At 33.0% G+C, this 57,671-nt stretch carries 50 protein-coding genes (1 of these 50 cut by a window edge); 10 read left to right on the forward strand and 40 right to left on the reverse strand.

Going from position 1 to position 57,671, the window contains the following annotated elements; all coding sequences use genetic code 11:
• Nucleotides 1–511 precede the first annotated feature (511 nt).
• From ACNQGB_RS06940 to ACNQGB_RS06985, 10 genes are all read left to right on the forward strand, one after another.
• Nucleotides 512–1,366 carry a CvfB family protein gene (locus ACNQGB_RS06940; protein WP_417944556.1) on the forward strand — a complete coding sequence of 285 codons (855 nt, stop codon included), beginning with the start codon at nucleotides 512–514 and terminating at the stop codon, nucleotides 1,364–1,366.
• Nucleotides 1,367–2,235: 869 nt separating this feature from the next.
• Nucleotides 2,236–3,066, forward strand: coding sequence for a 1,4-dihydroxy-2-naphthoyl-CoA synthase (locus tag ACNQGB_RS06945; protein WP_417944555.1), 831 nt, complete (start codon nucleotides 2,236–2,238; stop codon nucleotides 3,064–3,066).
• A 71-nt stretch (nucleotides 3,067–3,137) separates the two neighbouring features.
• Nucleotides 3,138–3,659: a PH domain-containing protein gene (locus ACNQGB_RS06950; protein WP_417944554.1), complete on the forward strand. Its 522-nt coding sequence runs from the start codon at nucleotides 3,138–3,140 to the stop codon at nucleotides 3,657–3,659.
• Nucleotides 3,659–5,170, forward strand: a complete 1,512-nt coding sequence (locus tag ACNQGB_RS06955) for a PH domain-containing protein (protein ID WP_417944553.1) — start codon at nucleotides 3,659–3,661, stop codon at nucleotides 5,168–5,170. The genes ACNQGB_RS06950 and ACNQGB_RS06955 overlap by 1 nt, the downstream gene beginning before the upstream one ends.
• Nucleotides 5,171–5,253: 83 nt before the next feature.
• Entirely contained in the window at nucleotides 5,254–6,216 is a 963-nt protein-coding gene (menA, locus tag ACNQGB_RS06960; RefSeq protein ID WP_417944552.1) for a 1,4-dihydroxy-2-naphthoate octaprenyltransferase, read from the forward strand.
• A gap of 44 nt (nucleotides 6,217–6,260) precedes the next feature.
• Nucleotides 6,261–6,938 (forward strand): metal-dependent hydrolase, encoded by a 678-nt coding sequence (locus ACNQGB_RS06965; RefSeq protein WP_417944551.1) that lies wholly within the window; start codon nucleotides 6,261–6,263, stop codon nucleotides 6,936–6,938.
• Between the two features lie 110 nt (nucleotides 6,939–7,048).
• Complete coding sequence (locus ACNQGB_RS06970) at nucleotides 7,049–8,257, forward strand: tetratricopeptide repeat protein (protein WP_417944550.1); 1,209 nt, start codon at nucleotides 7,049–7,051, stop codon at nucleotides 8,255–8,257.
• 143 nt (nucleotides 8,258–8,400) lie between these two features.
• Nucleotides 8,401–8,694: a type II toxin-antitoxin system HigB family toxin gene (locus tag ACNQGB_RS06975; RefSeq protein WP_417944549.1), complete on the forward strand. Its 294-nt coding sequence runs from the start codon at nucleotides 8,401–8,403 to the stop codon at nucleotides 8,692–8,694.
• Nucleotides 8,695–8,699: 5 nt separating this feature from the next.
• The gene (locus ACNQGB_RS06980; RefSeq protein WP_417944548.1) at nucleotides 8,700–9,056 is read left to right on the forward strand and encodes a helix-turn-helix domain-containing protein; all 357 of its coding nucleotides are present in this window, start codon (nucleotides 8,700–8,702) and stop codon (nucleotides 9,054–9,056) included.
• 51 nt (nucleotides 9,057–9,107) lie between these two features.
• Complete coding sequence (locus ACNQGB_RS06985) at nucleotides 9,108–10,154, forward strand: o-succinylbenzoate synthase (RefSeq protein ID WP_417944547.1); 1,047 nt, start codon at nucleotides 9,108–9,110, stop codon at nucleotides 10,152–10,154.
• A gap of 40 nt (nucleotides 10,155–10,194) precedes the next feature.
• Here the strand turns inward: ACNQGB_RS06985 and ACNQGB_RS06990 are convergent, their stop codons facing one another.
• The 40 genes from ACNQGB_RS06990 to ACNQGB_RS07185 all read right to left on the reverse strand — a co-directional run.
• Nucleotides 10,195–10,674 carry a nuclear transport factor 2 family protein gene (locus ACNQGB_RS06990; protein WP_417944546.1) on the reverse strand — a complete coding sequence of 160 codons (480 nt, stop codon included), beginning with the start codon at nucleotides 10,672–10,674 and terminating at the stop codon, nucleotides 10,195–10,197.
• 159 nt (nucleotides 10,675–10,833) lie between these two features.
• Nucleotides 10,834–12,867, reverse strand: a complete 2,034-nt coding sequence (locus ACNQGB_RS06995; protein WP_417944545.1) for an OmpA family protein — start codon at nucleotides 12,865–12,867, stop codon at nucleotides 10,834–10,836.
• Between the two features lie 72 nt (nucleotides 12,868–12,939).
• Nucleotides 12,940–14,718 (reverse strand): Ig-like domain-containing protein, encoded by a 1,779-nt coding sequence (locus tag ACNQGB_RS07000; protein ID WP_417944544.1) that lies wholly within the window; start codon nucleotides 14,716–14,718, stop codon nucleotides 12,940–12,942.
• Between the two features lie 402 nt (nucleotides 14,719–15,120).
• Nucleotides 15,121–15,471: a hypothetical protein gene (locus ACNQGB_RS07005; RefSeq protein WP_417944543.1), complete on the reverse strand. Its 351-nt coding sequence runs from the start codon at nucleotides 15,469–15,471 to the stop codon at nucleotides 15,121–15,123.
• Between the two features lies 1 nt (nucleotide 15,472).
• The gene (locus ACNQGB_RS07010; protein WP_417944542.1) at nucleotides 15,473–15,820 is read right to left on the reverse strand and encodes a hypothetical protein; all 348 of its coding nucleotides are present in this window, start codon (nucleotides 15,818–15,820) and stop codon (nucleotides 15,473–15,475) included.
• Nucleotides 15,821–15,863: 43 nt separating this feature from the next.
• On the reverse strand, nucleotides 15,864–16,196 hold the full coding sequence (locus ACNQGB_RS07015) for a YtxH domain-containing protein (protein WP_417944541.1): 333 nt from the start codon (nucleotides 16,194–16,196) through the stop codon (nucleotides 15,864–15,866).
• 31 nt (nucleotides 16,197–16,227) lie between these two features.
• Nucleotides 16,228–16,380: a lmo0937 family membrane protein gene (locus ACNQGB_RS07020; protein WP_417944540.1), complete on the reverse strand. Its 153-nt coding sequence runs from the start codon at nucleotides 16,378–16,380 to the stop codon at nucleotides 16,228–16,230.
• Nucleotides 16,381–16,425: 45 nt separating this feature from the next.
• Entirely contained in the window at nucleotides 16,426–16,578 is a 153-nt protein-coding gene (locus ACNQGB_RS07025) for a lmo0937 family membrane protein (protein ID WP_417944539.1), read from the reverse strand.
• A gap of 123 nt (nucleotides 16,579–16,701) precedes the next feature.
• Nucleotides 16,702–17,337 (reverse strand): porin family protein, encoded by a 636-nt coding sequence (locus tag ACNQGB_RS07030; RefSeq protein ID WP_417944538.1) that lies wholly within the window; start codon nucleotides 17,335–17,337, stop codon nucleotides 16,702–16,704.
• 194 nt (nucleotides 17,338–17,531) lie between these two features.
• Nucleotides 17,532–17,993 carry a sll1863 family stress response protein gene (locus ACNQGB_RS07035; protein ID WP_417944537.1) on the reverse strand — a complete coding sequence of 154 codons (462 nt, stop codon included), beginning with the start codon at nucleotides 17,991–17,993 and terminating at the stop codon, nucleotides 17,532–17,534.
• Nucleotides 17,994–18,448: 455 nt separating this feature from the next.
• Nucleotides 18,449–19,216: a DUF4382 domain-containing protein gene (locus ACNQGB_RS07040; RefSeq protein ID WP_417944536.1), complete on the reverse strand. Its 768-nt coding sequence runs from the start codon at nucleotides 19,214–19,216 to the stop codon at nucleotides 18,449–18,451.
• A 186-nt stretch (nucleotides 19,217–19,402) separates the two neighbouring features.
• Complete coding sequence (locus ACNQGB_RS07045) at nucleotides 19,403–20,287, reverse strand: MlaD family protein (protein WP_417944535.1); 885 nt, start codon at nucleotides 20,285–20,287, stop codon at nucleotides 19,403–19,405.
• Between the two features lie 18 nt (nucleotides 20,288–20,305).
• Nucleotides 20,306–21,076: an ABC transporter ATP-binding protein gene (locus ACNQGB_RS07050; RefSeq protein ID WP_417944534.1), complete on the reverse strand. Its 771-nt coding sequence runs from the start codon at nucleotides 21,074–21,076 to the stop codon at nucleotides 20,306–20,308.
• Nucleotide 21,077: 1 nt separating this feature from the next.
• Nucleotides 21,078–21,869, reverse strand: coding sequence for an MlaE family ABC transporter permease (locus ACNQGB_RS07055; protein ID WP_417944533.1), 792 nt, complete (start codon nucleotides 21,867–21,869; stop codon nucleotides 21,078–21,080).
• Nucleotides 21,870–22,459: 590 nt separating this feature from the next.
• Nucleotides 22,460–22,588: a hypothetical protein gene (locus ACNQGB_RS07060; protein WP_309759022.1), complete on the reverse strand. Its 129-nt coding sequence runs from the start codon at nucleotides 22,586–22,588 to the stop codon at nucleotides 22,460–22,462.
• Nucleotides 22,589–22,599: 11 nt separating this feature from the next.
• Complete coding sequence (locus ACNQGB_RS07065; RefSeq protein ID WP_417944532.1) at nucleotides 22,600–23,073, reverse strand: Dps family protein; 474 nt, start codon at nucleotides 23,071–23,073, stop codon at nucleotides 22,600–22,602.
• A 235-nt stretch (nucleotides 23,074–23,308) separates the two neighbouring features.
• Nucleotides 23,309–24,400, reverse strand: a complete 1,092-nt coding sequence (locus tag ACNQGB_RS07070; protein ID WP_417944531.1) for an alkene reductase — start codon at nucleotides 24,398–24,400, stop codon at nucleotides 23,309–23,311.
• 489 nt (nucleotides 24,401–24,889) lie between these two features.
• Nucleotides 24,890–26,260, reverse strand: a complete 1,371-nt coding sequence (locus ACNQGB_RS07075; RefSeq protein ID WP_417944530.1) for an NAD-dependent succinate-semialdehyde dehydrogenase — start codon at nucleotides 26,258–26,260, stop codon at nucleotides 24,890–24,892.
• Nucleotides 26,260–26,622, reverse strand: coding sequence for a DUF892 family protein (locus ACNQGB_RS07080; RefSeq protein WP_417944529.1), 363 nt, complete (start codon nucleotides 26,620–26,622; stop codon nucleotides 26,260–26,262). Before ACNQGB_RS07080 ends, ACNQGB_RS07075 begins: the two co-directional genes overlap by 1 nt.
• 566 nt (nucleotides 26,623–27,188) lie before the next feature.
• Complete coding sequence (locus ACNQGB_RS07085; protein WP_073355583.1) at nucleotides 27,189–27,383, reverse strand: hypothetical protein; 195 nt, start codon at nucleotides 27,381–27,383, stop codon at nucleotides 27,189–27,191.
• 384 nt (nucleotides 27,384–27,767) lie between these two features.
• Nucleotides 27,768–30,218 (reverse strand): hybrid sensor histidine kinase/response regulator, encoded by a 2,451-nt coding sequence (locus tag ACNQGB_RS07090; protein WP_417944527.1) that lies wholly within the window; start codon nucleotides 30,216–30,218, stop codon nucleotides 27,768–27,770.
• A gap of 116 nt (nucleotides 30,219–30,334) precedes the next feature.
• The gene (locus tag ACNQGB_RS07095) at nucleotides 30,335–33,853 is read right to left on the reverse strand and encodes a response regulator (RefSeq protein WP_472777089.1); all 3,519 of its coding nucleotides are present in this window, start codon (nucleotides 33,851–33,853) and stop codon (nucleotides 30,335–30,337) included.
• A gap of 22 nt (nucleotides 33,854–33,875) precedes the next feature.
• On the reverse strand, nucleotides 33,876–34,448 hold the full coding sequence (locus tag ACNQGB_RS07100) for a chemotaxis protein CheB (RefSeq protein WP_417945044.1): 573 nt from the start codon (nucleotides 34,446–34,448) through the stop codon (nucleotides 33,876–33,878).
• Between the two features lies 1 nt (nucleotide 34,449).
• Nucleotides 34,450–35,274 (reverse strand): CheR family methyltransferase, encoded by an 825-nt coding sequence (locus ACNQGB_RS07105; RefSeq protein ID WP_417945046.1) that lies wholly within the window; start codon nucleotides 35,272–35,274, stop codon nucleotides 34,450–34,452.
• 88 nt (nucleotides 35,275–35,362) lie between these two features.
• Nucleotides 35,363–35,797 carry a response regulator gene (locus ACNQGB_RS07110; RefSeq protein ID WP_309755734.1) on the reverse strand — a complete coding sequence of 145 codons (435 nt, stop codon included), beginning with the start codon at nucleotides 35,795–35,797 and terminating at the stop codon, nucleotides 35,363–35,365.
• A gap of 225 nt (nucleotides 35,798–36,022) precedes the next feature.
• Nucleotides 36,023–36,574 carry a helix-turn-helix domain-containing protein gene (locus ACNQGB_RS07115; RefSeq protein ID WP_309755739.1) on the reverse strand — a complete coding sequence of 184 codons (552 nt, stop codon included), beginning with the start codon at nucleotides 36,572–36,574 and terminating at the stop codon, nucleotides 36,023–36,025.
• Between the two features lie 354 nt (nucleotides 36,575–36,928).
• On the reverse strand, nucleotides 36,929–37,399 hold the full coding sequence (locus ACNQGB_RS07120; protein ID WP_417945047.1) for a hypothetical protein: 471 nt from the start codon (nucleotides 37,397–37,399) through the stop codon (nucleotides 36,929–36,931).
• A gap of 1 nt (nucleotide 37,400) precedes the next feature.
• Nucleotides 37,401–38,078: a peptidoglycan DD-metalloendopeptidase family protein gene (locus ACNQGB_RS07125; RefSeq protein WP_417945049.1), complete on the reverse strand. Its 678-nt coding sequence runs from the start codon at nucleotides 38,076–38,078 to the stop codon at nucleotides 37,401–37,403.
• Between the two features lie 156 nt (nucleotides 38,079–38,234).
• Complete coding sequence (locus ACNQGB_RS07130) at nucleotides 38,235–38,528, reverse strand: putative quinol monooxygenase (protein ID WP_417945050.1); 294 nt, start codon at nucleotides 38,526–38,528, stop codon at nucleotides 38,235–38,237.
• A 171-nt stretch (nucleotides 38,529–38,699) separates the two neighbouring features.
• On the reverse strand, nucleotides 38,700–41,108 hold the full coding sequence (locus ACNQGB_RS07135; protein ID WP_417945052.1) for an alpha-ketoacid dehydrogenase subunit alpha/beta: 2,409 nt from the start codon (nucleotides 41,106–41,108) through the stop codon (nucleotides 38,700–38,702).
• A 186-nt stretch (nucleotides 41,109–41,294) separates the two neighbouring features.
• Nucleotides 41,295–44,066 carry a gluzincin family metallopeptidase gene (locus ACNQGB_RS07140; protein ID WP_417945053.1) on the reverse strand — a complete coding sequence of 924 codons (2,772 nt, stop codon included), beginning with the start codon at nucleotides 44,064–44,066 and terminating at the stop codon, nucleotides 41,295–41,297.
• Nucleotides 44,067–44,228: 162 nt separating this feature from the next.
• Nucleotides 44,229–44,957: an LOG family protein gene (locus ACNQGB_RS07145; protein ID WP_417945055.1), complete on the reverse strand. Its 729-nt coding sequence runs from the start codon at nucleotides 44,955–44,957 to the stop codon at nucleotides 44,229–44,231.
• 266 nt (nucleotides 44,958–45,223) lie between these two features.
• A complete protein-coding gene (locus ACNQGB_RS07150) occupies nucleotides 45,224–45,649 on the reverse strand; it encodes an endonuclease domain-containing protein (RefSeq protein ID WP_417945057.1) in 426 nt (141 codons plus the stop codon).
• A 160-nt stretch (nucleotides 45,650–45,809) separates the two neighbouring features.
• Complete coding sequence (gene uvrA / locus ACNQGB_RS07155; protein ID WP_417945059.1) at nucleotides 45,810–48,641, reverse strand: excinuclease ABC subunit UvrA; 2,832 nt, start codon at nucleotides 48,639–48,641, stop codon at nucleotides 45,810–45,812.
• A gap of 137 nt (nucleotides 48,642–48,778) precedes the next feature.
• The gene (locus tag ACNQGB_RS07160) at nucleotides 48,779–51,859 is read right to left on the reverse strand and encodes a WD40/YVTN/BNR-like repeat-containing protein (protein WP_417945061.1); all 3,081 of its coding nucleotides are present in this window, start codon (nucleotides 51,857–51,859) and stop codon (nucleotides 48,779–48,781) included.
• 63 nt (nucleotides 51,860–51,922) lie between these two features.
• Nucleotides 51,923–52,660 (reverse strand): outer membrane lipoprotein-sorting protein, encoded by a 738-nt coding sequence (locus tag ACNQGB_RS07165; RefSeq protein WP_417945063.1) that lies wholly within the window; start codon nucleotides 52,658–52,660, stop codon nucleotides 51,923–51,925.
• Nucleotides 52,661–52,907: 247 nt separating this feature from the next.
• Nucleotides 52,908–54,692: a chloride channel protein gene (locus ACNQGB_RS07170; protein WP_417945065.1), complete on the reverse strand. Its 1,785-nt coding sequence runs from the start codon at nucleotides 54,690–54,692 to the stop codon at nucleotides 52,908–52,910.
• A gap of 42 nt (nucleotides 54,693–54,734) precedes the next feature.
• Entirely contained in the window at nucleotides 54,735–55,403 is a 669-nt protein-coding gene (locus ACNQGB_RS07175; RefSeq protein ID WP_417945067.1) for a DNA alkylation repair protein, read from the reverse strand.
• Nucleotides 55,404–55,522: 119 nt separating this feature from the next.
• On the reverse strand, nucleotides 55,523–57,208 hold the full coding sequence (gene ggt, locus ACNQGB_RS07180) for a gamma-glutamyltransferase (RefSeq protein ID WP_417945069.1): 1,686 nt from the start codon (nucleotides 57,206–57,208) through the stop codon (nucleotides 55,523–55,525).
• Nucleotides 57,205–57,671, reverse strand: the 3' portion of a protein-coding gene (locus tag ACNQGB_RS07185; protein WP_417945070.1) for an acyl carrier protein phosphodiesterase. It continues 118 nt past the right edge of the window; 467 of the gene's 585 nt are visible here — the last part of the coding sequence; its start codon lies off the right edge, out of view; its stop codon occupies nucleotides 57,205–57,207. The genes ggt and ACNQGB_RS07185 overlap by 4 nt, the downstream gene beginning before the upstream one ends.

Raw genomic sequence — 57,671 nt, forward strand, 5'->3', positions numbered from 1 at the left:
TCTTGAAAAAGAGGTTAGAACTCCAAAAATAGTGTAGCATTAAATCCTTTTTCTAAACTTTACAATAATCTCATTGCAATATTAGTCACGGGTTCTTTCTTTGTTTCGTTTTCGGAACGCGTATCTTGTAAATTAGAAAAAGACCTAACAGGTTTTTAAAACCTGTTAGGTCTAAGAGCTTGAAACATTAAAGTTTGAAAAACGTATTTGGTTTTTTAATTGTCATAGTGTTTGTAGAGCAGCTAACCAGACCATAAACCTCATAAAAAGTTGCTTCTGTTGTTTATGTTATGAAAACAATATCACCTAATCTAGCCCTGATAGAGGCGGTATCCTCGTAGCGTAGCGGAGAGATAAAGCCGAAAGCGGGACAACCCGTGATGAAACAACGTAAATTTATGCTCCTAAAAAAGAAAATAATCGTGGGATTCTGGCTTTGTTTTTTTGTGGACAGTTTCTTAATATCCTATTTTCAAACTTCGTACCTTTGTGCTTTAGAAATTGAAAGAAAATGATTGAAATAGGAAAATACAATACGCTTACCATATTACGCGATACCAAAGTAGGATTGTTTCTGGGTAATCCTGAGCAAGATCCTGAAGGAATTCATGACATTCTGTTGCCTAACAAATACGTACCGAACGAATTTGAAATAGGTGAGGAGTTGATTGTTTTTGTGTATTTAGACCACGAAGAAAGACCCGTTGCCACGACATTAGAGCCGTATATATTATTGAATGAATTTTCACTTTTGCGTGTGAATTATACCAATCAGATTGGTGCTTTTATGGATTGGGGAATGGAAAAAGATATTTTAGTTCCGTTTAAAGAGCAGGCACGTCCTATGGAAAAAGGAAAACGCTACTTGGTGTACCTTTATATGGACGAGAAAACCAATCGCTTGGTGGCTTCCAGTAAATTGAATCAGTTTTTAAAAAATGAAAACCTAACCGTTGAAAAAGGGGAGGAAGTCGATTTAATTGTATCGCATATTACTGAATTAGGAATTAATGTAATCATCAACGAAATGTACAAAGGATTAATGTACAAAGATGAAGTGTATGATGATGCAATTCGCACGGGAGACCGCATGCGTGGCTATATTAAAATGATTCGTCCTGATAATAAAATTGATGTGGCATTGCAAGTTCAAGGCTATCAAAGTATCGAACCGAATGCTGAGAAGGTTCTGGATGAACTAAGAGCCAGCAGAGGTTTTTTGCGTTTGACTGATAATTCACACCCTGAAGACATTAAAACGGTTTTGAAAATGAGTAAAAAAACCTTTAAAAAAGCTATTGGTGCTTTGTACCGAGAGAAATTAATCGAGATCAAGGAAGACGGAATTTACTTGGTTAAGGAATAAAAAATACTAACACTAATGCTATTTAATCTTTTGTAACCATTAAGAGATTAAGGTAATTTAGTTAAGGGGAGATCTCTAATGTAGCTTAATTACAGATGGTTTAGAAAAAAATATATTGTTGTAAAATCTTTATTTATTTAAAAAAAAGAAAGACTAATCGTAACGGTTAGTCTTTCTCTTTTTAATGCTGTTTTAGAATATTAAATTCTGGCAACATTAAAATAAATTTGAAGTTCAAAAGTAGCTTTTTTCCGCTTCTAAGCACAATAGTATGCTCTATATTATTTTAAATATAGTAACTTAAGCGTAAGTACTTTATAATACTATTTTGTCTTTAAATGTAAAGTTACTTGCTTACGAGTTAAGAAATAATTTCACAATAAGACCTTTGGTTTTTATATATATTTTAAGATCATTTTCTTATTTTTTTTTGTACTGTATCGCGTTTGCAGATACATGAAAAATAAATCTTTGTTTAACCATAGGTGTTACTTTATATTTTAACTGCTGGGGCAAGTGCCAGTATCATTAGTTCTTTTATCGGGGCTTTTAAATTGTTTTTATAAGTTATTACCGTAGAAAAAAGAGCGACAAGATTTTTAATTGCATTCAATACATTCTTTTTTTAGGTTAATTAATCAGTGAAGAATCAATAATTAATGCAGATGAATCATGTGTATTCGTCTGGTTAGCTACACTTAAAAGTAAAAATAATTTGAATTGAAGTCGCGAAAAAAAAAATTAAAGTATCATTTTTTAACATTACTAAGCCTTTAATCAGAGAAGGATTACCACAAGCTTGTTGAAATAGAATAGATAAAATCTAAAAAAAGATTTATTTTTACATTAAATAATTTAAAACACAAACAATGGATTGGATTACTGCTAAAGATTACGAAGATATCACTTATAAAAAATGCAATGGTGTTGCCAGAATTGCTTTTAACAGGCCCGATGTACGCAATGCATTTCGTCCAAAAACAACTGCTGAATTGTATAATGCCTTTTACGATGCGCAGGAAGATACGTCAATAGGTGTCGTTTTACTTTCTGCCGAAGGACCTTCTACTAAAGATGGCGTATATTCTTTTTGCAGCGGTGGCGATCAAAACGCACGCGGACATCAAGGATATGTAGGCGATGACGGACAGCACCGTTTAAACATCTTAGAAGTGCAACGTTTAATCCGATTCATGCCAAAAGTAGTTATCGCAGTAGTTCCAGGTTGGGCTGTAGGTGGCGGGCACAGTTTGCATGTGGTATGCGATTTGACTTTGGCGAGTAAAGAACACGCAATTTTTAAGCAAACGGATGCTGATGTAACCAGTTTTGATGGAGGCTACGGTTCAGCTTATTTGGCTAAAATGGTGGGACAGAAAAAAGCACGTGAGATTTTCTTCTTGGGACGCAATTATTCGGCTCAGGATGCTATGGATATGGGAATGGTAAATGCAGTGATTCCGCATGCTGAATTAGAAGATACGGCCTATGAATGGGCACAGGAAATTTTGCAAAAATCACCGATGGCTATCAAAATGTTGAAATTTGCTATGAATTTGACAGATGACGGAATGGTGGGACAACAGGTTTTTGCTGGCGAAGCTACTCGATTAGCGTACATGACCGAAGAGGCAAAAGAAGGTAGAAATGCTTTCTTGGAGAAAAGAAAACCAAATTTTGAGAAAAAATGGTTGCCATAAAAAGTTTCAAGTTTTCGGTTTCAAGTTTAGAACCTGAAACGTTAAACTTTAAACCTGAAACAAAATAAAAAATGGAGAATTTTACAAACGAAACGATTGATACGCGCCAACTTCCAAAATTTGAAGAAGTTACTTTTACAAAATTAGATCCCAAATATTTATGGGTGATATTGATTAATCTGGCGTTTTTTATCAGCCTGCTTATTCTTGTTCCAATATTGTTTTCCATGTTTAAATCCGAAATTTTTTCAGAAAGAGTCTGGCTGATTATAGGTGCTGTTATTCCTGTATTTTCGATTTTGTTGGTAGTATTTTCTTTTATTGGATTCCAAAGAAAAGGATTTGCATTTAGGGAACATGATGTGTTGTATAAATATGGAATTTTAGCTACTAAAACGATCATAATTCCTTATAACAGAGTACAACATGTTGCGTTACATGAAGGATTTGTTTCCCGTTATTTGGGCTTAGCCAAGATTGAAATTTTCACTGCTGGAGGAAGTTCTAGTGATATTGAAATTCCGGGAATCGAAAAAGAACAAGCCGAAAACATCAAACAATTGTTGATGGGTAAAATACAAAAGCAATTGTAATGGAGGCCGATTTTAGTACTCCACAACGGCAATCTTCAATAGGGATTTTAGTGCTATTTTTTTACACGCTTCAGCAGTACGCTAGAGCGTTGTGGCCCATTATTGTGATTTGGATTTTCAAGTTTGACGAGGTTAATAAATTGTATTTTTTCCTCGGAATAAGTATCATTTTTGCATGTATTGGAGTTGTTTCCTATTTGAAATATCTGAATTTTACTTTCTTTTTGGATGCTGAAAATCAAGAATTTATTATTACCGAAGGCGTTTTTAATAAAACCAAAACTGCGATCCAACTACGTAAAATTCAGCAGGTCAATATCAATCAATCATTTATTCAAAAGCTAATTGGGGTGTATGAATTGGAAGTTGATACAGCAGGAAGTGCTACAAATGAGGTTGGTATAAAAGCAATTTCACAGCAATTGGCTTTGCAGTTGAAATCTCGTTTATTAGAAAATGAATCGCTGCAACAAGAGGCAGAGGAAGAAGTTGTATCATCGAAAGAAACAGAATTAAAGGGAATAGATTCTAAACCATTTATAAAAATAAGTTTTTTGAGTCTGTTGAAAGTTGGAATCACGTCTAATTACGTTAAAAGTATCGCTTTACTGCTCCTTTTTATGAGCACTATTTATGAGAATTTTCAAAAATTTGCGGAGCGGAATTCAGCTTACGAACACAAAGTTGATTCCTATATTGACGAAAATTTGATGTCAAAAGGAATTCTGGTTGGTATAGCTGTTTTGTTTGCAATAGTTTTAATTATCAATGTCATTCGGACTTTATTCATCTATTTTGATTATAGTATCACGAGACAAAAAGGTTCTTTGTTGCTTACTTTTGGCTTGCTTAATACAAAAAGCACTATAATTAAACCAGAAACAGTACAAATTACGACCGTTACCCGGAATTATTTTCAAAAGAAAATGGGAATACTCGAGCTTAAAATTAGGCAATCTACTGGTGGAGAAAAAGAGGAACAAAAATCAGCAATAGAAATTCCGGGATGTAGTGAGACGGAACGAGATGCAATTTTGAAATTATTATTTCATAAAATTCCAGAAAGAGGATTGCTGCTAGAGCCTAATTTTCGTACACTTGTTTTTTCTATTTTTCTTTCTATTGGAGTACCTTTGTTGGGATTTATGGCGGTTGCCTATTGGTTTGCACCTATGATTTTTGAATATAATTATGTGGTGCCCATTTATGTTATTTTTATTGGATTAATCCAGTATTTTAAATACAGAAATAACAAATTGTTTATCCATAAGAATTTTATAATTAAACAAAGTGGTGCTTGGGATGTGAGTAATGCGATTATTGTACCTAGTAAAATTCAAGCGATTACAACGTCGCAGCTATTTTGGCATAAAAAACTAGATTTTGGTTCCATAACATTGCACACTGCAGGTAGAAATATTGTATTTCAGTTAGGGAATTATTCAATACTCAAACAAAAAGTCAACCTTTGGTTGTACGAAATAGAAACTTCCAATAGCAATTGGATGTAACAAAATGGTTTAAAGTGTAAGGTTTAAAGTTGTTTGCTATACAAATCTTAAGTTTTAAACTGCAAATTTTTAAATAAAAAAATATGAAACATTGGATCGAAGCCGCACGTTTACGAACCTTACCATTATCGGTTTCTGGAATAATAGTGGGGAGTATGTATGCTTTGGCGCACCCAACAGATAGTATATTGACGCCAACAGAAGTCTTTAACTGGAGATTGTTTGGCTTTGCAATTTTAACAACATTAGGATTGCAAATACTGTCCAATTTTGCCAATGATTACGGTGACGGCATCAAAGGAACAGATAATGAAGATCGAGTAGGACCAAAGCGCGCCATACAAAGTGGTGTCATTACTCCGCAAGCCATGAAACGTGCTATTATAATTACATCAGTATTGACATTGTTATCGGCTATGTTGTTGATTTATTATGCGTTTAGAGATACAAATCTATGGTTTTCTTTGTTTTATTTGGTGTTAGGAATTTTGGCAATTATATCTGCCATTCGCTATACAGTTGGGAATACCGCTTATGGCTACAAGGGTTTTGGTGATGTATTTGTGTTTGTATTCTTCGGATTGGTAAGTACTTTAGGTGTGAATTTTTTATACTCCAAACAATTGGATTTCGAATTGGTTTTGCCTGCAATAGCCATTGGATTGTTGAGCGTAGGTGTTTTAAATCTCAATAATATGAGAGACGAAGCATCCGATAGAAAATCAAATAAAAATACGATCGTAGTTAAAATTGGCGGAGCTAAAGCTAAAATATACCATTACATGCTTATTGTAACGGCGATGGTTTTGGTGTTGATTTTTGCAATTATAGATGATTTTAATTTTGATCAATACTTATTTTTATTGGCGTATATCCCTTTAACTAAGCATTTAATTACTGTATATAAAAACCAAAATCCTAAGGAATTAGATCCCGAATTAAAAAAATTGGCACTAAGTACTTTTGCACTTTCGGTATTGTTGTCGTTAGGTATGATTTACTTCTTTTCGGATCTAGTTGTAAATACTTTTTTAGGTGGTAGATAAATAATAATCAAATACTAAATCACTCAATTTTTAAATTTAAAAAGATGAAAATAACATTTTATGGCCACGCCTCATTAGGGATAGAAGTAGGTGGAAAACACATTCTAGTGGATCCTTACATTTCGGCTAATCCAAAAGCGGCTCACATTGACATTGATATCCTTCAGGTGGATTATATTTTACTAACACATGCTCACGGAGACCACATTCTCGATGTCGAGACAATTGCAAAAAGAACGAATGCAATAATTGTTTCTAATGCTGAAATTGCAGGTTATTATGGCGCAAAAGGCTTTCAATCGCATCCCATGAATCACGGAGGAAGTTGGAATTTTGATTTTGGAAAACTGAAATATGTAAATGCCATTCATTCCAGTTCGTTTCCCGACGGCAGTTACGGCGGGAATCCAGGTGGTTTTGTCATTGAAGGCGAACATAAAAATATCTACATTGCGGGCGATACAGCGCTGACAATGGATATGAAACTCATTCCGATGCGTACTAAACTTGATTTAGCAATTTTGCCGATAGGCGATAATTTTACCATGGATGTAGAAGATGCGATTATAGCATCAGATTTCTTGGATTGCGATAAAATTTTGGGTTACCATTACGATACTTTCGGGTATATCGAGATCGACCACGAGGAATCCATTCGTAAATTCTTCAATAAAGGAAAAGATTTGATGTTGCTTGAAATAGGAAATTCTATAGAGTTGTAGTTTATATTTGGAGCAATCTCCTGCTATTCACTTGTATCTTTACTTGCTTAAAGAAAGCAAGTAAAGGATACCGCTTCTATCAGGGCTAAAAAATCATTTTAATCAAGAACATGAATAGTATAAAAGGAATTTTTCTACTCCTAACTGCACTCGCATTTCAAGCGAGCGCAGCTCAAAAAGAGGGCTATTGGGATAAAATTCGAGCTACAACCGAAGAAATTACGGTTTCCGCTAGAGACAGAATCATCATAAAAACCCAAGATTTTCCTGAGGGTACTACTGAAGTCGTTTATAGAATAACGCTTTTGGACAAAAACCAGCAAATGGCGAGTAGTTTAGTTTCAGTTTTAAAAGCCATTCCGGACCCAACAGGAATTAGTCAAGGTTCGGCAGGAGCGGTTTTTATCGTGTCTAAGATCTCAGGAGATGACAAATGCAAGTATGCTGTTTTTTCTGGCGCTGACTTAGCTACAAAATACAAAGAAAACGGAAAAACAGATGATGCATGTTTTATTCAAGATACGCCGGTGAGCAAAGATGCCAAGCTACTTTCGACCGATAGATCAGCTTGTATGCAAACCGGTTTTAGGAATTTATGGTTTGGTTTCGAAAGTAAAAACTGGATTATGAACCAGAAAATTATTCTAGAAGTCGTACCGTGGGTCGATAACAAACTAAGTCGTGGCTGGACTGTTGAAAACAGAAAAGCAATTATTGATCAATGCAAAACATCTAATTTGGCTCAAAAAATGACTAATTCAGATGATTTTTGCGTTTGTATTCTAGACAAAATCCAATCCAAGTACAGATTTAAGGAATTTCAGAAATTATTGGCTGTAGAGCGTGCTAAAGCATTTAAAGATTTTGGGAACAGTTGTTTTGGACAAAGCAGTCTTTCTAAAAGTGTGTATGACGATTTGCGCAAGCAAGCCGCTGCACTAGGTAAGCAAGGAAAGCTAGGAGATGCCATTCAGAAACTGACAACTATAATCAATGATGGTAAAGCCACTGCATTAGATTACAACGCCATAGGAAGTAGTTATCTTTTGACGAAGCAATACGGAAAAGCGATTAAATTCCTAAAAGAAGGCAAGAAGCTTGATGATACGGAGTTGTTGATCAAATTAAATTTGGCGCATGCCTATTTATTGAATGATAATTATTCGTCAGCAAAAGCCATTTATAAGGAGTATCAGTCTCAAAACGTAACGGATAGCTTGAGTTGGACTCAAAAAGTAAAACAAGATTTTGTTGCTTTCAAAAAAGCGGGAATTCCTTCAAATAATTTTGAAAGAATTTTGAAGTTGATGGAGCGATAAGTTAATTTTTTAAAAACTAAAATGGTTTATCTGTTTTAAAGAAGTAATTATTAAATCAAGCATTTTTTGTTATAATTCTAGTGTTAAAAAAATATATTCCCAAAACGGGAACTTTTTAAGTATCTTTGTAAAATAAATTGAATTTGAGGGTAATTGCGAAAAAAATATTGAGGGATTTCTGGATCGTGCATACTGATTGCGAACAGCAGTTAAAATCTTGGTTTCAGGAAAGTAGCAAAGCAGAATGGGAAAATCCAAATATGATAAAACAGCAATATCCAAGTGCGAGTATATTGAATGATAATCGATTTGTTTTCAATATCAAAGGGAATAAGTACCGATTAATAGTAAAAATAAATTTTGATTATCAAATGGTTTGGATTCGGTTTATTGGAACGCATGCAGAATATGATAAAATTGACGCCAACAAAATTTAATTACAATGGACATAAAACCTATAAAAACAGAAAACGATTACAATCAAGCTCTTGTAAGACTGGAAGTTATTTTTGACGCGAAAAAAGGCTCGTCTGAAGGCGACGAATTAGAAGTGCTTGGAATTTTAATCGACCAATACGAGAATGAACATTTCCCTGTAGGCATGCCAGATCCAATTGAAGCAATAAAATTCAGAATGGAGCAAATGGGATACAATCAAAATGATTTAGCGAATATTGTTGGTTTAAAAAGTCGTGCGAGCGAAATCTTAAATCGCAAACGAAAACTTTCATTGGAAATGATCCGTCAATTGCACGAGCAGTTAAACATTCCTACAGATGTTTTGATACAAGCGTATTAAAATTGATTGAGTTAATTCCAATTCATAATTCACAATTTATAATTCATAATTTTGAAAGCAACCTACCACAAATACATGCTCCATTTTAAACGTCCATCAGGAACTTCCCGTGGCGTTATGACCGAAAAAGAAACTTGGTTTATTGTCTTGGAACAGGACGGTAAAAAAGGAATTGGAGAGTGCGGTATTCTGCGCGGATTGAGTATTGATGATCGACCAGATTATGAAGAAAAATTGCAATGGACTTGTGCCAATATTCACCTAGGAAAAGACAGGTTATGGGAAGCGTTATTAGAGTTTCCTTCGATACAATTTGGAATCGAAATGGCGTTTCAATCTTTAGTGAGTGAGACTCCTTTTTTACTCTTTCCTTCGGCCTTTACAGATGGTGTAAAATCGATGGTGATAAACGGTTTAGTTTGGATGGGTGAGGAGGCTTTTATGAAGCAACAAATTGAGGAAAAATTAGAAGAGGGCTTTACCTGTGTAAAACTAAAAATTGGGGCTATAGATTTTGATCAAGAATTACAATTATTACGCTTTATTCGAGAACATTTTAGTCCGGAACAAGTCGAAATTCGGGTAGATGCTAACGGTGCTTTTGATGAAAATGAAGCTTTAATTAAGCTAACTCAACTGTCTGAATTTAAGTTACATAGTATTGAGCAACCAATACAAAAAAATCATACTGACAGGATGGCAGAGTTGTGCAAAACCAGTCCTTTTCCTATTGCGTTAGACGAAGAGTTGATCGGCGTATTTGGTATGCAAGAAAAAGAACAATTATTGACTAGAATCAAGCCGCAATACATTATTTTGAAGCCTAGTTTTGTGGGTGGTTTTCGTGGCACACAAGAATGGATTTCATTAGCAGAAAAGCACCAAATAGGGTGGTGGATAACCTCAGCTTTGGAGAGTAATATTGGACTGAATGCCATAGCACAATGGACGTATTTACAGCAAAATTTAATGCCTCAGGGATTAGGAACTGGAGCATTGTATACGAATAATTTTGATAGTCCATTAACTGTTGCTACAGGTCAATTGTGGTATAAACCAACAACAGCTTGGGACTTTGAATTTTCAAAATTCAAGTAGATAATTTTAAAAAATGGTTTTGTAATAAATCAAAAAAAAATTATTCTTTTGATTGTTTAGATATGTATTTATGAAGTGATTCCTGCGCCTGTTGTTGAATTTTCTTTTGAAAAAATCCTGTCCATCCAAGTAAAAAACCTGTAACTCCAAAAGCTTGTTTATACCATTTATACAGGTCAAATTCATCAACATGCTTTATGATAAGACCGTTTTTAAATTGAAATTGAGCAGCAATAGTATTGACCACCATTTTATTGGTTTTACTAAATATATAGGTAGCCTGCCATAGGGCAGAGCCCATAAATTCATTGGCTTGACAGTCAGAAAAAATTACTTTTAAATTACCGTTACTTCTTTCTAAAAGCATTTTCCACATCATAGAAATCTGATCACCAGTTAACGTACCAAAAACGGGGTCTCTAAATTGTGCATCCGCAGCGTAACATTGACTCATGCTATTATAGTCTCCAATTGCAAAAGCAGTATAGAATTTTGTGATTGTATTTTCGGTCTCATTCATGATTTTGAATTTTAGTAAAACTACTATATTTCTTGCAAAAATCCGTATTTATTTTTAAAAAATTTACATTTAATGTCAAGAGATGCAATTGATGAGAACAAAAAAAGGATAGCTTTTGGGCTATCCTTTTTAATAAGTTAATTGAAATTATTTTAAAACCTATTTTACAACAGGTATTATATCAATTATAACAGTACGGTTGTAAAAGCGTTCCTCTGGAGTTTTGTTATCAAAAGGGGCGTTATTTTCGTTTTCACCATAACCAGAGACATCAAACTTCACATCGTTTCTACCAGCTTTACTCAAGCTATTTTGAATGATGGTTTTCACATCATTGGCACGAGCTAAAGACAATTCTTGATTGTAAGCCACCTCACCAATAACATCTGTATGTCCTTTAATCATTACGGTTGCTCCCATAGGAATTTTGGGCGTAACAATTTCAGTCAGATATTTTTCATACATAGAAATTGCTTCTGAGGAATTAAATTCGTAGATGATACTATACCTCGTACCTTCCTCCATTTTTGCAGGAGTCCAAAGCACAACATGAGCAGTAGTTTCTTTCTCTACAATTTTTCCACTTTTAGTTTGACCAATCATTTTTACTTTATAATCTCCTTCTGGACGAGACTCTAAAATCATTTTTCCAGGAATTTTTACCTCATCTTGTGTATACGGACCAAAAGATTTTGTTTTTCCTTGTTCGTCTGTTAATTGTAAAGACCATGACGATAAGGCTTCTCCAGCTCCTTTATTATCAAAAGTAACATAACTCTCAACTGGGACTTCCTGTGATGCAATTATCTGCACTGGTTTTAATGGTGCATTAGGACCACTTTGAAATTCCATCAATAAATCTGGAGAGTTACTTTCAATAGAAACTCTACGATCTCCTTCACGTAGTAACACTAATTCTTGCGTTCCTCCTGGTTGTTCAGATGGTATATTGGGTTTGTTTTGACCTTTTGTAGTAATTCTAGATGCATTGATTGCAAATATATTTACCAAGTAGGTTTTAACAGATTCTGCCATTGCAAGACCCTCTGAATTACTATTATTTGATGAACCTACCAAAGTAATTGTTGCTGAAGGATTTTTTTGCATTCGGTCTCCAAGGATATTCAGTACGTTGTAATACACCGTCATTTGACGTTTTGAACGATCTGATAAATTTTTTGGAGCAAATGTTTCCAATTGATCTTCTTTGAAATCCTTTACTTGATTTTTTGTTAAGGATACATAACGATTTGGAATTTCAGTAGAACCTTCATTAAAGAATACATAGTTTCTAAGTGGGAAAATTTCAGTCATTCTTCTTTCTCCAGGAACATTGTTAGGAGAATTTACAGTAAACTGTACTTCACGGTCTTTTACTAAATCTGTAGCTTCTTGAATATTTTTTCCTTGTCCAAATTTAAGTGCAACTCCAGCTCTTATTGTAGTTATATTCCAAGTTTCTGTAGCACGTGGATTTTGTCCAAAATAAGGTTGGAAAGAAACAAAAGGGGATAATACAAACTGTGTTTTGTTACGATCTGATGAAAGTGGAATATCAAAACCAGCACCAATTTGCATGGACAATATAGTTTCTTCAATTTCACTAAATTCACCCGTAACTGGAGCAGATGGTGCTTGATTTGGGAAAGCCGGATTTATACCTAACTGGTAGGTAAAAGATTTATCTAAATTGAAAGCCAAACGTGGACCTCCATACAGATAGAAATTAGATTTAAAAGGTGCAAATCGCACACTTGGCTCAATGGTAATATAGCTCAAATCTGTTTTTAAGTCTGCAGGACAATCACATGCGGTAAGCACCTGATCAAAAGATCCTCTGCGGCTATCATAGCCTGCTTGTAACATTACTCCCCATCTTGAAGTAGCAGGACGATATTCTAAAAGTGGTGCAATAAAAAGTCCAACTCCATCTCCATCATGAAAAGTAGCAGGAGGCGTAAAAGCAGCATTCAACTGATTTGTTGAGCCACGATAAAAATTAAAATTGGCTCCACCTGCAACCCCAAAGTACCAAGAAGGTTTAGCATATTTTATCGCTCTAACTTCTTGTGCTTGAACTGTTGTTTGGGCACTCAACCATGTCAGAGAGACTAATAAAAGCCCTTTGATTGGGAGGTTATTTAGAGACCAAGAATTACTTGATCTTTTTTTTGAAAAATGTATATTGTCCATGTTTTTGTAATTTTTATTGTTTTAAATCGGTATTAATTCCATAACAGAATTAAGTGCTTAATTTTAAAAAACTTAGTTATTAGGTACGTTTATAGTTGTATTTACCATTGTAACAGAAGCTACTAAGGAGATTGCTCTACCATTAAGTATCGTTAAAAACGGATTGGTACTATTAGCAGGTGATGACAAAGTAACTCCAGAGTTAGCAATAATATTTCCTACCATAACTCCACCACCAGCGTAATTAATAACTGCTGCAGTACCTACATACCAATACACATTATTAGGATTACCTACACCGTTTAAAAACGTTACACTACTTGGCATTGAATCACCTACTGTTAAAGAAGATGGAGCTTGAAAATACCATTTTGCATTAGGGTCTCCATTTGCATTCAAGGTAAGATTTCCGTTGGTTATATTAAAAGAGCTTGAAGCGGTGTAAATTCCTGGAGCTAATGTTAATCCTCCTAATTCACCAGCACCAGGATTAGCAACGCCTCCGGGCATAGAAGCTGGAGAAATACTGTTGTATAAATCTCTTGCTGCATTTAGTCCTGCTAATGCTGTTGCTGCTTTTGTAGCATTTCCAGGCATTGGTGTATCTGTAAATATTCCATCAGTTACAAGGCCGTTATTAAGTGGTGTCACTGTATAAACATCGCCACTTGTACCATCAGTAAAACCAGTTACTAACGTTGATGCAGCGGTTGTTCCTATTGCACCATCAACTACTGTTAATAATCCTTGATTTGTTATTCCTGCATTTCCACCAAAAACTCCAAAAAACAAACCGCTTGTAATAACAGGAGGTGTTACAACTACATTTGAAGTTGTGAAATTCCAAATAAAGTTACTAGCTAATGGAATACCTGCTGAACTTTTAGCACCAGTTGTTATGGTAGCTGTATAAACAAGTCCTGGATTAAGAGCATTCACTGGATTAAAAGAGGCAATAGTACCACCGGTGTATGTCACTACTCCTGAAATCACGATTGAACCTTGTCTCAAAATAAAAGTAGTTGCATTGATTGTCAAAGGATCCATTGGTATGCTAAAGTTTGCAGTAACTGTTTTATTTACATCAACACCAATTGCGTTATTTGATGGATCTGTATCTGTAACTCTTGGAATAGGTACTGTTGTAAAATTCCATGAGTAATCTGCTGCTAATGGTGTTCCTTGTGCACTTGTAGCACCAGTAGTAATAGTAACAGTGTAAACTGTATTAGCCATTAATGGATTTGAAGGAGCGAATGAAACAGTTGTTCCATTATAAGTTATTACACCTGCAATTGTATTTAATCCCTGTTTTACAATAAATGTTGCATTAGTTAATGTTGTACGATCCATAGGTACACTAAATGTTGCAGTAATTATTTTATTTAAAGCAACGTTTCCTTGACCAGGTGTGGGATCAGTCGAAATAACAACGGGAACAATTATCATTCCTGTAGCAAATGTCCATACATAATCTGTTTGAAGAGCATTTCCCATTATATCTTTTACCCCTGTAGTAATTCTTCCCATGTAGGTAGTATTAGGACTAAGTGGACTTGCGGGTCTAAACGTCGCTGTTCTTCCGCTATATGCAATTGTTCCAGTAACCACTGTGGCATCTGCTTTTGTAATAATAAAAGTTGAAGCATTGATTGTTGATGGATTCACTTCTTCATTAAAAGTGGCAGAAATAATTTGATTGAATGGAACATTTAAAGCAGTATTTGCTGGAATTGTAGATTCTACAAGTGGACAAATACCTACTGTTTCTATAAAATCGTCTTCTGCACATCCAGAAATTAAAGCAATAAATAGTATTACAAATGTTGATAGTAAATTTTTCGTTTTCATTTTTTTTGATTTTAATAGATTAAGTATTCTACTCAACAAAGGTTAATATATTGTTAAGTAAAAGTGTTATACAATTAAAAATAGAAGTAGTAAGATTCACTTATTTATAGTATCTAAATATTATAATTAACTGATAATAAATTACTTGTATAAAAAAATAATAACCAGTAAAATTTTAAGAATCTTTTGTTTAGAAGATCGAAATTGAAAACAGTATTGTTGAAGCTGATTTTTTGTAATTTTTTTTTTGGAAGTGCTCTTCAAAGAAAAAATAAAAGGCATATTGAAATTTGTTTACTCAATAAAGTTCCATCCATTTTTAAATTGAGTTTAACAAAAAAAAAGAGGATAGCTTTTGTGGCTATCCTCTAATGAATATAAAATTCTTTAAAATGAATTGAATTAAGGTTGCTTTTCTAGGGTATAATTTTCAGCTTTTTTACTTACAAAGTTGGTTATCGCAAATTGCAAAATTGTACCAAGAACCTTTTTAATAGGATTATGGGTAGAACCCAATAAAACTTTTTTTGTTACGTATCCTGATGCAATACCAATAACACTGTTAAGAATATTTCCTTTAAATTCTGTGGTAGTGGTAAGCTGCCCAAAAGCATTTTTTATAAGATTTACCGGTTTCAAACTTTCATACGTATCGTAATACTGATCTTTAAGTTGCATTAAATCTTCAGCTTGTTTTACTTTCAGTAACGCGATTGCTTCTTTAAGAATTTCGGTCTCTTGTTGCTTTTTCATATTAACTTTTTTTAAGCATTTTAGCAATTATAAAGTTGCTGATAGGCATTTTGAGTACTTTATCTTTTACACTGTATAACACAATTGCAAGGACTAAATAGATACCAGAAACAATAAAAAAACCATGATATACTTTTCCAACTAATTCTCCTACCCATAAGGATAGACCAATATTAGCCAGAAAGGCAAACAACACAAAAACAATAGAAACGGTTAAGCGTGAAATTAATGAAGAAAGTACATCAGCAGTTTTATCAACTGCGGTAAGTTTTACCAAATCAATGGTTGTTTTCGTATAATCTTCTGCTCTTTCAAAAAGCATTTCTATTGTTGATGTGTTCTCTTCCATAGTATTTTTTTAGATGAATTTAATATTGAAATTATAATAGTACTTAAATAGTAGTATTTTTTATTTCATTTTTAGCATCATAAAATTTTGATTTTCCCTCTTCAATTAGCGTTTCACCATCATTTTTGACATCATAGAACTTTGATTTTCCTTGAGCCAATAAGGTTTCACCTTCAGTCCAAATTTTTTCATACTTTTTGTTTATTGTTCCAAGTAAAGTGTCTAGTTTGTCTTTAAGTTCATCAGCATAATCATTGCTTTTATCCATGATTTTCTTTCTTGTTTTGTCTCCTTTTTCAGGCGCAAACAAAACGCCTAATAATGCTCCTACGGCTACCCCGCCTAAAACTCCTAAAATTATTTTATCTGATTTCATAATGTTGTATTTTATTGTTTAATGTTATGTTTTAAAGACTTCTACCTTGTATAAGTCTGAATAATATTGCGATTACTGCAATTACAAGTAGCACGTGTATGATAGATCCAAGACTGAATGCAAAGAATCCAATTGCCCAAAAGATTACTAATATTACTGCTATGGTGTAAAGAAGATTGCCCATTTTTTTGTTTATTTAAGTGATTATTTAATTGTTTTATTATTTTTCTTAGACTCTTCTGCCTGATATAAGTCTGAATAAGATTGCTATAACTGCAATTACAAGCAGTATATGGATAATTGACCCAGCACTATAGGCAAAGAACCCAATAGCCCAGAATATTACTAAAATTACTGCAATGGTGTAAAGAAGGTTACTCATGATTTCTAGTTTTTAAGTGGTTGTTAATTATTTTGAACACAATACTACTAACCTTTAAATTCTGCTAGTGTTTGTGTTTTTATATACTTTAATTTAATATTATCGACGATTGTGGTGAAACGCTTAAAGTGCAAAGGAAGCATATACACTCAAGACGCTGTTTTTAGCATCTGGTGAAGTAAAATTACTATTAGCGTCGTCTTTACCAATTTTGGTAAGACCATAATTATAACGTACTCCAAAACTAACGGATTCTAAATCAAGGCCAACACCTCCAGCTAAACCAGCATCAAATCTATTGAAGTCATCTACATCTACATTGTCTTCAAAATTGTAACTACCACTATCAGATTTATTAGTTGTTTTACTACTGATTAAATAAGCAGCATAAGGACCTGCGTGAATGTTTAAATTTTGAGTAAGATTAACAACTAATAAAAGGGGTACTTCGATATAATTTAGCTTGAATTGTGCTGTTCCTTTCACTATCGTATAGTTATAAATTAATTCAGCTCCTTTTCCTGTATAAGAAATCTCTGTTTGGAAAGATATGTTCTCTGAAATTGGCATTTTAGCAAAAAGTCCTGCATTAAATCCTGTAAGTACATTATTATCATCTACATCATCTGTATAAAAGTTAGAAAAGTTTACTCCACCTTTTATCCCAAATTTCGTTGCATCTTCTTGAGCTTGAACAGCAGTGAATGTCATAAAGCTAAATGCTAATGAAGCGAAAATCAGTTTTTTTGAATTTTTCATTTTGTTTTTTTATTGAATTATTATAGTACAAATATCAGAATCTTACCTAAGGTAATTGTTACAATACTTTTGGTTAAGTTTACATTATTCACACCTTAATCATTTTAGTATCAATTATTAGGAGCATTTTTTAAGGAAATCAAAAAACACTAAACAAAAAAAAGACGCGTTAAAAAAGGCGTCTTTTTAAAGTTCTATTTATTATCCACCGTCAGGTTTTTAAAAGCTTGACCTAATTCATTCATGTCACGATTGTATTCTTTCTTGAATGATTCCCAATCATCTTTGGAATCTTTTTTATAGCTTTCAATCTTTGCTTTCATGTCGTTATTTTTTTGTTCTAATACTGCAATTCTTCTAGCGTATTCGGTATCAATCGAACTACCTGTATTTTTCATACGTGCTTTTAGATCCAATATTCTATTTTCATTGGCAGTAATTGTCGCATCTGTGCTGGCTCTAAATGCGTCCCATTCTTCATGAGTTGCTTCTTTACGCGCATCTGATAGTTCTTCTTTAGCGTCATCAAGATTTTCTCTTGCATTTTCAACATTATCTTGAGCAGCTTCCTCTTTTTTTGTAGTGTTTTGACAACTGGTCAAAACGGTTCCGGCCATAAAGGTTGTAATTGCTAGTGTGTAAAGTGTTTTTTTCATTTGATTTAATTTTAGGTTTAGTTTTAATTTGTTTGTAAAGGTTTTGTATGTTCTAATGTAAATTGTGATTTATACGACTGCTAAGTAGAAGAAAATAGAAGCGATTGTTTGATTTATTTTTAAAGCAACTAATTAAAAAAAAATACTTTTACAAAGTTGGGGTATGGAGTAAAAAATTCAGTTATAAAACTTTTAGAATAAGTTGTATTATTTACAGATTATCAAAATAACACATAATTAAAATATATACATTTTTTTATACAAAATATTGATTAAAAGTAATATGTGATTTAACAATTTATGCTATACTTAAAGTATAAAGATTCAGTTTTTGGTAAGCAAAAAAATCATTAAAAACGTTCTACAAGTAGATGTCGTTTTTAATGATTTTAGATTTTTAATTCCTTGAGTCAACATCTTTATAAAATTTAGAAAGACATTGTCAATTTCATTCTTTAAATTATAATGAAAGAACCTATGTCGGTAATTTGACCTGCTGTAATTACTACATCAGTTTTAACTACTGGCAATAATGGAAGTGATGGTGTGATCGTAATTTTGTATGTTCCTGGAGGAAGCCCCATTACCATAAAATCGCCATTATCATTTACATTACTGGTATAACTTACGCCACTTGCAGAAGTTGCTTCAACAACAGCCATAGTTCCTACTGGAGTAATTTTACCTTTTACTGTACCACTGATTGCTTGTTCGATGGTTCTAATCACTGGTTTCAATGAGTACGTTCCATTTCCTTGCTTCACAATAGATTTATTAGCGTCAAAATCTAAAAGAACGGTGTACAAAATACCGTCTTGAAGTTTGTTACTAACTTTTATTTTTAATCCACTTTGCTCTGCACTTGGAGTACTTAATGGGTAACTTACACCGTCTAGAACTACTGTATTATTTGTACCAAGAATAAGTCTTACTTGATTTACTGAAGAAATTTCAAGTGAATCAGTAGCCAGTAAAGTATCTACACCATTAGAGAATTCCAATAAATTATAGATTCCTTTTTTTACATTCAGTAAGACAATTTTTCCACCATCACCTATAACTTCTACACCTTGAATGTCTACATTTACCTCTTCATATGGTCCAGGAGCATCTGTTAAACGAACGGCATAAGGGTAACTTGCATTTGCATCATCATCATTATTACAAGAGTAAATTATTGCTCCAAGTAATAGAAAAGGCAGGATAAATTTTATTTTTTTCATAATTATTTAATTTAGATATTCTATTAATATTTAAGTAAAGGTACTTTCCGAATATTGATATTATGTTATATAACTATAGTTTAAAGTTGTACAATTGTCACTTGTAATTAATCGAAAATAATATTTCAAAAAAGCAATTGGTGATTTTATCTTTTTAAAAAATACAATTGTTGCTATATTCAACGGTTACTTGATAGTATCAAATTTTGCACCCATATTGAGTTCTTTTTTCATTTCATTTTCTTCTAAATCTTCTAAATCTTCCAATTTTTTATCTTCGGCTTTTTTCTTCTTATTGAAATAACCGCGCAGTAGAAAATTATGTTTGGCAGCTTCTATCACTTCATTTAAACCTTTGGTTCCTGTTTTCACATTTGTCATTGTAGAATCTATCATTAAACCCATTTTTTCATCGCTAACTAATTTAGATAATGCTCCTTTTCCATTATTCATTTTCACAGTGAATTTTGAAAATTCGTTAGAACTATTTTCTAGATTAGTAACCATTTTTTTTATGCTATTTCCAAACTCCTCATCGGAGACCAGCCTAGATAAAGCCCCATTTCCATTATTCATGCTACTACTAAACTGAGCAAGCTCTGCGGTAATAACTCCAGCATTATCAACACTTTTCTTAACGCTCACCATCAAATCATCCATCTCTATTGCTTGTTTAGAGGCAATATTGTCGTTGTCTTCTACAATAACATTAGAGTTTTTTCCAGATGAAATTATAAGTACTTTATCACCCATCAAACCATCAGAACTAATACTTGCAATAGCATCTTTTTTGATGTATTTACGAACTTCTTCTTTGATGACTAATTTTATAACCACCGATGTATCTGTTAAAAACTCTATTTCTTCCACCGTACCGATATTGATACCAGAGAAACGAACATTATTGCCTACATCGAGTCCGTTTACTGAATTAAATTTGGCAGTCAACTCAAATGTAGAGCCAAATAAATTTTTCTGTTTTCCAACAAAATATATTGTTGTAACAAAAAGTACCAAACCAATAATTACAAACATTCCTAATTTCCATTGGTATCCAGATTCTTTATTCATTTTATTTTGTTTTTTTGGTTATATAAAAAAAGATCGAACCCATTCGTCATCACTTTTTTCTAATTCTTCGTAGGTTCCTTCCACATGTATTATACCTTCTTTTAAAATTACTAAACGATCAGCAGTATGTTTTGCGCAAGCCATATCGTGCGTAATTATGATGGAAGAGGTTTTATTCTTTTTTTGAATTTCTAATACTAATTCGCTTATCTCTCTCGAAGTAATAGTATCGAGTCCCGTTGTAGGTTCGTCATATAAGATGATTTCTGGTTTTAAAATTAAAGTTCTAGCCAAACCAATTCTTTTACGCATACCTCCTGATAATTCAGATGGCATTTTATCAATCGCTTCACTTAGACCTACATTTTCTAAGATTTCCTTTATCTGATTTTCAACTTCTTCTGAAGATAATTCTTTTGCATGACGCTTGAGTGTGAATGCCAAATTTTCTCGTACACTCATGGAATCGTACAATGCAGCATTTTGAAAAAGAAAACCAATTCGAACTCGTATTTCATTGAGTTCGTTGGTATCCATTTTGGTAATATCAGTACCAAAAACATTAATTACACCTGAATCAGCACTTACTAAACCCACAACACATTTTATTGTGATTGATTTTCCAGAACCCGATTTTCCTAAAACCACTAAATTTTCCCCTTTTTTTACTGAGAAAGTGACTCCTTTTAGTACTTCGTTAGTGCCAAAGGTTTTATAAAGATCCTTGATTTCTATAACAGTTTCATTTGTCGTAGCAAGAGGAGCTTGGGGTGTTGTTTCTTGTATCATTTTAAAGAAATAAATCAGTTATTTGAACCGCTAGCATATCAATAATAAATATTGTTAACGATGCAGTCACAACAGCTGAATTTGCTGCTTTCCCAACACTTTCTGTTCCATTTGCGGCATTAAATCCTTTGTAACAGCCAATCATTCCTATAAAAAAGCCAAAGAAAAATGTTTTAATCGTAGCTGGGAAAATATCTAAAAACGTAATAGATTCTAAAACTTGTGAAATGTATCGAAACATATTAACATCACTGTGAATATTTATTCCTACGTATCCGCCTACAATCCCAATTCCATCGGCATAAATCACTAAAAGTGGCACCATAAGTGTGGTGGCCAAAATACGTGTAACTACTAAATATTTATAGGGATTTATAGCCGAAACTTCCATAGCATCTATTTGTTCGGTAACTTTCATAGATCCCAATTCGGCACCTATACCAGAGGAAACTTTACCTGCGCAAATCAGTGCGGTAATAACTGGAGCAATTTCCCTTATTAAAGAGAGCGCAACCATACTTGGTAACCAGGATTCTGCGCCAAACTTTGCTAATGTTGGTCTTGATTGTAATGTGAGCACTAAACCCATGATAAATCCAGTAATCGTTACTAATGGTAAGGATTTATATCCTATCACGTAACACTGTTTTATAAATTCTTTGAATTCATATGGAGTTTTCACTACTTCCTTGAAAAAACGCGCACCAAATATTGTGATTTTGCCCACATCATCGAAAGTTTCTTTCAAGTAGTTTGTTATACTTTCTTTTCTGACTGTTATAGTTTTATTCATTAAGTATTTTTTTTGAATGCGTATTAACCATCAATAATCTCTTGTTACGCTATTAATACTTCTCTTTTATATTCTATACTCTTGAGCTAGTATGTACAATAGTCTGTAAGTATTATTTATAAAGCTTTTTTTGCAAATTTAATTACGAATAGCGCTACAGCTGTTACATAACTCTTATGTAAAGTTTCAATATTCACAGATGCAAAAAATGAAATTGTAACAGTACTATTAAGCATGATGCTTTTTGCCAAAAAGTAAAAACAAAAAAAAGGCTATTGTTAAAACAATAGCCCCAAATAAACAAAACCAAACTAACCTTTTATTTTTCGCAAATCATGAGATCTTTTCATTGTGAAAAAATTATTATGCTATAAGCATCTGTATTTTCTAACTTAAGAACTATATTCTTATCGTGTGGTATTTTTTTAGTAATGAAAAAGAAAAAAATAAAACCATTAAAAAAATATTTATAGACTATTTTTAACAACAGTTTCAAAAAGTGTTCAAATGGTTCTATTCAATAAAAAAATAGGGTAATTATTTCAGGAAAACACTATTTTTTTTCTAATTATTAAAATCAGGCACTTTATTTAATTGTTACTTTGATTTTCTGATTCTAGTACTAGTCTTGGCACTTCAAAATTTCTTTTGGGTGTTATTTTACCTACTCTGCAATAACTTCTGGAAGCTGTATATACTTCGTTTGTTGAATTTTCCATATACTTTTTTATTATTCTAAATATCTTCTTAGTGTCCATGCCATTGTTTCGTGTGCTTTCATCAAGCCAGTCAGGAAATCAGCGGTTCCAGCATCCTTATTTACATCGGTGCTAGTATCAACATCTTTTCTCAAATGAACGATAATAGTTTCGTGATCTCCTAATAATTCTTTAACCATCTCTTTTTGAGTTGGGTAGTGATTAGGCGATTCCTTTATGATTGTTAAATCGGCAAACTCCTTCATGGTTCCTATGGATTTTCCACCCAGTTTGCTTATGCGTTCAGCAACTTCATCAATAGATGCTTCAAGTTCTGTATATTGAGCTTCAAATAATTTATGAAATTCCATAAAACTCTCCCCACAAACATTCCAATGGAATTTTCTTAATTTTACGTATAATGTCATTTCATTTGCCAAAATCGACGATAAGATAGCAATACTGTTATTTAAATGTTCTTGCGTAATTCCTATTTGTAGTTTCATAATTTCTGAATTTTATTAATGTTTAATTTTTGGTACTTAAATACGATTTTGTCTAATTCTTTTCTTTGAAATTTTCAAAATAGTATGATGCAATTAAGACTAAAATTTTACATTACAAAGTTCATTTTATTCATCTGAAAAAAATTATAAAATTTATTTAAAAAGTTGCATTATTCACACACCATTTGTTTCTTAAAATACAAATATTCAATATTTAATTGGTGTGATCATTCTACTACAGTGTATTATGAATCGGATAATCAGTATATCCTTTTTCATCTGCCGAATAAAATAAATCCGTTTTAAGATCTTCTGATAAAGGCCAATCATTTTTAAATCGTTCCACTAAGTCTGGATTATTAATAAAAGGACGACCAAAAGCAACAAGGTCCGTAAGCCCACTTTCAATGGCTGCCTCGGCGCTTTCTTTATCATAACCGCCACAAAGAATCAACGTATTCTTGAAATTATGACGAATCAGTTTCTTTATTTCCTTAGGGACAGCAGGTGCTCCTGTTGCAGAATGATCTACAAGATGAATATAGGCAATGTCTAGTTTATTAAGTTCTTTAGTAAGGTAATCGTATGTTTCATGAATTTCTGGATAATGAGGCATATCACTGGCTACTCCGTAGGGCGATAAACGAATGCCTGTTTTTTCTTTTCCAATAGCTTGTGCAACTGCGGCAACTACATCAAGTACAAAACGGCATCGATTTTCAATACTGCCGCCATATTGATCCGTACGGATATTGCTTATAGGCGAAAGAAATTCTTCTAACAAATACCCATTGGCACCATGCAATTCGACACCATCAAATCCTGCAAATAAGGCGTTTTCAGCTGCAGCTACATATTCAGTTTTGGCATGTAAAATATCTTGTTCAGTCATCTCTTTCGGTACTGGAAAATCTTGTAAGCCTTTTAAGTCGGTCCACATTTGTCCAGCAGCTTTAACTTGAGAAGGAGCAAGAATTTGAGATTCTATAGGCATATTCAACGGATGACTTATTCGTCCAGAGTGCATTAATTGAATAATTATTTTCCCACCGTTTTCATGAACGGCTTTAGTCGTTTTTTTCCAACCCTCTACTTGTACTTTACTAAATATTCCTGGAATTCTGGCATAACCAAGCCCATTTAGAGATGGAGATGTGCCTTCGGTTATGATTAATCCGGCATTGGAACGTTGTTTGTAATATTCGGCCATCAATTCATTAGGAATATTGTCAATAGCTCGACATCTTGTCATTGGTGCCATAACAATTCGGTTTTTCAAATCAATAGACCCCAGTTTTTTTAATGTAAATAGCTCGTATGTTTTCATGTCTTTTTTTAATTATTTATTACTATCAAAATACTTGTGTTTTATTAATTAAAAATACCGTCACAATAAAATTTAGGTAGTGTAACAACACTATTAATCTTTATTTTTTTTCGAAAAATATTTTTTTAAAAATCTAATGCTACAGTTCTCTTTCTCTCTATTTTGCTTATCATTTTTACTGTTCGTCGCAACTCTGCTAAAATCTTTACAAGAGATGAAATGTTGAACTAGCATGGTTTTTATTAAAAATAATTTTAAACGAAATCTGTGTTAAATTTTATATTATGAAACTTTAGTGATAAAATTATGTTAGGCAACATTCCTTTTTTATTCTAATTAACGGGTATCAAGCTCGTGTACCGCTTCGTTGGTCATAGGCGGAAGATTGGAAAACCCCTATGTTCTTGATGCCGTTGCGCCAATCTGGCAAATCAGAAAAACGTTACCTAACATAATAATTTTATATTCTTATAAAAACTACATAGGGTTTTAAAGGCCGCTAATGCGAATGAGTTTCTTGTTTACAAATTCATGAATTCCTAATTCAGATAATTCTCTGCCATAACCAGAATTTTTAGTTCCTCCAAAAGGCAGATCAGCTTGGGTGGTGGTTGGCTGATTAATAAATACCATTCCAGTATCAATTTTATCAGCGATATGTTTCCCTCGTTCTATATCTTGCGTAAATATGGAGCAACCTAGCCCAAAACTAGAATCGTTTGTCAAGGTTATAGCTGCTTCTTCATCGATGACTCTGTAGAAAGAAGCCACAGGACCAAATATTTCTTCATAATACGCAGGAATTTCTGGATTCAAATCGGTTAAAATAGTAGGCTGAACAAAAGCGCCTGGAAGGTCAGAGCGAGTTCCACCAAGCAAAATGGTTGCTCCAGCATCAACAGATTTCCTAATTTGATCTATAATATGTACAGCAGCAGCTTCGCTGCTCATCGGTCCTAACTCCGTTGTAGAGTTCATCGGGTCACCAACAATTAAGTTGGACATTTTTTCTTTGAATTTTTCAAGGAATTCATCTGCAATTGCTTCTACAGCTATAAATCTTTTAGACGCTACACAACTTTCACCATTATTATTAATTCGACCTACTACTGCCCTTTCTACGGCTTTGTCAATGTCTGCATCTTCAAGAATGATGAAAGCATCATTACCACCCAATTCCAATACTGATTTCTTTAAATATTTTCCGGCTTCTGATGCTATACTTGCACCAGCCTCCTCACTTCCTGTTAGTGAAACTCCTTTTATTCTTATATCTGCAACTAAAGATGTTGCTCTTTCTCCAGAAATCAAAAGATTAGTATAAAGACCGTTTGGCGCTCCTGCTTCGTTAAACAAATCTTCAATAGCAATGGCGCATTGCGGAACCATAGATGCGTGTTTTACAAGAACCGTATTTCCCACCATAATATTTGGAGAAGCAAAACGTGCTACTTGATAAAACGGAAAATTCCATGGTTGAACGCCCAATAGTACACCGATGGGACTACAACGGACGACGGCACTTCCAAATTCAGGTTTTAACTCTTTGTCTGCTAAAAATTCTGAAGCGTGAGTGGCATAGTAATCAAAAATATCAGCACTCAATAGAATTTCACCCTCGGCCTGAGCAATTAATTTACCCATTTCCAGTGTTATTATTTTAGCTAGATATTCTTTTTTTTCACGCATCAAAGCAGCTACTTTGTGCAATATTTGAGCTCGTTGCTCATAACTAGTTTCTTTCCATGAATTGAATGTTTTTGCAGATTGTGCAACCAACATATCAACAGCTTTATCAGTCATTTCCTCAAAAGAGCGTACAACTTTATTGGTGAATGGATTAACGGTTTGAATAGCCATTATTTATTATTTGAAAGATTAATTGAATTTTTTTCGGGAGTTATTAAACCATACATTGCTTCATATTGTAGCATGATATGTTTTTCGCCAATGGAATTAAAAAAATCTTCCAGACGTTTGATATGATCTATTGTAAATCTCAGATGTACTTTGAGTGCATCAGCAAGTTCATCACTGGCAGCATTTTTAATCAGTACAGGAATAGATATAAGTAGTGCTTTTTCTGTAAAGTAAATTTCTTTTAGTTCCTCTACAAAAATATTTCGACAACCTTCACTTGTTTCAGGGGATGTTGTATTTGAATTTCCTTTCCCTTTTTCTAGCCTGACATTTTTGTCCGTTTTGGTTATGGTACTTTTCATTTGTTTCTAATTTATTAAAAAACATTAATTCTATATTGTAAAGTTGGGGTTATATTACTTTTAAGCTATTACACAATTACTCGTATGTATTACATCTTTCACATATTAGTAAACTAATCTTTTAAAATTAATCAGCATGAAATCCTAACTATTTCAGAGCTTGTCAAAGAATTTATTTCATTTATATTTACTAAAATAATTGGAACAATTTTAGGGATACAACTTGTTAAAGGGGATAGACAAGTTGTCGTTTTAATAGGATTTTATAATAATCTATAAATCTGATGAGTTTATAGATTATTATGAAATGCAATTAGTAGTTGGAGAAAATAATGTAGAAATAAATAGAAGTAGTTTTAGTTCAGAAAATAAACCGCTAAGAGTTATAAAAAATAGACTCCATATTTGGTATTTTAAGGTCTGTAATGCAAAAAAAGCGATGATTATAGAAATAAAAAAACTTCCTTTTACAAAGTAAAAAGGAAGTTATAGATTGTAATCAATTTATTTGTGCTTGAATGGTCAATTATTTTAAAGAAAAAGAATCATTCAAGAGGAACTATAATTTATGACTCATCTTTTGTAGTGCGGACTAAACTAATTCCAGATACAAAGAAAATAATTCCTAATATACCGTAGATAATTAGTGATTTAACATCTCTTGTTTCACCTGATGTTCCAGCAAATATAACCGCTGTATAAATAAGACCTCCTATTCCAAGAGCAGTTAGTAACGCTCCAAAGATTCGTTTTAAATTCATGATTTTTAGTTTTTATGATTTATATTTATCTTCATAAGTTTCTTATTGTCAACTAAATGTTTTAAAAAAGAAACTTTTTTTATCATTAGAACTACATTTTAATATAATACTAATTTCATGACAAATATATTTCGATTCGCATTTGAAAGTCTTATACAATTGTTAATAAAACTTACATCTTTCACACTCTTTGCTAGGCAATACTAGTTGTGTATGAATTAAGTATAGCAAAATAGTTTTTTGCCATTAAACAAGAAATGAGTTGGATTGCTGCTTAATTTATACTTTTTATTGTCTTTATAATGTAGCAGAAAAGTAGTATCGGAGTGTATGAAGTTAAATATCTCTGATGAATGTGAAAACTTGGCTAAACCGCTGGTAGAGTTATTTCAAACTATTTTTTAGGGTATTGAATTCTTCTTGTAATTCAGAGCAAGCTTGCTTACAAATTTTATCTAATTGCGTTACTAAACTAAATATAGTATTGTTTTTATCTTTTGTGATTGTAAAATCATGAATTTTTTTGGCAACGTTTTCATGATCTGGATGGATTCCCATAATAGTAAAGGAAGGTAGCATTTTATGAACAGCAGCGCCTAATAAGGTCCAATTCTCTTCTTTCAAACTTTGTTTAATTGTATTTAATAGGTGAGGAGTTTGTTCTAAATAAATTGAAATCATTTCCATCATTAACTCAGGATTTGATTTGGTACGTCGGTTTAAGTACGTTAAATCAACATATCTTATTTCTTCTATTGAATTTTCATTCTCTACTACGGCATCAATAACTTCTATATTTTTTGGCTTAGATAAAAAGCTCACTATTTTGCTGTGCAGTAGTTTTTCATCAACTGGTTTAACAAGATAATCATCCATTCCTGCTAATTTACATTTTTCTAAATCTACTGTCGTGACATCAGCTGTTAATGCAATAATTGGAATCGAAGATTTCATTGTATTTCTAATGTATTCAGTAGCTTCAAATCCATTCATAACTGGCATTTGCAAATCCATGAGGATTACATCAAACTCTTTTTCTTTCAGTTTTTCAACAGCTATTTTACCATTTTCAGCAATTTCACAATCAAATCCAAAGTCATCTAAGATGGTTCTCATCAACATCTGATTCAAAGTAATATCTTCAACAACTAATATTTTCACATTTTTCATTTGCGAATCGAGCTCCATGATTTCATTTTCTAGTTCTGCTACAGCGTTAGTTTTTTTGAAACTCAACATAAAACTAAAAGTAGATCCTACATGTAAAGTACTTTCAACACAAATGCTACCACCTTGTGCTTCGAGCAATTGTTTTACTATTGCTAGTCCTAAACCCGTACCGGCATACAATCTAGAAGTTCCGCTAGTTGCTTGTTGAAAATTTTCGAAAATACTTCCAATTTTATCCTCAGATATTCCGATACCAGTATCCTTAATAGAAAATTTTAAAACAACATTGTGTTCATCTTGTTGAAATAAATCGACACTAACTGTAACCTTGCCTTTACTAGTAAATTTAACAGCGTTACTTACAAGATTCAGAATGATTTGGTGCAACCTAACAGGATCTCCTATTATAAAATCGGGTATTTTACTATCGTATTCTTTAATTAATTGTAAGTTTTTTTCTAAAATTTTAGGTTCAAATAATTGAAGCATTACGGAAACAGTTGACTTGATTTTGAAAGGAATTTTCTCAAATGTCATTTTTCCAGAATCTACTTTAGCGAGATCGAGAATATCATCTATAAGTACGATTAAAGCATCACCACTCAGTTTGATAGCATTAAGGTATTCATTTTGTTTTGCTGTCAAATCAGTCCTCATAATCACTTTTGTAAATCCAATGATGGCATTCATTGGCGTACGAATTTCATGACTCATATTTGATAAAAATTGCTGCTTTGCTTGCATGGCACCTTCTGCAACTCTAGTTGCTTTTTCTGCTCTAATTTTTGCCTGTTCAGCATGTCCTCTAGCAGATTCAGCTGAAATTTTAGCCTCAATTAATTCATTTGCAATATGTTTTTGATCGGTAACATCTCTTGCAACAAGAACTACACCCAATACCTTTTTTGCATCATTTTTATATACAGATCCATTGAATAGTACATCAATTAAGTCTCCTTTTTTTTGTTTCAGAATTAGTGGACAATCCGTTACAAATCCTTTTTCAAATGCAGTTTGATAAACTTCACGGCCTTTTTGTGAATTCGTAAAATAATCAAAAAAATCAGTACCTATTAATTTAATTCGGGATATTCCTGTTATTTGCACAGAAGCATTATTTACATCCGTTATTTTCCCTTCAGGACTAACTGCAAATAGTGGATCATGACTCGCTTCAATAAGACTGATTGTATATTCTGAAAGTAACTTTTCTTGTATAAGATCGGTATTTAATTTTTTTAGTTGTTCTGCTTGAACCAGTAATTCTTGTGTTTTTAAATGTAAATCTACAAAAATAGCTACTTTAGCTTTTAAAATTTCTGGCGAAAGTGGTTTAATCATATAGTCAACAGCACCCGCTTCGTATCCTTTAAAAATTTGTAACGAATTATCATTACTCGCTGTTAAAAAAATAATAGGTACATGTTTGAGTTTATCGATCTGGCGGATTAGATCTACCGTTTCAAACCCGTCCATTAAAGGCATTTGAACATCAATTAGTATGATGGCAAAATCTTGTTGGTGTATCAGTATTTTCAAAGCCTCATTTCCCGAGTTGGCTCTAACGCATAAATAATTTTCATTAGACAGTATAACTTCTAAAGCAAATAAATTTTCGGGTAAATCGTCAACTATTAAAATTTTGACAGGGCTGTTTATTTTCATTTTCAATTGTAAAATAAAAGTTTTGTTCTTAACTAATTCAAAATTATTTTTATAAAAATCAAAACCATATAAATGTAGTACTATTGCTAATTATAGACTTTTTAAGTGAATTCAAATTATTTACTTAACCAAACACGCATTAATGATAAAAGTCGGTCTACATCTATTGGTTTTGTAATGTAATCGTTTGCTCCAGCGTCGATACATTTTTGTTTGTCATCTTTCATTGCTTTTGCAGTTAATGCAATTACAGGTAATTTTTTGAATTTAATTTGAGAACGAATTCGTTTCATTGCTTCATAACCATCCATTTCTGGCATCATAATATCCATTAATACGAGGTCTATATCTGGATGTTGCTCCAACATTTGTAGTGCATTTTTACCGTTTTCTGACTTGATCACTTCGATTTCACGTTCTTGTAAAATTTTTGATAATGCAAAAATATTTCGCATATCATCGTCTACTAAAAGTATTTTTTTGGCATGAAATATAGCATCCTTGTCGTGTATGCCAGAAATTATTTTTTGTTTGGATTTTGGTAGGTTGTTAATTGTTCGATGCAGAAAAAGTGCCGTTTCATCGAGCAAACGCTCCTCTGATTTTACGCCTTTTATTATAATACTTTCAGCATATTTATGCAACAAATCATTTTCATCTTTAGAGAGTTCTTTTCCAGTATAAACAATAATAGGAGGCATGTTTTGGCCTTTAATACCCTCTAATTTTTGAATAAGCTCAAAGCCACTCATATCTGGTAATCCTATATCTAGAATAACACAATCTATTTCATGTTTCTCATATAGTTCCAGAGCAGCTGCCCCAGTTTCTGCTTCGAAAAATTGTACATCCCCAGTGCCAATGAGTATTTTCATCGCTTTTCTTGCATTCTCATTATCTTCGATGATTAATAATTTTTTTATTTTTTTATTTACAAAATTTTCGATTCGATTGAAGGCATCATCAAGGGTTTCTTTAGATATTGGTTTTATTAAATATTCAACAGCTCCTTCGCGTATTGGCTCAAGCGAACGATCATTTGCAGAAATAATATGTACTGGTATATGTCTTACGGTTGTATTTGATTTTAGCTCTTGCAACACCTGTTTACCTGAAATTCCTGGTAAACCCATATCCAAAATAATGGCTTGTGGATTGAATTTAGAGGCCAGTACAAGCCCATCTTCACCAGTAGCAGCGGTCAAGCATTTAAAACCTTTTATATTGGCTTGTTTTAAAAGTATGTGGGCAAAATTTGGATCATCTTCAATAATTAGCACCACTTTATCTCCAGGACTTAGGTTTGCCCTATCGTCTGGAATAGTAGCATAATTTAGAAAAGTAGTTTCATTTTTATCTATCGGAATATACTGTCTTGGTAGTATAGGTAAAGAATTAGATAGTTCTATTTCAGGCTTGATGGCAAGTGGAAGCACTAATGAGAAAGTTGCACCATTATTTAGACTACTAGTAACAGTAATCTTACCTTCTAATAATTTTGCTAACTCGCGTGATATAGAAAGTCCTAATCCTGTACCACCATATTTTCTAGAAGTTCCGCCTTCGGCTTGCTGAAAAGCTTCAAAAATGGCTGCTTGTTTATCCCTAGCGATACCAATACCAGTATCAGTAACTGAAATATTTATTGATTTGTCTGTATCGGGTTTTACAAGAATGGTAACACTGCCTTTCTTTGTAAATTTGATCGCATTAGAGAGTAGGTTTTTTAATATTTGATTTAAACGTTGCGAATCAGTTGTAAAGAATTCGGGCACATTTTCAGCTATTTCGCAACTAAGAAGCAATCCTTTTTGCTCTGCTAAATGTTTAAAATTTTGAAGTAGTTCAGCAGTGAAATTTTTAATAGTTACATTTTCAATATTTACAGACATTTTTCCAGCCTCAATTTTAGAAAGGTCCAGTACTTCATTGATTAAAATTAGAAGATCATGACCGCTTTTATAGATAATTTCAGCACTTTCGACCTGTACATCATCTAAGTTTTTTTTCCTATTTTCTGATAAATCTTTGGATAAAATAAGCAAACTATTGAGTGGTGTTCGCAACTCGTGTGACATGTTTGCTAAAAATTCTGATTTGTATTTGCTACTTATTTCTAGTTGTTTTGTTTTTTGTTCAATACTACTTTTTGATGCCTCAACTTCTTTATTTTTCTCTTCAAGGGACTGAGTTTGTTCTTCTAACTCGTCATTAGTCATTTGCAATTCCTCTTGTTGTTGCTTCAAATTTTGAGCTTGTTGTTCCAATTCTTCATTCAATTGTCTTAGTTCTTCCTGCTGAATTTGAAGTTCTCCCGCTTGATTGGATAGTTCTTTATTGGCAGTATGCAATTCAGCGGCTCTTTTTTCTTTTTCTTCATTTTGAAAAGCAAGTTCTTTAATAGCAATTCCTAATTCTGCGGCTCTTTTTTCTTTTTCTTCATTTTGAAAAGCCAATTCGCTGTTGGCAATAGCTAATTCCGCAGCTCTTTTTTCTTTTTCCTCCGATTGTAGAACGGTATTTACACTAATCGCAATACTACTCATTGAGACTGCTACAAATTCCTTTTCGGTTTCGCTAAAATCAGTAAACTTTCCTATTTCTATAACACCTATTGTTTTATTATCTAACATAAAAGGAGTTATCAAGATACTTTTGGGTTGGGTATCTAGTACTGCAGAAGTAACACGAATTTGATCATCTGTGGTGTTGGTAAAAACTATTTGTTTTTGTTCCCATGCTGCTTGACCTATAAGGCCTTCATTTAATTTGAAAAAGTCTTTAGTGTTTTCTGCGGATGTAAAAGCAAATTTACCGCTTAACATAAGGCTATTTTCTGATTCATTTAATAAATACACAGCTCCTATATTGGCTTTCAAGTAGGTACACAAAAAACTGATCGTATTATTGGCTAACTCGGTTATGTTTTGGGTTCCCAATAACTTTTCATTCAGCGCCGCATTTCCTAGAAGAAACCAATTTTTACTATCATTTTCTAGTTGAGAGGCTTTAAGTGCCTTTAAATTTGTACTTACTATATTGTAAATTACAATCAGTATTAGTGCTATTATTAGTAACAAAATCACAAAAACAAAATTGAATTTACTAGCTTCTTCATCAGTGGCTTGTGTCCTCTGACTAAGCAAAACGGACTCAGTTTCCTGTGCTTTATTTATAATGTTTCTTATTTCATCTTGAATTTGTTTTCCTTCACCTGATGCTACAAATTGTCGTACTTTTTCATAATCAATTCGTCGAAGTGCAATGCATTTTTCCAGATTTTCAAAACGCATTTTAATTTCATTACGAAGTTCTGCAACATTATTTTGCTGAAAGGGATTGTCTGTAGTTAGTTCGTCTAATTTAGCGAGTTCTTCATTTACTTTGATGTTTGATGCTGTAAAAGGCACTAAGAAATCGTCATTACCTGTAATAATAAATCCTCGTACACCAGTTTCTGCTTCAACGGTTAACATTAAAATTTGTTCAAATTTGTACAATACTGAATTAGAATGGTTGACCAAGATAGTAGAGGCAATGAATTTTTCAGTATTTTTAAAAGAGAAAATGGCAACACCTAAAAGTACCATTGCGCAAGCAATAAACCCAGTTGCTATTTTTTTATCAAGAGTCATATTCATTTTTTAATGTAATTTATTAACTTTTTTGTTGTGCAATTTGTATTATATAATCTGCTATACCTTCTATTGTTCCCAAATAATCAGGAGTAACGGCTGCAATAGCCGATCGAGGCATGTAAGCTGATTCGGCTGTTTCTGGATCTTGAATAATAACTAGTCCTCCATAGTCCTTTATCCTTTTAAGACCTTTTGCACCATCATGATTAGCACCGGTTAAAATGATACCAATTAAGGTGTTTTTATAGGCTTCGGTTGCAGATTCAAACAATACATCAATTGAAGGCCTAGCAAAATTTACACGTTCATCAATAGTAAGCGAAAAAGTTTTATTTTTTTCAATGAGCAAATGATAATTGGGCGGTGCGATGTAAATAGTTCCTTTTTCAATTTTTTCTTTTTCATCTGCTTCTTTTATTTGAATTAAATTTTTTGAATTCAAAATTTTAATCCATTCGCTATCGGAGTGAGGTCCTAAATGTTGCACAATAATTATTGGTAAACAAAAATCAACAGGTAAAGCTGAAAATATTATTTTCAAAGCACTCATACCGCCAGAGGAAACACCTATTACAATTGCTTGGTACTGCATTTTAGTATTTTTTTTTGAAAATACGTTGCTTTGGGTCTAACTCACTATATTTTGAATAGTATTCTGTAAACTGGATACTTTCCTTAGAACCTAAAGCTAAAATTCCTCCATTAATTAAACTATCATAGAAAAGTGTCTGAACTTTATTTTGCAAATTTTGATTAAAATAAATTAACACATTCCGACACAACAATAAATTCACTTCAGCAAAAACGCTGTCTGTTACTAAATTATGATTTGCCCAAACAATATTTTTTTTTAATGATTGGTTCATAATTACATTGTCATAATGAGAAGTATAATAATTTGAGAATGATTCTTTACCACCAGATAATTGGTAATTTGCGGTATATTCTTTTATTAATTTATTCGAAAAAATGCCCTCTTTGGCACTATTTAAAGCTGATTGGTTAAAATCAGTAGCATATATTGTAGTTCGGTCATACAAACCTTCTTCTTGTAATAAAATAGCCATAGAGTATGCCTCTTCACCAGAGGCGCAACCTGCATGCCATATTTTTATGAATGGGTATGTTTTTAAGATGGGAATTACTTTTTCACGCAAAGACTTGTAAAAAACAGGATCTCTAAACATTTCGGTTACTGTGATTGATAAATCCTGCAAAAGTTCTGAGACGAATAGATCATCATTTAAAACCATTGATTGCATTTGAGCAATATCTTTAATACCTGAAATATTCATTCTATTGGTAATCCTTCGTCTAATATGAGCTTGAGAATATTCTCTGAAATCGTAACCATATTTCCTAAAAATGGCTTCTAACAACAATGAAATTTCGAGATCTGATGTATTTGTATGGTGCATTTATAAATATTTTTGGTTTTATTCCAACCAAATCCCGGGATGATATTCATCTAAATAAAATTAAAATACGCTTTGTATAAAGCCTATTTTACATTCGATCCATGTACCAGTTCAATTCTTTTTGCATTTTTTGATACTGAAAAATTGAGGTTATAATTTTTTGTAAACGAACAAAAGCGGTTTCACTCTTTACCACATAATCAAAAGCTTTATGATGCATACAGTTAATAGCAACTTCTATTTTATCCTGAGAGGACAGCATGATTACAGGAGTTTCGGGATTAAACTCTTTTACTTTATCTAAGGTTTCAAGTCCATTCATTGCATTGACTACAATTCCATCAAGTTGATAATCTAATATGACAACATCTGGATTATTTGATAAATTTGCAACACATAATTCTCCAGTGGGGTATGTTTCAATTAAAAAATCGGCATTGTCTAAAAATTCAATTTCTAAAGATTTTAAAAACAGTGCGTCATCGTCTACTAGGAAGATTTTTACTTTAGTATCATTTTTCATTATATGGTATTTTTAGTGTAGGTGTATATTTTATGCTATTTACGCATCTTTTGATTGTTTTAAATATAATTATAGAAGTACTAAAATAAAATTTTGACAATTTTGCAATCCATGAAGATTAGCGAACCTGGTTATCTACTTTATTGTAAATACGAAATCGAGAATTTTTGTACTTAAATATTTTTATAGTTTAATTTTTTTTATTTTTCCATAAAAAAAACCAAACTATTTTTTAAGACCAATTTCCTCTATTGGATTTCGTCTTTTGTCTTTTAGTTGTTTAAAATGTGATGGAGATAATCCAGTAACTTTTTTAAATTGGCTTGATAAGTGCGCTACACTGCTGTAGTTCATTTTCCAAGCAATTTCAGTAATGTTCAATTCACCATAAATAATCAATTCTTTTATTCTTTCCGTTTTATGAGAAATAATAAATTGCTCGATTGTAGTACCTTGAACTTCCGAAAATAAGTTGGATAGATAGGTGTAATCATGATTCAATTGTTGACTCAGATAATCAGAAAAATTAATTTTTATATTTTCAGTCGAGTGATGAACCATTTGAATGATTACGTTTTTGATCTTCTCGATTAGCATGGATTTTTTATCATCCATTAATTCTAATCCAGAGTCTAAAAGAGCCGATTTTAATTGAAGACGTTGATCCATAGTTATGTTTTCCATGATTTCAACCTCGCCTAAATCCACAACCATATAGTGTAAATGGAGTTTTTTTAACTCTTCTTTAACCGCCATTTTGCAGCGATTACTTACCATGTATTTAATGTATAGTTTCAAATTTATTTTTTTAACAGATTATGTAAAATTCTAAAAAAAGACATCAGAAATACTTATATAACTTTAAAAAAAAGTTATAAAATTCACAGATTATTAACAAAAAGATTGTACCAATAGTATAACGCTTAACTAATGGAATACGTCTGGTTTTGATAAATTATTTTAAATCAAGATGAAACATAAGCAGTAAATATTTTGACAACAAAATAAGGCAAAAAGCATTAAATAGGATTTAGTGTTGCAACAAGTACGTTTTTTAACAATTAAAAATAATTATTTTGAACAATTACTTATCAATACGTTGTTTTGTACTAGTATTTTATAGTAAAGTATCTATTTTGAAAAAGAATCTACCCAATCGAGAGATTTAATAGCTGAAACTTTATTTTCTACATTCATTGAAACACGAAGTTCTTTGTTGGCTACTTTTTTTGAATACATTGCTTTGTATCTAAAAATTGTTGTTTTATCGTAATTGTTTTTATACACTTCAACGAGTTCTAAATCTTTGAAAGTACCATAATATTGACGAAATCGGGTACAGGTTTTTGTCAATCGTTCCTCGGTTGTGTTTTGTATAACGGATGATGTTGCCTCAGTTGTATTGAAGGGTTTAAACTTTGATGTATTGCAAGTCATCAAAACTCTCTTACCCAAGTCGTATGCTTTGTCTTTTTGTAAATCATTTATTTCTGCAAAATTAATTTTTTCAAAATTAGCTTTTTTGGGTTCCTCTACGGCTGTTTTTTTTGATTTACAACCAATAAGCAGTAACAGACTGAATACAATAAGTATTTTTTTCATTTTAAGTAATTTTTAATAATAAGTTAGGATCTGGACAATTTTTTAGATAAAATGCCAAATTATTTTTACTACAAACTCCAGGATAATCTCCAAATAAGTTTGAGATGTCGGCAATAATTTGAAAATGCAAATGAGGCGCGTAATCCCCATTTACCGATGCATCACCTAAAGTCGCTATTTTTTGTCCTTTTAGAAAAACGGTGCCAATCTCAATTCCATCAATACTTTCTAACGACAAATGCCCATATAAAGTATAAAATTTATGATCTTCAATTTTATGTTCTAAAATAATTGTAGGACCGTAGTCTCCTAATCCAGTATTATAATTAAAGCTATGAACAAAACCATCTACAGCTGCTAGAACGGCAGTACCTGCTTTTATCCATAAGTCTAATCCAATGTGTATGTTTCGCTCTTCAGTTGTTGTATCGTTGAAAATTCCACTTCGTTTGTACAAATTTCTAATTTCATTGTACCCCCCAAAAGCCACTTTTGCATTATTTTCACTTAAATAATTTTCTATATAAGTTTCAAAATCAGTAGCATTATCTATGTTTTGTTTTTTAAAAATTTCATTATTTATAGAAATATCCAATGGAATATATTGATTATAATCAATTGTAGCATCTATAACTTTTACATTTTCAAGGTCTTGTAATATATTTTCTAGTACTTTCATTTATTATTTATTTTTTAAAACACTAAATTAAAATAATAATGCCAACATAATTATATTACGTTGGCATTATTTAAGTAATTTATTTTTTTAATCTATCATTTTCTCCTTTTAAGTGAGAACGTTATTTACATTTCACTTTCAAAAAAAAGCTAGCAGTTATTTTACAGCTAATAACGCTACAAATTCAATTACTGGATCTTTAGAGAGCAGGGTGCCAGCATTTGCCATCAATGCCTCAGCAATTTTGCCTTCAAGATGTGCTTTTCTTCCCTCTTCTGTTTCAAAAGTATCAAAAATTCCAAAAGTAGAAGTTCCTATTTGCCATCCGTACCAATTTACTGTTTCTGGCTCGTCCAAAACTAGTGGTAATGCGTTTTTTAAAAATGCGGCAACTTCCTCTTCTTTTCCAGGTTTAGCTTCTAGTCGAGCTAATAAGGCATATTTTTCCATTGTTATTTTTTTTAGAATTTAAAAGTACTATTAATCCTTTTCAGATTGAAATAGTTTAACTTTTGTTTACTAATTTATTTATGCTTTATAATGCTCCAAATCGGATAGAGGTAGTCATAAAAAATCCTAACTGTTGCCAGTCAGGATCATTCATTATTAATGTTGTCTGGACTAATATAAACTAGGAAACTTAACAGGATTTACTTCATTCATCATCTCATAAACTTTTTCAAAAATGTCTTCGGATGAAGGTTTAGAGAAATAATCTCCGTCTGTTCCATAAGCAGGTCTATGGGCTTTTGCAGTCAAAGTTTGTGGTTTGCTGTCTAAATAATTGTAGGCGTCTTGTTGTTCAATGATTTGTTGTAAAATATAAGCTGAAGCGCCACCAGGTACATCTTCATCTATTACTAATAGGCGATTTGTTTTAGCAATACTTTTTACAACATCTTGGTTCACATCAAATGGGAGCAATGATTGTAAGTCGATAATCTCACAATCTATACCTACTTCTAAGAGTTCATTTGCTGCTTGTTGAACTAAGCGTAATGTTGATCCATAGGAAACTAATGTAATGTCTGTTCCTACTTTCAGTGTTTCTACAACACCAATTGGCGTTTTAAACTCACCGTAGTTCAATGGCATTTTTTCTTTCAATCGATACCCGTTCAAGCATTCGATTACCAAAGCCGGTTCATCACATTCAAGCAAACTATTGTAAAAACCAGCTGCTTGCGTCATATTTCTAGGTACTAAAACATGAATTCCTCGAATTGCGTTTATGATCATTCCCATAGGAGATCCAGAATGCCAAATTCCCTCCAAACGATGGCCACGTGTTCGTATAATTAATGGTGCTTTTTGTTTACCTACAGTTCGGTATCTGAGTGTAGCTAAATCATCACTCATGATTTGTATCGCATACAATAAATAATCTAAATACTGTATTTCAGCAATTGGTCGCAAGCCACGCAATGCCATACCAATTCCTTGTCCTAATATAGTAGCCTCACGTATGCCTACATCGGCGACGCGTAACTCACCGTATTTTTCTTGCATTCCTTCCAGTCCTTGGTTTACGTCACCAATAGCTCCTGCATCCTCACCAAAGATTAGTGTTTCTGGATATTTGGTAAAAATAGCATCAAAATTATCGCGTAAAATCATACGACCATCTGTATCTTCTTTCGCGTTTTCTGGATATACGGGCAATACTTTTTCTACAGAAAAAACATTTAAATCTGTTTCTGAAAAAAGATTGCTGCTAAATTTTTCTTGTGTTTTTGTAGTGTATGAACTAATCCATTGAGATAGTTCTTCTTTACCGTTTTCATTTTGTAATAATCGCAATACTTTACGTGCTACAACCAAAATTTCCTTTTTCAAAGGTGATTTAATCCCTTTTAAATCGGTGGTAAATTGTACAATACGATCTTTATTTTTACTGGTTGCAGCTAGCTTTTCTAGCAGTCCAACTAGTTGTTTTTGTTCTTCAACAATAGGTTCTATAAATGCATTCCATGCCGCTTTTTTAGCTTCTAAAACTTCTTTTTTGGCATTAGCATCAATAGCATCAATTTCCTCTGGAGAGGCAATATTGATGGCGATCATCCAAAGTTTCATTTGACGAATACAATCAAAATCTCTTTCCCAAGCCAAACGATTGGCATCTTTATATCGTTCGTGAGATCCAGAACTCGAATGCCCTTGTGGCTGTGTTAATTCATTGACGTGGATCAAAACAGGAACGTGGTTTTCACGAGCAATTGCAGCTGCTTTCTCATAAGTAGCTACTAAGTCTGCGTAATCCCAACCTTTAACTCTCAATATTTCATAACCATTAGTACCATCTTCTCTCTGATATCCTTTTAGAATTTCTGAAATATTTTCTTTGGTTGTTTGGTGCTTTGCATGTACAGATATTCCATATTCGTCATCCCAAACACTCATAACCATTGGTACTTGTAATACACCTGCAGCGTTTATGGTTTCAAAAAACAAGCCTTCGGATGTACTTGCGTTACCTATGGTTCCCCAAGCAATTTCATTTCCTTGATCAGAGAAATTTGCAGCATTTGGTATTCCAGCAATTTGTCTGTATATCTTGGAGGCTTGGGCAAGTCCTAATAATCTTGGCATTTGTCCTGCCGTTGGCGATATATCAGCACTTGAATTTTTTTGTTGAGTTAAGTTTTTCCAGCTTCCATCTTCATTTAAACTATGAGTAGCAAAGTGGCCACCCATTTGCCTTCCTGCAGACATAGGTTCTTGTTCTACATCTGTATGACCATACAAACCAGCAAAAAATTGTTGCATTGTCAACTCTCCAATTGCCATCATAAAAGTTTGGTCGCGGTAGTAACCAGATCGGAAGTCACCATTCTTGAAGGCTTTTGCCATGGCTAGTTGTGGTACTTCTTTCCCATCACCAAAAATGCCAAATTTAGCTTTTCCAGTCAATACTTCTTTACGTCCCAAAAGGCTGCATTCTCTACTTGTTATTGCTAACGTGTAGTCACTCAGTACTTCGGTTTTGAAATCTTCAAATGTTAATGTAGTATTGGTTTGTTCTTTTATCATAATTGAAAAGTATAACTTATTAAGGCAAATTTACTTAAAAACTAGTTATTTTCATAATTCTCTAAAAAAATAAAATTAAATTTTAGTAATTTATTCTAATAAAATGAACTATATTTTTTTTACATATGTAATTTTTATACCGTATTATTGAGAATAATTTAAAAAATAATTAAAATCTATATCGAATTAGAACCATTTTCGATTAAAAAGATTGATTAATGTTTTAGGAGAGAAAGTTACTATGAATCGTATTTTCTCGTTGTAATTATTTTGTGCTATTTCCCATCCATTGGAAGAATATACCGGAAAATACAGCTCAAAGTAGTCCGTTACCAGATTCAGTCTTACGCCACTGTCGTAAATAAACTGCTCTTTTTGGTTTTTATTTTTTAGCAATCCAACATCTCCATAAATTTCAATCCAATTCCAAATACTCACACTAGCATTTAAACTGCTAATCCATTGATTTGCATAAGGTGTTTTTATTTTTGATTTAAAACCGCCTTCTGCCAAAATGAATTGTTGACTAAATAAACCAGTACTTTCTGAACGTCCTAAATAGTTATAATCAAACAAGTAATCAGTAGGTCGGTCTGCTGCATAACTAAAAAAATCAGATCCAGTTTTATTGTACAAGAAACTACCAGCATAAAAACGTAAATTAAGTTGACGGTTGTTTTCAAAAAGCTTTCTGTATTCAATTTCGCCATTTATTTTTCCAAACCCACCTGATATTTGAACATCAGTATTAAAATTAAAATGATTTGTAACCTCGGTTTTGGTGTTTACATACCGCGCATTAAAAATAGAGTAGTTGGCAGGTCCGTTGTCAATTACAAAAGCGCTCTTTTCCCGGTTTACTAGCACTTGTCTAAATAAAATTAATTGTTTTCTATTGTCTCTAAAATTAGGCTCTCGGATACGCAATTGAACCATTGGATTTAGTTTAAGATAGGAAGCATCTTGCGCATAATGAAAGTAAGAACCACTCATGGAATACCTCACATTAAATAAGGTGCTGTTTCGATAATTTTGATTTACTGCAATAGAACCTGATCCTGATACGTTATTAGACCTAGTAGAATAGGATGGATTAATATCAAAAGTAAAGGGTTTATCGAGTATTGTTTTATTATGCAATCGCAATCCGGGTGTAATTCCGTCATATAAGTTATAAGAAATAGAGGGTACATACAATATTTGATTATAATATGGATCTTCTAAATCTTTCATAAAAACGAACTTTATGGGTCTGTTATTCGGAAAAAAACCATTAAGCTTTTTCCAGTTATTTCTTAAATTAAATTCGGGAACCTCATTTTTTAGATTCAAAATTATTTTATCTGCCCCATTTCTCTTTAGCGTAAAAGTGCTATCACCCGTTGTTATATCCAACCATTCTTTAAAAACTACAGTACCTTTTTTAGTGCCATAAACCGGAATTGGAATGGGAGTTCCAGTACGATTTTTTATGGTGAAAGTGATGCTGTCATTGGTTTTTGCTACACTAGAAAATTTATAATCTATAATGTCTCTGGAATCAATAATCGTTTTAAAAAACCAATTAATATCTTTATCTGTATTTGATTTTAGTATGTTTTCAAAATCTATTCTAGAAACTTGTTTGACTTGATTTTGAATGTAAAATTGTTTGATGCTATTTGGTACAATATTATTTTGTGCATAGGAATCCAGAAATCGCAAACTCAAACCAGATCTATATTTACTGGCTATTTGTTCGTTGAATTTGATCAAAGTATTCTTTGAATCTCCAAGTGGCTGATCCAAATTTCTTCGCGCCATTAACATATAAAAATAACTGTATTGCTCATTAAAACTAATAGTAGCAATATTAAAACTATTTAAAAGGCGTATATTAGAGAGGCTGCCCATCATTTTAGCTTCAGGGTGATTTTCATCCATATATTTCATCATGGCATATACCTGCAAACCATCATAGATCCAGTTGTCTTTTCTTGGGTCTAGTTTTAAACTAGTTTTAAGATATTCATTAAGATAGGTTTTGAGGAATTTAATTTCAAAAATAAATTCATCTGGAAACGGACTGATAAACGCTGGCAATTGATTCAAACCATAAAACGGATTTCTGTCATAATCTGTCTGCGAAACGATAATTTTGTCGTGAGGAAATTTGCCTATTAATTCGTTTGCAAAATTCACAACTCGATCTATTACAATTGCTTTTTGAATGGCGTCTAACTTATTGTTTTTTAAATTAGTCAGTACTTCTACACTGCTATTTTTAAAACTTTCAAAATTTAATTTAGGTTCAATGATAAGATTAAAATTAGTTCTATTATCTCCTGATAATTGATAATTTGTAAACATTGCGTCATTAACTGATTTGCTGCTATTTAAATCAGAAATAGCTTCTAAGTTTTTAGGAATATTTAATTCAATTTGAAAACTAGTGGTAGCATTAGCAATATCATCTAAATTAATATTGCTGTATCTTATAAATTGATGATTTTCATAACGGGCCGGTGTCAAAAACCAGTTTTTTAGAGTAATAACTCCATTGGAACTATATCCGTATTTTGTAAATTTATCACTGGGAATTTTAGTCAAGTACAAGATAAATAAGGTGATTTTCTGATTGGGAAGTAGTTTTTCTTTCAATTTAATTTCAATTAAATCGGGGGTTTTCTCGGTTCTTTCCCAAGATAAATCCATTTTATTGGTATCCAAAATAGAGATATTTGTGGTACTTCCTCGTTCTTCCTCTTTTGCCAAATGAAAGCCTCTATAAAATTCATCTGAAAAACGTTTGGCAAGTGGTGTATTTTTATTAGAATAGGCGTTGTTCCAATCGTTTAAAACAATCGACGTCAAAGTGTCATTCGATTGATTAAAAAATGTAATTTCTTGCTGTGTACGTATTGTTTTAGTACTGGAATTCAGTTCAACTACCATTTTAGAATGATGTTGTGCTTGCATTTTTATTGAAAGTAATACAAGAAAGGTATATATCGTAATTTTAAAAAGTAGATTCAAGTGCTTGGATAAATTATATTAAAAAATAAATATACTTTTTTTTACATTAGAATTGGAAAAAAAAATTACCACAAAAAAAAGCTGTCGATTGAGACAGCTTATTTGTTAGAAATTTGGAGATAAATTATACTTTTTATAAAACTTATCGAGGACGTCAACCACTTCATCTTCAGTATCTACAATTTTAAATAAATTCAAATCATCAGCACTTACGGTGCGTTCTCTTTCTACCAAAACTGTTTTTATCCAATCCATTAATCCAGACCAAAAACTGGATCCGACCAATATAATTGGGAATTTAGCAATTTTTTTAGTTTGTATTAAAGTCATGGCTTCAAACAATTCATCCATAGTCCCAAAACCGCCAGGCATAACCACAAATCCTTGCGAATATTTGACAAACATTACTTTTCGAACAAAGAAATAATCAAAATTTAAATTTTTATCGTTGTCAATATATGGGTTGTAATGTTGTTCAAACGGCAATTCAATATTCAATCCTACCGAAGTTCCGCCACCTAGATGCGCGCCTTTATTCCCGGCTTCCATAATTCCAGGTCCACCGCCGGTAATCACACCATAACCAGCTTTACTGATTTTATAAGCAATTTTTTCAGCCAACAAGTAATATGGATCTTCGGGTTTTGTTCTCGCAGAACCAAAAATACTCACACACGGACCTATTCGTCCCATACTTTCATACCCATTAACAAACTCAGCCATGATTTTAAAAATGGCCCAACTGTCATTGGTTCTAATCTCGTTCCAAGTCTTTTGTTTTAATCGGTCTTGGATTACTTTATCCTCGTCATTGTCAAAATCTTCTAATCTCATATTCTGTATTTTAATTATCTATTTTATTTTTTTTGGAGCTTTATCCTGCTTTCCGTTCTATCTTTTTATTTTTTAAAGAAAAAAATAAAAAGGATGCCACTTCCATCAGGGCTAAAAATCAAGCCTACTAAAGTAATTCTTTTTTTATAACTGCAACATACTGCTTTTGTATTTTTTATTATTCTCTAGTCTCATATTCCCCTCTTTTGGAGGGGTGCCCGCAGGGCGGGGTGGTTTTTAGTCCTACATTTTCAAAAGTTAATAGCTTATTTACCAAATTCTACAACAATATATTGCTCTAGCTCCTTCATCACATTATTCAAATCACGTTTCACCCGTAAATCAGATATTTGATACACCTTTAATCCTAAAGATAGTAGATATTCCTCTCTTTTTTGGTCGTATTCTTCTTTATTGTCATGGCTTGAACCGTCAATTTCGATCACCAACCCCAAGGTTTTTACATAAAAATCTACTATGTAGTTACCTATAATTCTTTGTCTGTCAAAATCTATTTTCCAAAATCTACCTTTATGAACTTGCAACCAAAAAATTACTTCTGATAGCACACCCGCTTTGCGCAACGCCTGGGATCTAGTTTTTAGTTTTATGTTGTAGGGTAAGTTTTCGATGAAATTTATATAAATTGGTTGTGAATTTATATATGCAGTTATCTCACGAGTACTTTCCATACGATTTGCTTTTTTTACATTCCCTTGATAGTAAAGGCTACAATTAAGTTGGTGCAATTACAAGACGTCAATTTACATCAAAAAGCCATTTTTTGCAAAAATCACAATATTTAAAAACCAACCCGCCCGCCGCGGCGGGCACCCCTCCAAAGGAGGGGAATTACACCAACTCTTTCTTTAAAAACTGTGCAGTATAGCTTTTTTTATTTTTTGCAACTTCCTCAGGAGTTCCCTTGGCAATTAGCTGTCCGCCTCCTTTTCCACCTTCAGGACCAATATCGATGATGTAATCGGCTAGTTTAATTACGTCCATATTATGTTCGATAATTAATATCGTATTGCCTTTATCAACCAGTTTGTTAATTACTTCCATTAAAACTCTGATGTCTTCAAAATGCAATCCTGTTGTAGGTTCATCCAAGATGTAAAAGGTATTTCCAGTATCTTTTTTAGACAATTCTCCAGCCAGTTTAATTCGTTGTGCTTCACCACCAGAAAGAGTAGTGCTTTGTTGGCCAAGTGTAATATAACCCAAACCTACATCTTGTATCGTTTTTACTTTTCTATATATTTTCGGAATCATTTCAAAAAACGGAACCGCTTCATCAACCGTCATATTCAACACATCCGAAATAGATTTTCCTTTGTATCGAATTTCCAATGTTTCTCGGTTAAAACGCTTTCCTTGGCACGTTTCACATTCTACATACACATCAGGCAGGAAGTTCATTTCAATCGTTCGAACACCAGATCCTTCGCAGGTTTCACAGCGTCCGCCTTTTACATTAAAACTGAATCGACCCGCTTTGTATCCCCGAATCATGCTTTCAGAAGTCATTGTAAACAAATTTCTGATTTCTGTAAAAACTTCGGTGTATGTTGCTGGATTACTTCGTGGCGTTCTACCAATTGGACTTTGGTCAATATCAATTACTTTATCGATATGTTCCAATCCTTCAATTTTTTTGTACGGTTGCGGTTTCTTGACACCATTGAAATAATAGGCATTCAAAATAGGGTAGAGCGTTTCGTTAATCAAAGTCGATTTACCGCTTCCCGAAACTCCAGTCACACAAATCATTTTACCCAAAGGCAATTCTATCGAAACATTCTTCAAGTTGTTTCCTGTTGCTCCGGTCAGTTTCAGGAATTTTCCATTTCCTTCTCTGCGTTTTGCAGGAACTTCGATTTTCATTTCACCATTCATATACATTGCTGTAATAGTATGATGTTTTAGGATTTCTGCAGGTGTTCCTTTACTGATGATTTCGCCTCCATATTTCCCAGCTTTAGGGCCAATATCAATTACATAATCGGCACGTTCAATCATGTCTTTATCGTGTTCAACCACAATTACGGAGTTTCCAATATCTCTTAATTGTTCTAACGAATGAATTAATTTTTCATTGTCTCTTTGGTGTAAACCAATACTTGGTTCATCCAGAATATACAAAACACCAACTAACTGAGAACCAATTTGAGTTGCCAAACGGATGCGTTGTGCCTCACCACCGGAAAGCGATTTGGAGCTTCGGCTTAAAGCCAAATAATCCAAACCTACATTCATCAAAAAGTTTAGTCGATCCTTAATCTCTTTGATTACTTCAGTTGCGATACGCTTCTGTTTATCAGATAAATGGTTGTCTAAGTCCTTAAACCAAGTGGTCAAATCCGAAATGTCCATATCGCACAATTCGGTGATGTTTTTTTCGTTGATTTTAAAAAACTGCGCTTCTTTTTTCAAACGGGAGCCTTCACAAACCGGACATTTTATTTCGTCCATAAATTCTTTTGCCCAACGTTTTATACTTGTGGAACCACTTTCATCATGTTGGTTTTTTATGAAATGCGAAATCCCTTCAAAATCAATTTTGTATTCTCTCGCAACTCCTAAATCTTTAGAATTAATGGTGAATTTTTCTTTGCCACCATTCAAAATCATTTCCATAGCTTCCTCCGAAATTGTGTTAACTGCATCCGTCAATTTGAAGCCAAATTTTTCACCAATAATTTCTAATTGCTTAAATATCCAAGAGCTTTTGTATTCGCCCAACGGAGCAAAACCACCTGCTTTTATCGATAATTTTGGATTTGGAATAATCTTTTTAGGATTAATTTCATTTACCGTTCCCAATCCGTTACAATGATCACAAGCGCCTTTTGGGGAATTGAAAGAAAATAAATTCGGTTCTGGATTCTGGTAGGAGATTCCAGTGCTTGGACACATCAAATTCCGACTAAAAAACCGAACTTCATTAGAGTCTTGGTCTAAAACCATTAACACATTTTCTCCTTGATTCATGGCTGTATTAATGCTTTCTGTTAACCGTTTTTCGTTTTCTAGAGTATCATCAATAACCATTCTATCTACAACAATTTCTATATCGTGTGTTTTGTAACGGTCTAATTTCATTCCTAAAGTTATATCCAGCACATCACCGTTTACACGAACTTTAAGGAAACCTTGTTTGGCAATTTGTTGGAAAAGTTCCGCATAATGTCCTTTTCGAGCTCGAATCACAGGAGCTAAAATATTGATTCGTTTTCCTGAAAAATCTTGAATAATCAAATCTTTGATTTGCTCATCAGAATAGGAAACCATTTTCTCGCCACTGTTGTAACTGTATGCATCGGCACCACGAGCATACAACAAACGTAGAAAATCATAAATTTCGGTAATCGTTCCTACAGTAGAACGCGGACTTTTACTAGTTGTCTTTTGTTCAATAGCAATTACAGGAGAAAGTCCGTCAATTTTATCAACATCTGGTCTTTCTAAACCACCCAAAAACTGACGCGCATAAGCCGAAAACGTTTCTACGTAACGGCGTTGCCCTTCGGCATAAATGGTATCAAAAGCTAAGGAGGATTTCCCAGATCCTGAAAGACCGGTAATCACAACCAGTTTTTCTCTTGGAATCGAAACATCTATATTTTTTAAGTTGTGCACACGAGCGCCTTGAACTTCAATGGTATTGTCTTTGTCTAGCATAATTCTTTGCGAAAGAGCAAAGTTACCATTTTGAATTGTTCTTTTGATGTAACAGTTTAGAAGTTTGTGTTAAAATGGGGCATAAAAAAAACGCTAATTGGAGTTAGCGTTTTTGATACAATTTGTTTTAAATGTGCTTATTCTGCAATAAACTCTGCATATGTTTTCAAAACAAACGGAATGTTTTGTTCTTTAGCTTGTTTTAAATAAGTAGCTTCATTTTTAGCCTTAGCCGTTTTGAAATCTTTCATTTCACTATCAAAGCGTTGCATAATGGATTCCTTATTTTCTAACTGTGAAGGAGAAGGAGCTGTAAAGTTTCCAGCAACAGATGCATATAATTCTCCGAGTTTTTCTCTTAACTGAGGTTCTGCCGAAGCTACGTAGCCATCACCAGTAGTAACTACCATTTTTGCTTTTACGTTCTCAAAATCAGTTTTGATTTTTGTACCATTTTTAGCAAACCCCTTATTTTTAGCAATCAATTGATCTAATAATTTTACAGTTTCGTCAATTTCATATACCGCATAAGCTAGTTCTTCATTTTTGTTGAACAACTCTCGTGTAGTTTCTTTTTGTTTAACTCTGTCAGATGCAGAAGTACTACTTTTTGGATCATTTAGTACTTTAAAAGTGTGTGTGTAAGTATCTTTCCCTTTAGTCATCACCACTTTATAATTACCCTCTTGAACACGTGGCGCAGTGAAACCAGCAAATGATACTGTTTTTCCAGCTGCAATTTTTGGGTTTTTCATATTGTAGTCCCAGGTTACTACATTGATTCCTTTTTGTTTGCCTGCAGGTAACGACACAAGTTTGTTGCCTTGTTCGTCTTGTATTTCAAGATCCATCTTACCCAAAGTATGTCTTTTTTTCAAGTAATAGATAATTTGAGCACTTGACGATGGGTTATTACCCACAAACTCCAATTCTGTAGCAGTAGTTCCAAAACTGGATTGCTCTTCAATTACAGCTGGCTTCATATCAAAGAAATGAACATCTTTAGTAAGAACGTCTTGACTGATTTGGCGCAACGGTGTAATGTCATCAAGAATGATAACTCCACGACCATGAGTTGCCATCACCAACGAATTGGTTTTAGTACTTAATTCCATGTAATGTACAGCAACCGATGGCATTTTATTGGTAAAATGAGACCAATTTGCTCCACCATCTATAGTAATGTATAAACCTTTTTCAGTACCTAAGTATAATAAGTTTTCATTGGTAAAATCTTCTTGAATATTACGAACAAAACCATCAACATCAGAAGTAATAATTGATTTCCATGTTTTTCCAAAATCTGTCGTTTTGTAGGTATATGGAGTATAATCATTGGTTGCATGTCCTTCAAAAACAGCATAGGCTGTTCCTTCTCCAAAAGTACTAGCTTCAATGTGATAACACCAAGTGTTTTTTGGAAGTCCAGTAATGTTGGCTACCACATTGGTCCATGTTTTACCTCCATCCTGAGTAACTTGTACATTACCTTCATCAGTTCCGGCCCAAATCACTTTTTCGTTTAATGGTGACTCGGCAATTGTAAAAATAGTACAGTGTTTCTCTGCACCAGAATTATCAACAGACAATCCACCAGACTTTTCTGTGTTATATTTTGATGCATCGTTTGTAGTTAAATCGGGTGAAATTTTGGTCCATGTTCGACCCATATCTTCTGATTTATGTACGAACTGACTTCCCATATAAAAACGATCGGTTTGTTTTTTACTTATTTCCATTGGAGCATTCCAGTTGAAACGTAATTTTGGATCGCCTTTAACCGCCAATGGCTGAATGGTGATCAACTCCTGCGTATCTGTATTGTAGCGCCAAACATTTTCGGCACCTTGCATTTCGCTGTAAATAATATTTTTGGTTGGATGTTTTATTACTCTAAAACCGTCACCTTGACCAATTCTTGTCCAGTCTCTAGATTCTATTCCGCCCGGACTTTTTGAAGGTCCGTACCATGAACCGTTATCTTGTAAACCTCCATAAACATTAAATGGTTCTTTATCGTCGATACTTACGTGATAAAATTGAGAAACAGGAATGTTGCTGACCATTTCCATAGTATTTGCACCATCCCAACTTCTATAAACACCGCCATCTGTAGCGCAATACATTCTGTTACTATCATTAATATCAAAAACAATATCATGGATATCAGAATGCATGTTTCCGAGGTTTTTGAAGGTTTTTCCACCATCTCGACTAATCGATCCGCTCAAACCACCTTTGACTACAATTTCAGGATTTTTTGGATCAACTGTGATTCTAGAAAAATAGAAAGGTCTTACCACTAAACCAAAATCATTATTCAGATGTTTCCAATTGGCACCTGCATCATCAGAGCGATACAAGCCATTCAATTCTGCTTTTTCTGTTTCAAGAACAGAATATAAGATGTTGCTATCAGAAGGAGAAACAGCAATGGCTATTCTACCCAATTGACCAGCAGGAAAACCAGTGTGGATTTTGTTCCAAGTTTTTCCACTGTCTACAGATTTATACAAAGCAGATTTAGTTCCACCCGAGCTAAACGACCAACCTGTTCTTCTAAATTCCCAAAAAGAGGCATACATTATGGCGCTATTTTTAGGATCTACAATCAAATCTGAACATCCTGTTTTGTTATCTACAAAAAGAACTTTGTTCCAAGTGGTTCCCCCGTCTGTTGTTTTATAAACACCTCTTTCATCACTATCTCCCCACAAGGCACCAAGAACACCAACCCAAACAATATCGCTATTCTTTGGATCAACGATAATAGAACTAATTCTGTCAGATTTAGGTAATCCCATATTCTTCCAGTTCTGACCTCCATCTGTCGACTTGTAAATGCCATCTCCCATGGAAACACTATTTCTAGTCCATGTTTCTCCAGTACCAACCCAAATGTTTTGGTCTGGTTTTGAAGGATCAATTGCAACACAGCCAATAGATTGAATATGTTCATCGAATATTGGATTAAAAGAGGCTCCACCGTCGTTACTTTTCCATACACCACCTCCAGCTGTACCTGAGTATATGATCTTGTTGTTTGTAGGATGCACTTCAAGATCTGTAATTCTGCCACTCATTAAAGCAGGACCTATGTGTCTGGCTTGAATGTCACCAAAAAGCTCTTTGCCTTTTAGGACAATTTTATCTTGTGCCAAAGCATTTGTTGCAGATAGTATTCCTATACAAGCAACCCATATAATTCTTTTTTTCATAAAAATGTTTGTTAAAAAAAGCCCTTATTTTGCAATAAGGACTTCGAGTTGATTATAAAGATATTATTGAGCTGGAAAAGCGTAAATTTTTGAATCTACAGTCGGATTTAAAATAATTTTTTTAACCTTCATTTCTTGACCACCTTGATTGATTGAAAAAGGGAAATAGATTCCATCCACCTCTTGATAATCGCTCATAGTAGATGTTGATTTTTGTCCTTTTGCAGGTCCTTGCTTAATCTCAGTTTCAGCTGCGATTGGTAAATTGTTTTCGGTTTCGAAAAAATAGTAAGAAACATCATCAGATTTTACACCATTGACCATGATAGGTTTTTTGGTGAATTTTATTTTGAAGCATTCTGTTCCTTCTTTTGTTTCTTTACCCATGAATTCTGCACTATACCCTTTGGATTTATAGTCTAAAAATGGCTCTGGAAAATCTTCACTACTCAATTTAGCATTTGCTGTAGTTTCTGCATCCATTTTTTCAGCTTTCATAGTCATAAAGTTAGTGCTCCACATGGTTTCGCCGTCTGACGCCATCTGTGTTATTTCTTTTCCTTGTAAATTAAGCTTTACGGCCATTTTCCCTCCTTTTTCTTGGAAAACTTCAACTGGAATTTCCATTCCTTGAGCGTTGGTCACCATTTCCATCTTCACACTTTTCAGGGCTTTTAGTTTTTCTGCTCCACCAATGGTCGCTATGTATTTTGAAATAATTTCATCTGCACTTTGTGCAAAAATTGGTGAACTAGCAATTGAAAATAAAAATGCAACGATTGATAATTTAAATGTTTTCATATTTTTTTTATTTGGTTTATAAGGTTAGTATATTTTTATTTTAAAATGTTACACGCTTAACTACAATCCTTGTTAATTTTTGTTTTGTTAGTTGTTTAAAATATATAAAACTAAACTTCAAGTCTAAGAGGATATGAGATAGTTGCAATATTATCTGTTCATTAGGTTAAAAAGACATCAGTTTTTCCTTAGTGTCTTTAGGATATATTTTTTTAAAAGAAAGCTTTTCAGCTTTTAAACCCAAAATTTATTCAATAGTCATGGATTTTAATTTTGTTCTATACGCTTCAAGTGCAACAGATTTGGAAATAAAACCAAAATATTTTCCTCCTTGAATAACGGGTAAAAAGGCTTTTTTGGTTTGTTCAAATTTATTCATGACCATTTCCATACTGTCATCAGGAGAAATGATTTCTGTAGGTTCTGTCATTATTTCTCTGACCAAAGTGTATTTTACGCGATAGGTATTGAATATTATTTCTCGAATATCATTAAAATGAACAATTCCTAATAAGTTCTTTTCAGAATCAACGACTGCAAATATCACTTGATTAGAATGTGATATTAAATCGACTAGTCTTTCTAAATTTTCATTAGGGGAAACAGTCAAATAGTCGGTTTGTATGATAGAAGTAGTCTCTAAAGTCGAAAGGATATTAGTATCTTTATTGCTAGTAAACGCATGACCTTTTTTGGCTAAATTCTTAACATCCATCGAATGTTTTTCAAATCGTTTTGAAATTGCAAAACTAATGGAAGCCACAATCATCAAAGGAATCATCAAGTTATAGCCACCAGTAATTTCGGCAATTAGGAATATAGCAGTCAAGGGGGCGTGAAACAAACCACTTAAAATCCCCGCCATCCCAACCAATGTAAAATTACTAACAGGCAATTTAGTAAGTCCTGTGAGATTTAAAAATTTAGAGAAAAAGAAACCAACATACGATCCCAAAAATAGGGAAGGAGCAAAATTCCCGCCGTTTCCACCACTACCTAAAGTAATTCCGGTTGCAAAAACTTTGAGCATCATGGTTAAACCAACAAATACTAATAAAGCCCAGCTATTGTCGCGAAAACTACTAAATAAAGTGTTTTCCAATAATTTTCCTGGATCACTCTCTGATAATGTTTTAATGCTTTCGTATCCTTCTCCAAAAAGCGTCGGAAAAATAAATATAAGAATGGCTAAAATCGACGAACCAAAAAGCGCTTTTCGATAAGGTGATAATTTAAGTCTTTCAAAAAATTGTTCTACTTTCTGGAAATTACGGGAATAATAAACAGATATGAATCCAGTAAATAAACCTAATAAGATATAGAAAATAATATTATGATAATCAAAGCTTTGTTGTTGTTTGAAGGACAATAAAATCTTTTCATCTAATGCGATTACTGAAACTAATGCTCCTGTTGCAGCTGCGATCATAATAGGAGTAAATGCTGCAATACTTACATCAACCAACAGAACTTCGATAGCAAATAAAACTCCTGCAATGGGTGCATTAAATGCTGCGGCAATTCCGGCAGCAACACCACAACCTATAAGGAGCGTTCGGTCTTTGTAACTTAATTTATATTTTTGGGCATAATTCGAACCAAAAGCTGCACCTGTAATAACAATAGGACTTTCTAAACCTGCAGAGCCTCCTAAACTAACTGTAAGTGAACTGGTTACAATTTGGGCATACATTTGTTTTTTGGGAATAATACTCGCTTTTTTTGCAACAGCATATAAAATTTGCGAGGTTCCTTTTTGGATTGTTCCTCCTAAAACTTTTTTAACTACTAACACGGTTAATAGGATACCAATTATGGGCAGTAAACTATTAAGAAATCCTAATTTTAGAATTCCACTGACATACGTAGCAAATGAGAATACCCAATGCGCAAAAGTTTTTAAAACAATAACAGCAAAGGCTGCCGAAATTCCAACTAGAACGGATGATAAAAATATAAACTGCTTTGGCGTCAACATAGATTGCGCAAAAGCTATTATGGTTTCTAATTTAGAAATATATTTTTTGAACATGATACTTTTTAAAAGGGGTGCAAAACTACTATTATTTTAATTTCAACAAATATTTTTCAACGCTTCTTTTGCACTTAAAGGTTTTAATATAACGTTTTTTACAAATGTTGTTACAGCTTCTGGATTTGATTTTGCATATTCCCGTAATGCCCAGCCAATTGCTTTTTGAATAAAAAATTCCTTAGAATGTTTATGTTTTAAACATTCAGCAAATAAAAAATCAGCATTCGTTTTTTGTTTGTATCCCAATTGAAATAAAATAGCACTTCGGTTCAACCACATATGCTGTGAATCTGAAAATTGTGTTATTACTTTTTTGGTTTCTGATGGAAATTCTAATAGATATTCTCCTAAAATGTATTTTGCAATCGTATCGACGCTATCCCACCAAGAATTGTCGCTTATCAGTTTTTCAATCAGTTGAATATCTTCTTTTTTATAATTCCCTTTGAGTTCTTTTATCAAAATTTCAATGGCACAATAATGAAATTCCCGTTCTGACTTTAAATATAAATCTAATACAATTGTTCTTGCGTTTATTGAAACCACTCCTTTATTTTCTTTCCAAATTTCCTTAAAAATAAGTCTTCGTTCCTCAGTTTTTATTCCAAAAAACGGAAAGTTATTCTTCATGTATTTTGCCATGGCAAAAGCATTTTCCGGATTTTGATTTGCTTTAAAAGCGTTTTCTAAGACAAGTGTAAAGTTCATAAATAGTAAATTTCAATGGCAAAATTCAATTGCAATATCAAAAAACAAAATTTAATAGTAAACATAAAATCTGCTTCTTAAATTTTCTTTTTTCTATTTTCTAAAGTCTTATAAATGCTCTAAAAACCAACCGCTTTATCGTCTCCTCTAAAATCTGCACCACCTTCGAGTTTTTTATTTGGTAAAACCAAAATCGCATCTACTTTTCCTATTACTGGAGTCGTTTTTTCATTAATGATATATCCTTTTGATTTCAAGGTTTCAAAGGTTTTATTGTCAAAAGTATTGGGTTCAAAAGTGATTAAATCCGGTAACCATTGGTGGTGAAAACGAGGTGCATTTACCGCTTGCTGCATACTTAAACGATACTCATAAACATTTAAAATAGTTTGCAATACGGATGTTATAATTGTCGAGCCTCCGGGAGAACCCACAACCATAAATAATTTCCCGTTTTTCTCCACAATTGTTGGCGTCATAGAACTCAACATTCTTTTTTGTGGCGCAATGCTATTGGCTTCGTTTCCTACTAATCCAAACATATTGGGTTCACCTGGCTTAGCACTGAAATCATCCATTTCGTTGTTGAGGAAAAAACCAAGTTCATCACAATAATATTTAGAACCATAACCGTCATTTAATGTTGTGGTTGATGCAACCGCATTGCCAAACTGATCTACAATCGAATAATGGGTCGTTTCCGTACTTTCATTATAAGTTACTTTTCCTTCTTTTATTTCCGATGATAAAGTAGCTTTTTCAAAACTAAAATTTGACATTCGTTGTTTCAAATAATCATCATCCATTAAAGCTTTTAAAGGGATTTTTACAAAATCAGGATCACCCAGATAATAACTTCTGTCGGCATACGCTCTTCTTTCTGCTTCTACAATAACTTGAATGGCTTCTGTTGAGTTATGTCCGATTTTTGCTAGGTCGAAAGGGGCGATCATTTTGAATATTTCAGCTAGACATATTCCGCCACTGCTGGGTGGAGGCATTGAGATTATCTTTAAATCTTTGTAATCAAAAGTGAGAGGTGTTCTCCATTTAGCTTCGTATTGAGCCAAATCTTCTAAACTGATGATTGCTCCTTTTTCCTGCAGGTATTTGACTAATATTTTAGCAGTTTCTCCTTTGTAAAATTCATCTCTGCCATTTTTTAAAATTCTTTTTAAGGTATTTGCAAGGGCAGGATATTGTATAACATCATTTTCTTTGAAAACAGTTGCAAATAATGTTTTGTTGCCATTTACTTTTATGAATATGTCTCGATACGCAGCTAATCTATCTTCTTGTTTTTTGGTGACAATGACACCTCTTTCAGCCAAAGCAATCACAGGTTTTAGAATTTCTTCAATTGGTAATGAACCCAATTTTTCATGAACTGCAAAAACGCCGGCAATTGTTCCAGGAACCCCAATAGCAAGAGGAGTTTCAGTACTTTTTCCTTTTATTACATTTCCTTTATCGTCTAGGAACATATCTTTTGTAGCAGCTAATGGTGCTTTTTCTCGGTAATCCAAAGAACCAATTTCTCCGTTTGCTTTTCGATACACCATAAAACCGCCACCGCCAATATTTCCTGCAAACGGATAGGCTACAGCCAAAGCCAATTCAGTTGCAACCATCGCATCAAATGCATTACCGCCTTTTTTCATGATTTCAATTCCAATTTTGGAAGCTTCTTCTCGAGCAGAAACAACCATGGCTTTTGAAGTTACAAGGCCAGTAGGCTCAACTGCTTTAAAATTCGATTTACAGCCTAAAATAGCTAACGGAATCAGAAAAAGTATTTTTTTCATAAAGTGATAATTTTGGTTTTTGAAAATAGAATTAATTCTTGAAAAAAATTGGTGAATTCATCTTCAAATTCGAGATAGAATTCGGAAAGTTCATTGGTAGCAAACCGCATTTGAGATTGATTTTTGGTGCGATGGTCCATTTGAGTCAAAATATGCTCAATTCCTTCCACCGTTTGATATTTCACCAGCCAATTTTCTTTCATCATGATAGGCATTAGTCCTTTGGTTCGTTCTGACAGCATTTCATAATTATAATGCAAAGATTGGTAAAATCGTTCCACGAAATCCTCCAGTTTTTGATCAGAATATTGATTCCAATTTTTAGCTAGAAAATGATCGTAAAGCACGTCTACAATCACGCCCGCGTAATGATGGTATTTTGCATGTAGTTTTTTTGTGCTTTGTCTAAAAATGGGATGCGCATCGGTAAAAGTATCAATGGCACGATGCAAGATTATTCCTT

It is taken from the genome of Flavobacterium frigidum (genome assembly GCF_048286795.2).

What these genes read in the sequence shown, in the direction of transcription:
- ACNQGB_RS07095 (WP_472777089.1), bottom strand. Translation starts at nt 33,853, where the DNA reads ATGACTCTTGATAAAAAAATAGCAACTGGGTTTATTGCTTGCGCAATG.
- ACNQGB_RS07150 (WP_417945057.1), bottom strand. Translation starts at nt 45,649, where the DNA reads ATGGAAAGTACTCGTGAGATAACTGCATATATAAATTCACAACCAATT.
- ACNQGB_RS06980 (WP_417944548.1), top strand. Translation starts at nt 8,700, where the DNA reads ATGGACATAAAACCTATAAAAACAGAAAACGATTACAATCAAGCTCTT.
- ACNQGB_RS07020 (WP_417944540.1), bottom strand. Translation starts at nt 16,380, where the DNA reads ATGGGCAATCTTCTTTACACCATAGCAGTAATATTAGTAATCTTTTGG.
- ACNQGB_RS06965 (WP_417944551.1), top strand. Translation starts at nt 6,261, where the DNA reads ATGAAAATAACATTTTATGGCCACGCCTCATTAGGGATAGAAGTAGGT.
- ACNQGB_RS07140 (WP_417945053.1), bottom strand. Translation starts at nt 44,066, where the DNA reads ATGCAAGCACAACATCATTCTAAAATGGTAGTTGAACTGAATTCCAGT.
- ACNQGB_RS07160 (WP_417945061.1), bottom strand. Translation starts at nt 51,859, where the DNA reads ATGAAAAAAAGAATTATATGGGTTGCTTGTATAGGAATACTATCTGCA.
- ACNQGB_RS07065 (WP_417944532.1), bottom strand. Translation starts at nt 23,073, where the DNA reads ATGAAACTACAAATAGGAATTACGCAAGAACATTTAAATAACAGTATT.
- ACNQGB_RS06990 (WP_417944546.1), bottom strand. Translation starts at nt 10,674, where the DNA reads ATGAATGAGACCGAAAATACAATCACAAAATTCTATACTGCTTTTGCA.
- ACNQGB_RS07090 (WP_417944527.1), bottom strand. Translation starts at nt 30,218, where the DNA reads ATGAAAATAAACAGCCCTGTCAAAATTTTAATAGTTGACGATTTACCC.
- ACNQGB_RS06940 (WP_417944556.1), top strand. Translation starts at nt 512, where the DNA reads ATGATTGAAATAGGAAAATACAATACGCTTACCATATTACGCGATACC.
- ACNQGB_RS07045 (WP_417944535.1), bottom strand. Translation starts at nt 20,287, where the DNA reads ATGAATAAAGAATCTGGATACCAATGGAAATTAGGAATGTTTGTAATT.
- ggt (WP_417945069.1), bottom strand. Translation starts at nt 57,208, where the DNA reads ATGAAAAAAATACTTTTTCTGATTCCGTTAGCTATTTTAGGCTGTAAA.
- ACNQGB_RS07125 (WP_417945049.1), bottom strand. Translation starts at nt 38,078, where the DNA reads ATGAAAGTACTAGAAAATATATTACAAGACCTTGAAAATGTAAAAGTT.
- ACNQGB_RS07100 (WP_417945044.1), bottom strand. Translation starts at nt 34,448, where the DNA reads ATGCAGTACCAAGCAATTGTAATAGGTGTTTCCTCTGGCGGTATGAGT.
- ACNQGB_RS06995 (WP_417944545.1), bottom strand. Translation starts at nt 12,867, where the DNA reads ATGGACAATATACATTTTTCAAAAAAAAGATCAAGTAATTCTTGGTCT.
- ACNQGB_RS07060 (WP_309759022.1), bottom strand. Translation starts at nt 22,588, where the DNA reads ATGGAAAATTCAACAAACGAAGTATATACAGCTTCCAGAAGTTATTGC.
- ACNQGB_RS07130 (WP_417945050.1), bottom strand. Translation starts at nt 38,528, where the DNA reads ATGGAAAAATATGCCTTATTAGCTCGACTAGAAGCTAAACCTGGAAAA.
- ACNQGB_RS07145 (WP_417945055.1), bottom strand. Translation starts at nt 44,957, where the DNA reads ATGAGATTAGAAGATTTTGACAATGACGAGGATAAAGTAATCCAAGAC.
- ACNQGB_RS06945 (WP_417944555.1), top strand. Translation starts at nt 2,236, where the DNA reads ATGGATTGGATTACTGCTAAAGATTACGAAGATATCACTTATAAAAAA.
- ACNQGB_RS07135 (WP_417945052.1), bottom strand. Translation starts at nt 41,108, where the DNA reads ATGATAAAAGAACAAACCAATACTACATTAACATTTGAAGATTTCAAA.
- ACNQGB_RS07165 (WP_417945063.1), bottom strand. Translation starts at nt 52,660, where the DNA reads ATGAAAACATTTAAATTATCAATCGTTGCATTTTTATTTTCAATTGCT.
- ACNQGB_RS07105 (WP_417945046.1), bottom strand. Translation starts at nt 35,274, where the DNA reads ATGCACCATACAAATACATCAGATCTCGAAATTTCATTGTTGTTAGAA.
- uvrA (WP_417945059.1), bottom strand. Translation starts at nt 48,641, where the DNA reads ATGCTAGACAAAGACAATACCATTGAAGTTCAAGGCGCTCGTGTGCAC.
- ACNQGB_RS07000 (WP_417944544.1), bottom strand. Translation starts at nt 14,718, where the DNA reads ATGAAAACGAAAAATTTACTATCAACATTTGTAATACTATTTATTGCT.
- ACNQGB_RS07005 (WP_417944543.1), bottom strand. Translation starts at nt 15,471, where the DNA reads ATGAAAAAGCAACAAGAGACCGAAATTCTTAAAGAAGCAATCGCGTTA.
- ACNQGB_RS07070 (WP_417944531.1), bottom strand. Translation starts at nt 24,400, where the DNA reads ATGAAAACATACGAGCTATTTACATTAAAAAAACTGGGGTCTATTGAT.
- menA (WP_417944552.1), top strand. Translation starts at nt 5,254, where the DNA reads ATGAAACATTGGATCGAAGCCGCACGTTTACGAACCTTACCATTATCG.
- ACNQGB_RS07120 (WP_417945047.1), bottom strand. Translation starts at nt 37,399, where the DNA reads ATGAAAAAAATACTTATTGTATTCAGTCTGTTACTGCTTATTGGTTGT.
- ACNQGB_RS07115 (WP_309755739.1), bottom strand. Translation starts at nt 36,574, where the DNA reads ATGGTAAGTAATCGCTGCAAAATGGCGGTTAAAGAAGAGTTAAAAAAA.
- ACNQGB_RS07025 (WP_417944539.1), bottom strand. Translation starts at nt 16,578, where the DNA reads ATGAGTAACCTTCTTTACACCATTGCAGTAATTTTAGTAATATTCTGG.
- ACNQGB_RS07085 (WP_073355583.1), bottom strand. Translation starts at nt 27,383, where the DNA reads ATGAATTTAAAACGAATCTTTGGAGCGTTACTAACTGCTCTTGGAATA.
- ACNQGB_RS07055 (WP_417944533.1), bottom strand. Translation starts at nt 21,869, where the DNA reads ATGAATAAAACTATAACAGTCAGAAAAGAAAGTATAACAAACTACTTG.
- ACNQGB_RS07110 (WP_309755734.1), bottom strand. Translation starts at nt 35,797, where the DNA reads ATGAAAAATGATACTAAAGTAAAAATCTTCCTAGTAGACGATGACGCA.
- ACNQGB_RS07075 (WP_417944530.1), bottom strand. Translation starts at nt 26,260, where the DNA reads ATGGCTATTCAAACCGTTAATCCATTCACCAATAAAGTTGTACGCTCT.
- ACNQGB_RS07040 (WP_417944536.1), bottom strand. Translation starts at nt 19,216, where the DNA reads ATGAAAAAAATAAAATTTATCCTGCCTTTTCTATTACTTGGAGCAATA.
- ACNQGB_RS07010 (WP_417944542.1), bottom strand. Translation starts at nt 15,820, where the DNA reads ATGGAAGAGAACACATCAACAATAGAAATGCTTTTTGAAAGAGCAGAA.
- ACNQGB_RS07170 (WP_417945065.1), bottom strand. Translation starts at nt 54,692, where the DNA reads ATGTTCAAAAAATATATTTCTAAATTAGAAACCATAATAGCTTTTGCG.
- ACNQGB_RS07050 (WP_417944534.1), bottom strand. Translation starts at nt 21,076, where the DNA reads ATGATACAAGAAACAACACCCCAAGCTCCTCTTGCTACGACAAATGAA.
- ACNQGB_RS06955 (WP_417944553.1), top strand. Translation starts at nt 3,659, where the DNA reads ATGGAGGCCGATTTTAGTACTCCACAACGGCAATCTTCAATAGGGATT.
- ACNQGB_RS06970 (WP_417944550.1), top strand. Translation starts at nt 7,049, where the DNA reads ATGAATAGTATAAAAGGAATTTTTCTACTCCTAACTGCACTCGCATTT.
- ACNQGB_RS07030 (WP_417944538.1), bottom strand. Translation starts at nt 17,337, where the DNA reads ATGAAAAATTCAAAAAAACTGATTTTCGCTTCATTAGCATTTAGCTTT.
- ACNQGB_RS07015 (WP_417944541.1), bottom strand. Translation starts at nt 16,196, where the DNA reads ATGAAATCAGATAAAATAATTTTAGGAGTTTTAGGCGGGGTAGCCGTA.
- ACNQGB_RS07080 (WP_417944529.1), bottom strand. Translation starts at nt 26,622, where the DNA reads ATGAAAAGTACCATAACCAAAACGGACAAAAATGTCAGGCTAGAAAAA.
- ACNQGB_RS07175 (WP_417945067.1), bottom strand. Translation starts at nt 55,403, where the DNA reads ATGAACTTTACACTTGTCTTAGAAAACGCTTTTAAAGCAAATCAAAAT.
- ACNQGB_RS06950 (WP_417944554.1), top strand. Translation starts at nt 3,138, where the DNA reads ATGGAGAATTTTACAAACGAAACGATTGATACGCGCCAACTTCCAAAA.
- ACNQGB_RS07035 (WP_417944537.1), bottom strand. Translation starts at nt 17,993, where the DNA reads ATGAAAAAAACACTTTACACACTAGCAATTACAACCTTTATGGCCGGA.